Genomic DNA, 57,671 nt, shown 5'->3' with positions numbered 1-57,671 from the left:
CTGTATGCCACACCCCATTAGACGGTCTGACACCACCTGGTTTTGACTCAGAGATGAAATTCGCAGTGGTGTTGGGAGGAGATGGCACTGTTTTAGCAGCATCTCGTCAAGTAGCCCCCTATAGTATTCCACTGCTAACAGTGAATACCGGGCATATGGGATTTTTAACAGAAACTTTCCTCAATCAATTACCCCAAGCACTAGAGCAGGTGATGGCAGGTGAGTATGAAATTGAAGAACGAGCCATGCTCACGGTGAAAGTATTTCGAGGAGATTCAGTACAGTGGGAAGCTCTCTGCTTGAACGAAATGGTACTGCATCGCGAACCTTTGACCTCTATGTGCCATTTTGAAATTGCCATCGGGCGTCACGCGCCAGTAGATATTGCAGCTGATGGTGTGATTGTTTCTACGCCGACTGGTTCCACAGCTTATTCATTAAGTGCTGGTGGCCCAGTAGTCACTCCTGGCGTACCTGCTTTACAACTAGTGCCTATTTGCCCACATTCCTTGGCTTCTAGAGCATTGGTATTTCCAGACACAGAGTCAGTCAATATCTACCCAGTCAATATTCCTCGGTTGGTGATGGTAGTAGATGGTAATGGGGGGTGCTATGTACTACCAGAGGATCGAGTACATATAGAGCGATCGCAATATATTGTCCGATTTATTCGCCTGCAACCACCAGAGTTTTTCCGCATTTTACGAGAAAAATTAGGTTGGGGTTTGCCACATATCGCCAAACCAACTTCTGTAGAATTGCCATAGTTATTGGATACTGGGCATTGCTAAATAAGAAGTGTTGACTGGTGACTGATGAGCGTTGAGCCTCGCCACAGACGTTTGCCCTCTTCTGTAGTTAGGATCCTTTTCGACTTTTCCTTTTGTCTCCCCTACCCCCTGCTCCCCATGTTTCATAGGCTATAGCCAATTTGGTGATTTTTTTCCAGAATTACTGGTGTAAGAATGGTATTTGGAGTTAGTTATTAAGATTGCATTTGAGAATTCGGTGGCTGATACCTGAACTGTGCTAAAACATCCTAAATAATGTGTCAAATCAGGATTGTTCCATCTTGACAAACTCGTAATTGCACTTCTAACTGATGTAAAAACGTTTTCGAGAAAGTTTTTACAATCCAAATCCAATATCCTCAATTTTTATGACACTTGCTCAAAGTCCTTGTGTTTTGGTGGTTGAAACCGATGAGAACCTAGCCTCTCAGCTTGCTTGCGATTTACAAGAAGCCGGGTATGAATCAATTTTGGCTCATGACGCCACTAGTGGGTTGCAACACTGTCGCGATCGCCAGCCTGCTTTAATTGTTTTAGACCGGATGTTAGCAGGAGAATCAGGACTCTCATTGTGCAAAAATCTCAGAAGCACTGGTATGCGATCGCCTGTGTTAATTTTAATGGCAAGGGATACAGTCGATGATCGTGTAGCTTGCCTAGAAGCTGGGGCTGATGATTATATCCTCAAACCTTACCGCTCAGAAGACTTTTTGAAGTTAATTCGCCTCTACTTAAAACCCGATGTGGATACCACAGAGCAATTGCGCTTTGGGGATCTAATTTTAGATATCGCAACTCGCCGCGCCATATACAACGGACGGGCAATTGACTTAACAATGAAGGAATTTGAATTATTAAAATTCTTAATGGAACATCCCCGTGAAGTCTTAACCCGCGAACAAATTCTGGAAAATGTTTGGGGTTACGACTTTCTTGGTGAATCGAATGTTATAGAAGTATACATCCGGTACTTGCGTCTAAAAATTGAAGATGAAGGACAAAAGCGCCTCATCCAAACGGTGCGAGGTGTCGGCTACGTTTTAAGAGAATCGTAGTACTTACTTTTATTAGTACTGACTTATTTGTCTGGAGAGCGGTTTGATTAAAAGTCTCTAAAATATGGTCAATTAAAATCCAAATTGCTCTAAATTCTGTAAAATTGAAATCTAAATTACAGAATCCAAAAATTATATGACTCGTTGCCTAAGCTTGGTCTCGATGTTGCTGGGTATTTTGCTGATGGGTTGTTCTATGCCAACTACAGCTATACCTCCCGCCCCCACATCCGGTTCTCAAACTCCAGCACCAGAGAGTTTAGGTCAAACACTACCAATTTCTGGTAAAGCCATTGTCCCCAATGGCACAACTATTCAGCTAGAAGTGGCAAAGACCCCGCAACAGCAAGCGATGGGGTTGATGTATCGCCCAGCTTTGCCAGACGACCAGGGAATGCTGTTTGTCTTCCCTTCAGCACGACCAGTCAGCTTTTGGATGAAGAATGTACCTGTGGCCTTAGATATGGTATTTCTACAGAATGGTGTAGTTAAATATATTCAAGCAGCTGCACCTTCATGTGCTAAAGAGCCTTGTCCCACCTATGGTCCGAATACACTAATCGACAAGGTAATTGAACTTCGGTCTGGACGATCTGCCGAATTAAATTTAAAAGTCGGCGATATTGTCAAAGTACAGTTTTGAGATTATGGTGCTTTGTTCAAAGTTTAGGGCATCAAAATCTATGTTTTTTTTGTAAAAAATGTCACTTAATGTTGTAAAACAGTCACTTGTAGGGCTACTATTTAAAAACCGTGGTAATAATGTAAAATCCTACCGCCTTCAAGCTGAAATTGCAGTTTTAAGGTTTGGTCGCAAAAATATTCCCTTAGGCGTAAGTGTAAATAGTGGCCAATAAGGGAGTATAGGCTATGGAATCTTTGTTACTAAATGTGTCATTAACTCAAGCACAGAAGTAAACAAGATCAGTCAATTTAAGTAGGTATAAATGCTGCTTAAATTTTAAGCAGATGATTTGTACAAAATTTTCTTTATTAGACCTTTTATGAGAAGCCTCTTTATCAGGCAAATCGCGAAAACTGGGTCTAAGTGTATGGCTGATAAAGGCACAATGACAGATCGAATATTGGCTAGTAGCTACTAAGTAATAATTAACTGAATATATGACAATACACTCTATACAAGGAGGTGAGATACAAATGTCACCATCAAAATATTCTCGACTGATTCATTTTTTGCAAGAAGATTTAGCAATTTCCACGGCTTCGTTAGCGGTGGCGCTTCGTCGTCGGGAGCAAGATCCAGGCCCTTTGCCAATGATTCTTTGGCAATACGGATTGATTACTCTAGAGCAGTTAGAGCAAATTTATGATTGGCTAGAGACGGCATAATTAGTGAATTTTTAATTCCGAAGGAGGAAAGGCAATCGTGCTAGTTTATTGGCTATTAACTGAATGTAAATTAAAGTCAGGGTAGTTTATGAGTAACTCATTCAAAAGAATTGAGGCATGTCATATCCACTCTAATTTACACAAAGGTTGATATATGGGGAAATTGTCTCTAGCGGTTTTTACTCATTTACATACAAATCAAAAGAGCGAGTTGAATCATCAACTCGCTCTTTTGATTTGTCATTAGTCATCAAATGACAACTGACAAACAACAAAGCGCAAAGTCTGAGCCAGGGCTTCCTTGGATCAGACGGCAGTTCCTTTAAGCGGCGGAACCCCGCCAACGGACTGCCTCAACTTTGTAAGAGAGGACAAATGCCCAATGATTATTCTGTAAAGACTTTAGCTGCTGCTGCTACACCAGAACCAGGGGTGAAGTCTTCATAGCCAAGTTCTCTTAAGCTAACTTCTAAGGATGCTATGCAGCTAAGGATATCGCGATCGCTCACAAAACCCAAGTGACCAATGCGGAAAATTTTATTGCTTAGATGGTCTTGTCCGCCTGCTAAAGCAATATCAAAGCGTTTTTTCATCAACGACCGAATCTTATCCGATTCAATTCCCTGTGGCGCTACAGCTGTAATCGCCGGACTAGCGTTACTATCTGCTGCAAGCAGGGGTAAGTTCAATCCTTTAATGGCGGCACGGGTAGCATTTTTCAGCCGTTCGTGTCGAGTAAATATTGATTGTAAGCCTTCTTCTTTCATGATTTTTAGCGTAGTATGCAGCGCTACAATCATGTTTACAGGTGGAGTAAATGGAGTCGTATTTTTGGCTGCGGCTTTGCGATATTTGCTTAAATCCAAATAATATTTCGGTAATTTTGCAGTTTTGTAAGCTTCCCAAGCTTTAGGGCTAACAGAGACAAAACCCAATCCCGGTGGAATCATATAACCTTTTTGAGAACCAGAGGCGACTACATCCAAGCCCCAAGCATCTACAGGTAGATTGAACGCACCCAAGCTAGTCACAGCATCAACGATAATTAAGGCTTCACCGTGTTCTTTGACGTAGCGGTTGATGGTTTCTAGGTCATTCAATACACCTGTTGAAGTTTCGCTGTGGGTAATAATTACCGCTTTGATTTCCTTTTGGGTGTCTGCTTGGAGTTTTTGAGCAAATACTTCTGGATCTAAAGGTTTTCCCCAGTCAACTTTAACTTCTTCTACATTCAAACCGTAGGCTTGACCGATTTCTACCCAACGTTCGCCAAACTTACCGTTAGAACCAACCAAAATGCGATCGCCTGGAGACAGAAAATTAATTATCCCTGCTTCTACTGCACCCGTACCGCTGACATTTAGCATCAGCACATCACTTTGAGTTTGGTGCAGCCACTTGAGGTTTTCTGTCACCTCTGCCAAGATATTGCTAAATTCACTAGTACGGTGTCCAATCGGATGCTTGGCTAATGCCAGTAAGGCAGCTTCTGGTACTGGGGTGGGACCAGGAATCATCAGCATCAGCTTATCGTTCATGTGTCTATCCTAAAGTAAAATAAAAGTCGCAATTGTCAGAAGTTGTTTCAGTCTGGTAGCAAATTCTAGATATTTCTTTACAAATTACACTCACTTGGTCACCAGTCTTATTGTGTATTTTCTAAATCATAGCCAGAGTATTGTGGGAGGTAATGAAAGTCAGTTTGACCTTTCCAATTTATATGAGACTCCAACTCGGATAATAGCTCTGTTTGAGGAAATTAATCTTACCACATAGAAGTTGAGGTATTTTATTTGGGCTTGGCGTGAGGCGATCGCCAACAAATTATAACTTTTTATACTACACCTCTAAATCTGCTACTCAATTAGTTAGTATTTTTAGTTACCATTCACTGAGAGTCGTTTTTAACTAGTGTCAGTTGATAAACTGTCACTCACTAAAACCTTGGTTCGATTCCAAAAGAGATATTCTTAATTAGTGCAAGGAGTGATACCATTTCACCACATGTTTGTCACAAGTTATCCCTGCAATCTTCCTTCCTAAGGGGTATTGCAGATTACAAATGTTGCATCAAACTAGTGAGTTGGTACAAAGTTATACGGGGAAGCGCTTGGGTGAGCAAAACTCTCAAGCGCTTTTTCGTATAGAAATCAAATAGTAGAATTACCTGTACGGGAATAGAAAAATTTGTAATTATATACAAATTGTCCAGAAAAACTACTGTTACTCAACTACTTCCGGCTCCGGTTCTTTGCTCACTGACTTAGACATTAAATTTGGCATAAACAATTGTTGCTCATCCTTCGGTGTCTGAATTTTATCTTCATCAGCACCAGGTAACCAGTTGACAAATGGTAAAGGTAACAGCGTACTCAGGTTAGTAATCAGCACTAACAGCCAAAGCAAATCAAAGTTTGTTGCTGTGATTCCCAGCCAATAAGTGATTAAGGCTCCAAATGCATGGGAAACGCTTCCTCCTAAATTGAACACTGACATTAACAAGGCAAACAATGTTGCTTCCACTCCAGAAGGACAAAGCCTTGCTGCTAGCACCATCACTTGCATAAAAGCAATTTTCCCCATTACAGAGAGAATAAGACTATCACCCAAACTAAACCAGTGGTCATCTATACCCAATAGTCGATTAGTATGAGTCACTAATAACAGCATCGTCATTCCCAAAATTGAGGAAAGGACGGCACTCCAGGCAAAAATCACACGAAAAGGAATGTTTTTGAGGAAACGTTGAAAAATCCAAACACCTGCTAAAGAAGCGAAACTTGTCACTAAATGGACTCGTCCTAAGAATTCTGGTTCAAAGTGTAGTTCGTTGGTGGTGAAGTAGAAAAAGGCGGAGTCAGCACTTGGAGTAGCTTGCCAGATGAAGATAAATACTGTTGGTAGCCAAATTGTTTTTTGGCTTAGGGCTTGCCGTAGTTGACTCAGTTGATGTTTGATTGTTAGGGAGTTAGTATGATTAGTGTCTTTAGCATCTTTGCTAACAGGGGATTCAGCAATCAACCAAGCTGCCCCTGAGACAATCAGAGGAAATAAGGCGGTAATCCAAAAGACAGTACGTGTAGTAAAGTATTGCAGGAGCAGACCGCTAAAGTATGCTGTTATCAAACCTCCGATCGCAGAAATACCCCAACACAAAGATTGTAGTGAACCTGCTTTCGCTTGCGATTCGCCTCTAGCTCGTTCCACAACCAATGAGTCAACTATGACATCACTTATAGCAACCGAGAGAGAACTAAGGGCAATGGCTACCCCTGCTGCCCAGCTAGTATGAACTATTGTTGCCAAACTCACCCAGGAAACAGTTCCAAGTATCCCCGATAAAATCAAATAAGGACGCCTGCGATAGCCAAATATTGGCAAGCCATCAGAGATAAAACCAAACATTGGCTTAATCATCCAAGGTAGGAAGGCAGCTCCCAATAAGGCCGACACTTGGACTGGACTTAATAGCAGTTCATCCTTGAGGAAAAAGCTGATAGCTAAACGCGACAGTCCTAAAATTCCTTGGACAAAGTAAACTGCGAGAATTGCCATTAACTCAGCATTTGGTTGATTGCCCAAAAAGATTTTTTCTGTAACTGAATCTTTTACCTTGGACAAACCAGATGATTGAATCAGCATTTGATGAATATTTTTTAAGTTTTATCTACTTTTCTATCATATCGACTTCTTCCGATGAAACTAACGGCTTTTATATCAATATTAACCAGCAGTTAAACTGCAAATAAAATGTTGATTACAGCACAAAGGACAGGTAATATTTCAATATGATGAACATTTTTAGCTTTCTACTTGCTCCCAGAGATAGTATCACTGGTACAAACACTGGTAACTGTTAAACTACCGTTAATAAATCGAAGAATAAATATTTGTCAATGCATGAGAATAAAAAAGCTGCTATCCCTACTCGTGTTATTGGTTTAATTAGTGGCACATCTGTAGATGGCATAGACGCTGCCTTGGTAGAGATTTATGGTCAAGAATTGGATCTAAAAATTGAGTTGGTAGCTGGGGAAACATACCCTTATCCAGCCGAACTCAGAGAAAAAATATTAGCACTTTGTGCAGGCGCTAGCGTATCAATGGCAGAATTGGCTCTAATAGATGATGCGATCGCCTTTACCTTTGCCCAAGCTGCCCAAAATATTCAACAAAGTCACCAGCCTGCTCATTTAATTGGCTCCCACGGTCAGACAGTATATCATCGACCAGTTGGAGAAGGCATAATATACAAGAAAAATACTTCCCACTCCCCACTTTGTACAGACAAGGATTATCGCGTCTCTACCCACTCTCCTCTGGGCTACAGTCTCCAGCTAGGGCGCGGTGCATTAATTGCCCATCTGACAGGTACTACAACTGTAAGTAATTTCCGTGCTGCTGATATTGCTATTGGTGGGCATGGTGCGCCTCTGGTTCCGAGAGTGGATGCCTATTTACTCAGCCATCCCCACCAAGGGCGTTGTATTCAAAACATTGGAGGTATTGGTAATGTTGCTTATATTCCACCTCGCCAGGGCGACTGGCTATCAAAAATTCGCGCTTGGGATACTGGCCCGGGAAATAGTCTATTGGATCTGGCAGTACAGCATTTGAGCGATGGTGCTAAAACTTACGATGAAGACGGAAATTGGGCAGCAAGTGGTACTCCTTGCTATCCATTAGTAGACCAATGGCTCAGCCAAGACTACTTTCATTTGCCGCCCCCCAAATCCACTGGTCGAGAGTTATTCGGTGTGACATACTTAGAGCAGTGCCTAAAAGATACCCAAGCATACCAGCTCAATCCTGCTGACATATTGGCAACTCTGACAGAACTGACAGCTGCTTCAATTGCTCATAGTTACCACACTTTTTTGTCAGAAATGCCTCAGAAGGTACTGTTATGTGGGGGCGGTAGCCACAATCTCTATTTGAAACAAAGATTACAGTTATTATTAGCATCAATACCAGTCCTGACTACAGATAAAGTCGGCTTGAATGCAGATTTTAAAGAAGCGATCGCCTTCGCAGTTTTAGCCTACTGGCGATATTTAGGTATTCCCGGTAACCTACCAACTGCCACTGGGGCACCCACTGAAGTTCTTTTAGGAGAAATTCACCAGTGCTAAGTGCTAAGGGACTTCCAGAAAATAAATTATCCAATTTCATGCCCATCAAAACGACTTTCTCTCCCCCTGCTCCCTGCTCCCCTGTCCTCAAGGCGTTCGCGTAGCGTCCCGCAGGGATGGAATATTTTTTTAATTGGAAGTCCCTAAGTAGGGGAAATGGAGAGAAAGGAAGATGAGGAGATGAGGATAAAATTTCATCCCACCACCCCACCACCCCATCCAATGCCCAATGCCCCACTCAAGACTGCTATAACTGTAATCTTGGTAGCATTCAAGCGAGACAGGAAATATAGAAGGTGGCTCATACTTTTTTATTGGAATCAGGACGCTGGACAATACAAGGAAATTGGCTAGAACGTAATGGTATGCCAATCAGTGTCAAGGGTATGACCTTGGTAGCTTGGAATCGAGATAACTGGTTTACTATGGCCACAAAGCTGATATTCCCAGGTAGCGATCGCACAGAAATCTCTCTGCAATACAAAGGACGCTTGCATGATGGAGAGCGTCAGTATACTTTTTTACTACAACATAATATTTTAGGGCAAGTTGAAGGTGACGGTTGGATTGGTTTAGATACGATTGTGCAGCATTACTCGGTACTGGGCGATCCTCAGCGCCGTAGTGGCTTTGAAACCCTACACCGGATTTCAGAAAATACATACTACCTCAGTAGTGGCATCTTGGCTGGTCATTTTTTAACTAATACAATGGAAGCTAGCCTTAAACGTCAGTTAATCTAAAATATGAATTGACTAATTGTAATCAAAACAAATTATATTAAATAATGTAAAGTGCTTATTTTCTACATTGATTACTATAAATCCCCTAACCCAACACTAGCTGTTATAAAACAAGGAACCTACCTCTTGTGTCAGCTGTTGCAACATACAGAAACAAGTGGGTATAGACAACATATAAAACGGATTGCCTCATTAGTGTTCAGTTTGTAAAACTCGCTTGCAGCGATGGACTCACTGGTAGGAGTGTAGTGATTACAAATTTTCTAAATTCCAGGCTTCACCTTAACAAGTGACGTTTATTTTTGATTAAACTACTTAGATATAAAGTAAACAAGAGTAATTTAGTTGTTGTTATAGCTTTAGTATTTTTACGTAACTTTGTCGTTAGGAGATCAATATTCGTGAATCCCAAAGTATCTATCATTATTCCTGCTTACAATACTGAAACTTATATTGAAAAAGCAATAAAGTCCGCTTTAGACCAAACGCTCAATAATATTGAAGCGATCGTAGTTGATGATTGTTCAAGCGATCGAACTGTAGAAGTTGCTAAAAGTTTTACTGATCAACGTCTCAAAGTGATAGTTAATCAACAAAACCTTGGGGCTGCTGGTGCGCGTAATCGCGCCCTCAGAGCAGCCCAAGGTGAATGGATTGCTGTGCTTGATTCAGATGATTGGTACGCTCCTGAAAGATTAGAAAAGCTTGTATCGCTGGCGAATGAAAAAAACGCAGACATGATTGCTGACGATCTTTATTTAATCAACGATGGTGAAGCGTCTCCTTGGAGTACATTGATTGAAGAAAGTGGAGAAAATATAGATAAAATTACCCAAATTGATATCGTTTATTTTGTGGAAACTGATGTTTATCGGCAACAAGGCTTGCATCTTGGTTTAACTAAGCCTCTATTCAGACGAGAATTTCTAGTTCAGCACGGTATTGAATATGATGAAGCCATCAGGATGGGTCAAGATTTTTGGTTGGATATGAAATGCTTAATTAAAGGAGCTCGCTTTTTCCTTGAGCCAAGACCCTATTATTTTTATCGTTCACGCCCTGGCTCACTCGTACGTCAAAGCCGATTGCCGCGTCTAAATCAAAGCTGCAAAGCTACTAATTCTTTCATGCAACAAGAAGTTGTGAAAAAAAATCCAGCTTTAATGCGTGCTTTATCTCATAATCTTGCAGTCTATAAAAAAAATTTAGCTTACTTTGAAGTTGTAGAGCCTTTAAAAGAAGGAAAGTGGTCAACAGCATTGACACAAATGGGGAAAAACCCCCAATTTTTTTATTATTTTATCTTGCAAGCAAGTAATATAATTCAGCGTCGAATTCAATATTATATAATGGGTAATAAATCGGCTTTTCACATGTCTTATAACTTAGAGAAAAAACGAAAAACTACTAATTAGTATTAGAAAAATACTTTATTATTGGCCATTAATTGAGATTCCTGGCTTTGAAAATCTATAATTTTAAATTTTGAGAATTTATACCATTTTTCACTTAAGATTTTAGATTTTCTGGAAAGTTATGAGCTAAAGTTTTGTTAACTCATAACTTTTGAATATCAATTAAGTAGGTCAACGTTGAATAACATAAGATAAAATCTTTAGGATTATAAAGAATAGAGTGTGGGATGTGGGGTGTAGAGTGTTGGGGTTTCAATAAAAACTAAAGTAGCAGGGTAATAGTTACATTTAAAAAAGATATTTTAAGGGAACACAAAGTTGGAGAAAAACAGTGTCTTGTTTTTGGTAGCTTCGAGAGTTATTTATTCAGTTTAAATTGGGCAAACTAAAACTACATTATAATTAAAATCCAAAATAGTACAAAACGTTAGTATACATTTGCCTAGATACAGCAGTTTGCTACTGGGTGAGGTAAAAAATCTAGGTTTGCTAGCCAAATCTGGAGGCTATCTTACTCTTTGAAGTTTCGATAGGCACAAGTCGGCGCTCAAACTTATGTGTTGAATTCTGTATTCTGAATTTACTATTTTTAGTGTATACTTTTTAACAAGTTTTTCATTATAAACACTTATAACCTGCTTGTAAAGTCTTTTCTATGTCAGACCCAAACATTGGTCGCTTACTCAGCAAACGCTACCAACTCCAGGAGTTAATCGGTACTGGAGCAATGGGTCGAGTTTATCGTGCTAAGGATATTTTGTTGGGTGGTGTACCTGTTGCTGTAAAATTTCTCGCTTTATCAATCCAAAATGAAAAGATGCGACTGCAAGACCGCTTTGAGCGAGAAGCGAAAACTTGTGCTTTACTAGGGCAAAAAAGTATCCATATAGTCCGAGTAATGGATTATGGCGTAGATGACAAAAATACCCCATTCTACGTCATGGAATACCTGCAAGGACAAAGCCTGAACAATATTATTCGCAAGCAACGATTGCCTTTACCAAGATTTCTTAGTATGGCACGTCAAGTGAATCTGGGTTTGCAGTGCGCTCATGATGGCATCCCAGTTGAGGGTACGATTTGCCCAATTATCCATCGTGATGTCAAGCCAAGCAATATGCTGGTAATTCAAGATCCTAGTTTTGGAGAATTGGTCAAGGTTCTCGATTTCGGGATTGCTAAGTTACTACAGTCAGATAGTGATCATACAAAATTTTATTTGGGAACACTGGCTTATTCTTCTCCCGAACAAATGGAGGGTAAGGAATTAGATAACCGTTCTGATATTTATAGTTTGGGTGTAATGATGTTTGAGATGCTGACAGGCAAAATGCCACTGGTAGCACCGACTCATTCTTTTGGAGCATGGTATAAAACACATCACTATCAAAAACCACGTTCTTTAACTGAGGCTTCGCCGGGATTAGAGCTACCAAAAGAAATAGAAGATTTGGTCATGAGTTGTCTAGCTAAATTACCAGGCGATCGCCCCCAAAGCATCAGTGAAATTCTGAAAATTTTAGTGTCTCTAGAGCAATTTGACCATACACGTAAAATTAAACAAAATAGCTATGCATTAGTTCCTGCTACGACAGTTAGCGCTGAAGTAGAGCAAAAGACAAAAGCTGATTTGCGGATATCCTCCTCAAACGATGAAATTGCTAGTACCATTTCCTGGCCTCAAAATAAACCAATTGCCGATATCGTGTTTCACCAACCCATACATGTAAATGGTGAGGCTTTATCAGCTTTGTGGGTAATGTTACCCCAACACGAAATTCAAAAGCGCTTAGTTTGTACCCGCTATAATCAATTTCTTTTCATCTCCGTTCCCTATCCTATGCTGTTGTGGATTACTGTCATTTACAACCGCAAACACGGCGCTAAATGGTTACATTACTACCTAGATCTCAAAACTAATCTTGGTCAAGAAATTTGCCGCTTGCTACACCAAACAGGTTACTACCGTCTGCTGTTTTTTGCACGAGAAACACCAACTTGCTGCACTCACATCCTGCTTTCCAGTATCGCTTCTGCCCAACGTCAACGACTCCAAGAATGGGTCAAAATCAGCAATAGCTTGGTAGCCTCTGCCGATCCCCAGATTAGTAAAAACTTACTCAAAAATGAATACGAAAAGATTAAGCCTCGAATTATAGCAAAACTCGAAAGTCTTGACACTGATTCTGCATATGATCTTTCGAGCTAAAAATAAGTTCTTAATATTTCTTCTGTAACAAAACAGCATTAACTCCAAAGTTGTAAATTTTTATAAACAAAGTATATATAAGGTTCTAAGTTCTAGTTATATGTATTAGAGAGTGAAAATACTAATTGCCAAAGTTAGGCTATCAAAATACTCTGTAAATACTCTTGTATACAAATTCCGGAGTATTATAAATTTACGCAGTATAAAGTCTCACACTCAACAAAGCAAGATTAAGTTTCACTAAAGTACACAGAGTATTTGAGCTTAAATCTCAAACTGGCTTTGGAGTCCACCAATTTCCTATCGATGACTTTATTCCTTGCTGATTAATTTCTGAAATCAAACTTTTACCACAAGATTCAGGAATAGTTTATCGGAGTTGACGCCCCGGCATCCCCAGCTGTTTTCCTCCATTGGAACCAAGCAAGAGAAGGAGGTCGCCCACTGCGACATCAGAACGACTCTATGCCATAGTGGAACCTGAATCTAAGCCCCACTGGTGCTTAAGAAGCTCTTGATATGTTGCTTCGCGTACTACCATTTGCTCATACAGCTTTACCAAGAAGTCTTTAGCTTGTTCGTGGCTCATGTGCTGCACCTGAGTGGCAAATGAGCAGATACTGAATTGCTGTTCTAAGGATAATTTTGACGGTTGGTTCATAAGTTACTCCGAAAAAACAAAGCGTAAAGGTGATATCATCCACAGAAGTCCAAATGGGATAGTAGTTGGACTTGTATCTGTCCTGCATTTGTTCCTCCGTATTAAGAAAGATAACAATTGTTTGACAGATTGCCCACATCCTAAGTGTGGATTTTCTTTTAAATCATATGTTGCACCTAGTCCCACTGATATACCACCCAAGTCGGCAAAGTCATATTCCAGAAAATAGACTCTATTTTGTCTTAGATTAGGTAATCTACCTTTTTACTCCTTACGGCTTAGAGAAAGTGTAAATGTTATGCCTAATTATTCACAGTTTCCCTAGTTAAGAAAAACTGAGATGCTTCCTTGCTGAGTATGGAGAAAACTCCCAAGACGGGGAGTTGAAGGAGGTATGGGAATAAATGGTGATAAGCGTGAATTATAGTCGTCCTACCTCATTAGGTGCAAGATGTCAATTTACTGAATTTATGCAAATTTAGCCTCCTCAGGTCACTTTGGAGGCTAAAAATATTAGTATCAAATTGTTAAAAGGAAAAATGCTCAGACTGAACAAATTGATGGGTATATTTACCGGATTTGTCCTCGATCCTGTCTTAGAAATTTGAGGCAGTCTGTTGGCTGTTTTCCTCCGCTTAAAGGAACTGCCGTTGAGCCACTGCTCGAATATGGTCTCTCAGCAGCCAAGCAAGTAGCGTTTGATCAAAGGTTTCCTTCGCTGGGACTATGCTTTCTCGTTTGCAAATGATTAATGACTAATGACTATTTTCTGCCAGAGAGAGGATCACAACAGTAATGTTATCGTGCCCTCCTTGCTCTTTAGCAGCCTCGACCAGAGAAATGGCGGCTTTATCTACCCAAGGAGCGTTTTGGAGACAGCTAGCAATCTTTTGCTCCACAAGTTCTTCTGTAAGACCATCACTACATAGCAGCAAGCGATCGCCAATTTTGACATCCAGTGGTTGCACATCAATCTGATGTAGGTCTTCTCGTCCCAAACAGCGGGATAATACATGACGAAAAGGATGTAATCGTGCTTCGTCTGGGGTGATATCACCGATTTTAATTGCCCGTGCTACCCAAGTGTGGTCTTCCGTTACTTGTTCTAATTGTGATTCGCGGAAGCGATAGAGCCGGGAATCACCAACATGAGCGCACCAAGGCGGCTCAGGGGAGCGAAAAATTACCGCTACAACTGTTGTACCCATGTCAGCGCGTTCTGGATGATTTTGCTGATCTTGCAAAATCGCTTCGTTAGCATCCCACAGAGCTTGCTCTAGCAATTCTTGAGAAGACTTTGGAGATTCCCAATTTGCTACTAAATAGGCCTGAATTTCTCTAGTGGCAATGCGACTTGCTTCTTCTCCTCCTGCATGACCACCCATACCATCAGCAACAACGAAAAATCGTCCTTCTTGGTCGGTATAGTAAGCATCTTGATTATTAGAACGAATAAGTCCCGGATCGCTAAGACCGGTGAAATTAATTTTCATAAATTTTTTCAACAATCAATACATACGGTCATAACGGTCGAGGCGTAGAAGCAGTCGGATCAGAATCACTGAAATTCCTGCTGCAATTAAAGCAGGCAGCAGTGCCAACCATAAATAATGGTTGACTACTAAAATAGTAGCTGAAAGAGTGAAACCACTAATTAACAGAGCATAGCTGATTGAAAGCTGAATACTACTTTGGCGCCGCAGTAAACGTTCAGTTTCTATAGACCGAACGCGCAGACGCATATCTCCCCGTTCTAACTTTTCTAGGGTGTCCTCTAACCTACGTGGTAGACCCAACGCAGTACTACTGACTTGAGCTGCTTGACGACTCAATTCGTTAAGAAAACTATTCCCCTCAGAACCATTCATATCACTCATAAGCTGCATTGCATATGGTTTGGCAACTTCCATAAAGTTAAACTCTGGATCTAAGCCTTTGCCTACCCCCTCAAGAGTAGAAAAAGCTCGCATCACAAAAGTGAAGGTTGCTGGAAATCTAAATGGCTGATTATAAGCTATTTCATAAAGGTCGTCACTGATTGCCGCAACGGATTGGTTTTCAAAGGGCTTATCCATGAAATGATCCAGCATGTACTGGACGGAACGCCGCACTGGCCCCATGTCATCCGTAGGGGCGATCGCACCTAAATCGATCAGAGATTGGACAACGCGATTACCGTCTTTTTGGGCAATGCCAAACAGCGTTTCCATCAGTCCTTCACGAATGTTGGACTTAATTTGCCCCATCATTCCAAAATCATAGAATATCAAAGCACCATCCGGACTGATGGCAATATTACCTGGGTGGGGGTCGGCGTGGAAAAACCCACTATTGAGTAACTGTAATAAATAAGCTTGAGCGCCTTGACGAGCGATGGTTTTTCGATCTAAACCTGCTGCTTCCAAAGCTTCATATTGACTAATTTTAATTCCAGGGACATACTCTAAAGTCAGCACACGAGAAGTAGCATATCGCCAATAAATTTTTGGGACTTTTACCCAGTCGTAGCCGCGAAAGTTACGGCGAAAAGTATCAGCGTTTCTACCTTCATTCAGATAATCAATTTCTTCCCAAAGAATGCGACAACATTCTTCATAAATACCCAGCCAATCTCGCCCTTTCCCCCATTTGGGATGGTTTTGAAAGTAGCGGGTGATTCCTTTAAGAATTTGTAAATCTATTTCAAATAACTTCTTTAATCCCGGACGTTGCACTTTTACAACAACTGCTTCTCCACTATGCAACACAGCTTTGTGTACTTGACCCAAGCTAGCAGCAGCTAAAGGAATAGGTTCAAAATTGTAGAATAGTTCCGGAATTTCCTTGCCTAGTTCTTGCTCAATAATTGCTTCTACTTGTTCGTAGCTAAATGCCGGTACTTTATCTTGTAACTTTGCTAGTTCTTCTACATATTCAACAGGGAATATATCAGCACGGGTAGAGAACAATTGCCCAACTTTAATAAACGTTGGGCCTAAATCCAGCAGGGTATTACGAATCCAAAGCGCTTGGGTTTTCCGTCTTGTAGTTTGCTTGGCTTCAGTCACACCACCTGGATAACTCCAAGATTTGTTATATAGCCAAAGTCGGAATAACAAGGTCAAAACAAAAGACCAAATGTCCACAAAACGTCGTCTGCTAGAGTATTTTTCCCGATTCCAACGGTATGCCTTATTTGAATAACCTTGTTCCATATGCTCCATGTACCGTTGGTTTGTAACCGAATTCTCTCCAAGAAAAAACACTCAAACTGTCATTTGCACTTTAGTATAAAACTAATGACTAATGACTAATACCCAATACCCAAGATTATGCAGAAGTTCTGCGATAATGCTGCAATTCTGTTCGCAATAGGGCAATTTCTGCTCGCAATTCATCAATTTCTGCTTGCAAATCTATTGGCTGTGAACCTGGTTGTCTAGTACTTGTGCTAGCTTCACTAGCATTAGTAGCTTCTGCGGCTCGATTTGCCCGCTCTAGGACTTCTTCTGTAAACTGGCGTAACTGGTCTCTAGCTTCAGCATCAAATTTGCCCAGCTCACTCAAAGCATCGGTCAAAACGACCTCTAAACGCTCGTTAACTACTTCAGCTACAGCTCTGCCTACAAAAAAGGCTTGCACAAGGGGGTTACTCATAAATTTTTGTTACGTTCATCCGCAAAAGAATTATAACTTGCCTGTATGCTTTACGGCTTCTGTTGTGGAGCTTGATATTTATGTTGCAGATGATTGGCACCGTAGAGGACAACTCATCTTATAAGTTATACTTAATACTAAGTATATAAAATTTACTTAAGCTTAAACGCGAGTGCAGGTACTACCTATGACTTACTGAATATCATACATAAGTAGGTCAATATTGAAAAACCTCAGATACAATCTTTGCAATTACTTATCTACGAGATGCTTTATGTAGCTTGCTTCCACATTCGCGTAGCGTCCCGCAGGGAAGTGGTACGCTTGACTTTGTTGAGATTGTAATCACATGTGATGTTTAATTAAGTTAAGCTACCTATCACTCATGATTAGATATTATTAATTCTTCATAATACTGTTCTGGTGTATTAGGTAAATAAGTTGTCATTTGCATGGCTTGGTCTTTGAATTTGAGACTTTGAGTAATATTAATGCGGCTGAGAAAATCTAGATCGTGGGAGATGACCAAAATAGCTCCTTGATAGTCATTGATACCTAATACCATTTGTTCCACGGTTTGAATATCTAAGTTATTAGTTGGTTCATCAAGGATTAGCAGGTCAATTTCAGAGATACTAATCATCGCGATCGCCAATCTTGCTAACTCACCACCACTCAGTACAGATGCGCTTTTGTTAACCTCATCGTATTTAAACAGAAAATGTCCTAGTTGTTGGCGCAAAAGCTGATAGCTGAGATTTGGATTGGCTGCTTGCATATTTTCCAGAATTGTGGATTGAGGATTTACCAATTGATATGTTTGATCGAGATATATAGCTTTCATCGCTGGTGCAAGCAAAACTTCACCTGATAGGAAAACTGCTGTTTGGTTTTCCCTTGCCAATATTGCCTTTACCAAACTCGATTTGCCGGAACCATTAGCGCCGACAACAGCAATGCGATCGCCAGAGGAAACATGCAACTGAATATTGTGTAAAAGTACCCGTTCTGATATCGTAAGATTTGCACCTTGAATATCAATTAAATTTTTGCTTTTTTGACTTTTTTCTTCTAGTTCGATACTGGATACTTTCGTTGTTTTCACCTTTGTATCTGCAACTTTTTGATTAGCTTGAGCTACTGCTGCTTGATGTTTTTTTTTCGCATTTCCAGCTGATGTTTCGGCTTTAGTTTTAATCAGTCCCGCTGCCATTCTGTCGATGCTACCATTGATAAACTTAGCACGACCATTGCGCTGAGCTTGGGCTGTACGCTGTTGTTCTTGCATAGCCGCAGCTTGAGTGCGTTTGAGTTCCTTTCTCGCAACTTCGTGCGCTCGTAATGCTGCTTCTAACTCGATTTCTTTCTGTTCTCGATAATCAGAAAAATTGCCTCCATATACTTTCAAGCCAACAGGTGTAAGTTCCCAAGTAATATCTGTTACCTGGTCTAAGAAAAAAGGTTTATGTGAGACAATTATATACGCACCAGTAAAATTACCAAGAAACTCTCTTAAGCTTTCTAATGCTTGTAAATCCATGTGATTAGTTGGTTCATCCAACAACAACAAGTTTGGTTCTTGAGCCAAACCAATTGCTAGAAATAGTTTTGTCAGTTCTCCACCACTTAAATTTACAACTGGTAGGTAAAGGTCAAGATTTGTATTGAATTGTGTTTGCAAAATTTCCTCAATCTGCCACCATTCATCAGAGATAGAAATCAAAAAATTCAATACTGTATCTGATCCGATTTCTTGCTTAATAGTGCTGATTTGGGGCAAATAATAAACAACACCATTACGCAAAACTGAACCCGCACTGGGTATGATTTGACCTGCAAGTATTTTTAGTAAAGTTGATTTTCCTACACCGTTGTTACCGACTAAAGCGATAGAATCACCCGCTTCAATACTTACCTGAACTTTTTGAAACAAAGTTCTTTCTAAGCTGAGTTCATAAGTTAAATTCTCAGCTAATAATATTGATTTTTTCTGCATTCTTTTCAAACCTCAATTCGCAAACTTACACTCGCGTGTACTCTGTCAAACTAATTGCGTTTATTCTTCGTTGACATTCGTTGCTTTGGCGCAACAGGTGTTTGCTACTACTTCATTTGTGCTATCTCGTTGGAGTTGTAATGAGGTTTGATATTAGCTACAGTGTAGCACAAAGGAATTTCAGAAAGTAGAAGGCGATCGCTTTTCGCGTTTCTCGGATTTGTTTCTCTATTGCTAATCGTTCCTCTGTTAATTTTTATTTACCAAAAGTAATAAAAGAGGATTACACCTAAATTTGCCAAAAAAACCCTCAATTGACATTTACCCAAAAGATTTGCCTAGATTACCTCCTGCCGTTTTTTAGTTCCGTCAAACTCCTGTTAATCATAAACAATCTCCCTTAGTCGCCCTCCGCTTTTAAAAAATAAAAAAGGCGGGCTTTGCTGCCCACCCTACAAAATTTTGAGAATATTCTGTTGCTATTAACCCAACAATTGTTTAGCCTTGGCTAAAACATTATCAACGCTAAAACCAAACTTCTCTAAACAAACACCACCAGGAGCTGAAGCACCGAAGCGGTCGATGGTAACAGTATCGCCTTCCATACCTATATACTTGTGCCAACCGAAACTAGCAGCAGCTTCTACAGCCAAGCGCTTGGTAACAGCTTTCGGCAAAACAGACTCTTTATAAGCTGCATCCTGTGCTTCAAACAAATCCCACGCAAGTAGCGAAACAACACGGACTTTCTTGCCTTCAGCTTTAAGTTTCTCAGCTGCGGTAACGGCTAGGCTCAATTCTGAACCAGTACCAATTATAATTAGTTCTGGTGTACCATCAGAATCTACCACTGTGTAGCCACCCTTTGCCACATTTTCCAACGACGTACCTGCCAAGTTGGGGACATTTTGACGAGTGAATGCTAACAGAGTAGGAGCGTTTCGCTTTGCCCTCTCAACTGCTACTTTGTAAGCGCCAGAAGTTTCGTTACCGTCAGCGGGGCGAATCACTGTGAGGTTAGGAATAGCGCGCAGGGAAGCCAGAGTTTCGATTGGTTGGTGCGTCGGTCCATCTTCACCCTGTCCAATGGAGTCGTGGGTCATCACCCAAATCACGCCAGCTTGGGAAAGGGCTGATAAGCGGATTGAAGCCCGCATGTAATCTGTGAAGATTAAAAAGGTGGCACCATAAGGAATTAATCCGGAATCATGCAGTGCTATACCATTACAGATTGCGCCCATACCATGTTCCCGCACGCCAAAGTGGATATTGGGGTTTTGGTATTGTCCTTTTTGAAAGTCGCCCTGACCCTTGATTTCAGTAAGGTTAGAGTGGGTTAAGTCAGCCGAACCACCGATTAACTCAGGTAAAACTGCTGCTAGTTTGTTAAGGCAGGTTTCTGAGTGCTTACGGGTGGGCAGTGCTTTATCTTCAGCGGTGTAAGTGGGCAGGACTTTATCCCAACCATCGGGCAGTTTACCATTCAGGTAACGTTCAAACTCAGCTCCTTCTTGAGGATACTTAGATTTGTAGTCGCTGTATGTCTTGTTCCAGTCTTCTTCGTAGCCTGCGCCGCGTTCTACTGCTTTGCCCGTGTGGTTGAGAATATCTTGGGGAACTGCGAAAGGCTCGTGTTCCCAACCCAAATTTTTACGAGTCAATGCCACTTCGTCTCCACCCAAGGCTGCACCGTGAACGCCAGCGGTGTTTGCTTTGTTGGGTGAACCAAAACCGATGGTGGTTGTCACCTTAATAAAAGAAGGCTTATCAGTGACTGCTTTAGCGGCTTCAATTGCATTAGCGATCGCTTCTAAGTCAGTGTTGCCCTCCTTGACGTGTTGGACATGCCAACCGTATGCTTCAAAGCGCTTGGAAACATCTTCGGTAAATGCCACATCTGTGGAACCGTCGATGGAAATATGATTATCGTCGTACAGGGCGATGAGTTTGCCTAATCCCAAGTGACCCGCGAAAGAACAAGCTTCACCGGAAACTCCTTCCATGTTGCAACCATCACCTAAAATTACGTAGGTGTAATGGTCAACAATCTTCGCATCTGGTTTATTGTATTTGGCGGCAAGGTGTGCTTCTGCTATTGCCAAACCAACTCCATTGGCAATTCCTTGACCTAATGGCCCAGTGGTGACTTCTACACCAGCAGTCATAAAGTTTTCGGGGTGTCCGGGTGTTTTAGATTCCCACTGACGGAACTGCTTAATATCCTCAATGGATACGCTGTCGTAGCCATATAGGTAGAGCAAGGCATACTGCAACATCGAGCCATGGCCGGCAGACAGGACAAAGCGATCACGGTTAAACCATTTCGGATTTTTGGGGTTAAACCGCAAAAAGCGATCCCATAGTACAAAAGCCATCGGAGCCGCGCCCATCGGCAGCCCTGGGTGTCCCGATTTTGCCTTTTCTACGGCATCAACAGCCAAGAAGCGGATCGAGTTAATACAAAGTTCTTCGAGGGATTGGGTTGCAACAGCCATAATATGATTGTTTTTAACGACGGGTTAGCACTCTTTGAGCTTCTCACTCTTGTCGGGGTTATTTTCACAGTTAACAGTTAACACTGAGCCAGCGCGGTCTTGAGGTCTCCCCAAGTGAAGCATCTGGCGTGGTCTCCCCCATGAGCGACTGGCGTTAGCGACGCAGTAGCGTCACCCCAAAGGGGTTAACAGTTTTATTTTGATTGGGTTTAGATTTCCCATATCAGCGTGGTAACTGTTTATTGATAACTGAACACTGATTAAAATTTCCCACGGTATCCTCATCATCCCATTCCCGATTGTCGATGGACAAGCGGGATCTCCGGAGTTTCTGGTGATAAATCAAGCTAATAATTGGGTCATGTTGAACGCTTAGCTGATATCGGAATGATATCTATGGTACTTTTAGCACAGTCATTTCAGGAGGTAGAGGGGACAAAAAGATGACGGAGATGCGGTTCGACTTCGCGGTAGTTAAGCGTAGCCGAAACTCACCAACCGGGAGATGAGGAAGATAAATAACTCCTGACTCCGGAATTGTGACTTTTTTTAGAGGTATTTTTTAAAGACTAGTGTGACATTATGACCGCCAAACCCGAAAGAATTGGATAGCGCCACTTCAACTTTTTGAGCGCGACTCGAGTTAGGCACATAATCTAAGTCACACTCTGGATCGGGATTTTCAAGGTTAATTGTTGGTGGAATTTGGTCATTAGCGATCGCCAGTACTGTTGCTACTGCTTCAATACCTCCAGAACCGCCCAATAGATGACCTGTCATCGATTTAGTAGAGCTGATTGCTACCTTATAGGCATGTTCTCCCAAAGCTTTTTTGATGGCTGAGGTTTCGGTTGAATCATTAGCTGGGGTGCTGGTACCGTGAGCATTGATGTAGCTAATTTGTTCGGCAGTAAGTCCGGCATCTTTGAGAGCTAGTTCTATGGCTCTAGCTGCACCTAGTCCACCAGGTACGGGGGAAGTAATGTGGTAAGCATCACAGGTCATACCATAGCCGATCATTTCAGCATAAATGTGAGCGCCGCGACTGATGGCGTGTTGCAGTTCTTCTAAAATTAAAATTCCTGAGCCTTCACCCAAAACAAATCCGTCCCGAGTGCGGTCAAAGGGACGGCAAGCATGAGCTGGGTCGTCATTGCGAAAAGAAAGCGCCTTGCAAGCGGCAAACCCAGCCATTGACAATGGTGTAACAGCCGCCTCTGCACCACCGCAAATCATTGCTTGGGCATATCCAGTTTGAATTAAGCGAAAAGCATCGCCAATGGCGTTGGAGCCAGCGGCGCAGGCTGTGACAGCACAGGAATTTGGCCCTTTAGCACCAGTGTGAATTGCTGTTAATCCTGCTGCCATATTGGCAATCATCATCGGTATCATGAATGGACTACAGCGATCGGGCCCGCGGTCGAGGTAGACAGTCTGCTGGTCTTCTAATACTTTGATGCCACCAACGCCCGAACCGATCATGACACCCACCTGTTCCGCGTTTAAGTCATTGATAACTAACTGCGCGTCAGATATAGCTTGTTTTGCTCCTGCAACCCCAAATTGGGCAAATCGATCCATACGCTTGGCCTCTTTGCGCTCCAAGTAATCATGCGGATCGAAGTTTTTTACTTCACCAGCGATACGGCAATCATGGCGAGACGCATCAAAAAATGTGATGTAGTCAATGCCATTGCGTCCACTCAATAATCCTTCCCAATATTCTGTTGCTGTGTTACCAATAGGTGTAATCGCGCCAACACCAGTTACAACAACGCGTTTACGTGTAATATCTGTCATGATTCAGTTAAAGGTGGCGAAAAAGCGAAAAGTCAAAGCATTGGCTGGACGGTACAGACGCCTACCAGAAGGCTTGTCATTGGCGTACCTATACGGGGAAGTAAGCTACGCCTAGCGTCTCGCAGAGAAGACATCTAAACTTTTCAACACAAGGCAGGCAAAAAATTCCATAATAGCGACTAGGTACTGGTGACTAGGTGTACAAGAAAAATCTTCTCAATCCCCATTGCCCCTTATCCCCTTCAGGTGTTACCAAGTTCCCAATCCCCCAACTTCTAATTAAGCTGATGCGGTAACTTTGTTGCTGATGTAATTTACTGCGTCTTGAACCGTTAAAATTCCTTCGGCAGCTTCGTCGGGAATTTCGATATCAAATTCTTCTTCCAAAGCCATTACCAATTCAACGGTATCTAAGGAATCAGCACCTAAATCTTCCATAAATGTTGATTCTGGTTTGATTGTGGCAGGGTCGTCAACGCTGAGTTGTTCGGCAACAATTTTTTTAACTTTGTCAAAAAGTTCAGTTTGGCTCATAGATATCAAGTCCTTAACTAATTGCTAGGATCTGCTCATTATAGGAGACATTTTTTTGAGCATATACATCTTATCGTCAAGCGCGATCGCCCGTACACTGCTAAGAGTTTTTCTCTAGGAAAACTCCTGCCCTTTTTCAAAAGAATCGCTAAGTTTTCTTTAGACAGTCAAACAGTAGGGTATGGTACGCCTTAGCCGACACTATGTAAATGCCTTTGTATTCCAATTATTGTTTAGAGCGATCGCTCTAACTCAAACTATAGTTATATGCTATCTCAGACACTAAAATACGCTTACTTTCCTGGCTGCGTTGCCCAAGGAGCATGTCGGGAACTTTACCAGTCAACTCAAGCCCTCACTCAAGCACTGGGCATTCAACTGGTTGAACTTAAAAAAGCTGCTTGTTGTGGTTCTGGCACGTTTAAAGAAGACTCCCAACTACTGGAAGATACGGTTAACGCCAGAAATATTGCTCTAGCAGAAGAGTTAAATCTGCCGTTACTTACCCATTGCAGCACTTGCCAAGGTGTTATTGGTCACGTCAACGAACACCTGAAGGAATGCCAAACTACTAACCCTGCCTATATTCAACAAGTCAATGGCTTACTACACAAAGAAGGCTGTTCACCTTATCGCGGCAGTACTGAGGTTAAACATCTCCTCTACGCCTTGGTAACAGATTACGGTTTAGAGGAAATTACTAAACGTGTCACCCGAAAGTTAACTGGATTAAAATGCGCGGCTTTTTATGGCTGTTATCTCCTCCGCGCTCAAAAGTCTATGCCCTATGACGACCCTTTCCAACCACAAGCAATGGAAAATATGTTTCGGGCAGTAGATGCAACACCAATTTATTACCGTGGTCGGACGCAATGTTGTGGTTGGCCGCTTGCTAGTTATGCCACTACCCAATCTTTTAAGATGGCGGGGATGCATATTCAGGATGCTTTGGCTTCTGGTGCGGACTGTATGGTTACACCTTGTCCTCTGTGCCACTTAAATTTAGATTCCCGCCAACCAGAGGTAGAAAAAGTGATTCAACAAAAACTAGGTTTACCAGTGTTGCATTTACCCCAGTTGATTGCTTTGGCACTTGGAGTTAGTCCAAAAGAACTAGGTTTAGAACGCCATGTTGTTTCTACAAAGCCAGTATTGGAAAAATTAGGATTTTAATTTCTCAACTGGACATTTCGAGTTCAAAGGTGCAACTTCCGAGTTCTAAGGCTCAACTTCCGAGTTCAAAAGTGCAACTTCCGAGTTCAAAGGTGCAACTTCCGAGTTCAAAGGCTCAACTTCCGAGTTCAAAGGTGCAACTTCCGAGTTCAAAGGTGCAACTTCCGAGTTCAAAGGTGCAACTTCCGAGTTCAAAGGCTCAACTTCCGAGTTCACAGGTGCAACTTCCGAGTTCACAGGTGCAACTTCCGAGTTCACAGGTGCAACTTCCGAGTTCACAGGTGCAACTTCCGAGTTCAAAGGCTCAACTTCCGAGTTCAAAGGTGCAACTTCCGAGTTCTAAGCTTGAATGCTGCTGTTTTTGTTTGAATATGACACCGTCCAAGAGTGCCAGGACAAACGCATCTTGTTTAGTAATAAAAACTAATAAGCACTGGGCTGGCTGGTTGACCTCCCAATCCTTCTGCGGCGCYAGACGAAKCCGCGCCCCATTKGCCCCACCGCGCTTGTCAGAGCCACGGAAGATGAATAGGGTGTGGTGACCTCTTCTTTAGAGAAGAGGTTTCAAGCAATGACACTGTATTTCGAGACGCTAAGCGCGAGAAAAACATTTTCTTCTTTTTTCCTCTTTAAACAGGAGGCTTGCATCCAGTGTTGGGGCTGTCTTTGACCCCACACCCTAAACCTGCAACCCTGCACCCGCCCCAACGGGGCTTGGTCAGGCCAACTGTTGAGGGGCTCAAACCACGAAAACATAAATTAAAAAGACAAAACAGAACTTATTAAGTCTTTGTTCTGTTTTTACTTTTAGCTTTTAATTTACTAGTTCCTATTAATCATTGCTATACTTTGAACTTACGTTGCAATTGTTTTAACGATTGATAGATATCTGGCAAGCGATTATGAATGGCAGATACCTTGAGGTATAGTTTGTGAGGAACCGCGGGAGTTCCAGAGACAATTTCTCTTGGTGGAACATCGTTGTGAATTCCAGCTTGAGCAGATGCGATCGCCCCATCTCCCATCTTCACTTGATTCACGATTCCCACTTGTCCAGCTAAAATAACGCGATTCCCCAGTTTTACGCCCCCTGCCATCCCGACTTGACCTGCGATCGCACAGCCAGTACCTATCTGGCAACCGTGACCGATTTGCACTAAGTTGTCAATTACTGTATTTTGACCTACCCGTGTTTCTCCCACGGCTGGGCGGTCAACGCCACTGTTGCAGCCAACTACCACGCCATCTTCTAAGACTGTATAGCCGGATTGTTCCATTTTTAACCAACCAGTACGGGTAGGAACAAAACCAAACCCTTCTGCACCGATGACAGCACCACTGTGAATTACGCAATCTGCACCAATCTGGCTACGTTCGTGGATGGTGCAATTGGCGTGCAAGATTGTGCGATCGCCGATTTTGACATCTGGATAGACCACCACATTTGGATAGATAATTGCACCATTACCAACTTCCACCCGTCGCTCGATCGCAACGTGAGGGCCAATATAAACATCACTACCAATTTTAGCCGTAGGATGAATCACAGCAGTGGGATGAATTTCTGGAGTGGGGCGATATGGTTGGTAAAAAAGTGCGATCGCTTTAGCAAACAACAATCGTGGTTCAGGAGTGCTGAGCCAGGCAATACCACGTTCTTGTGCAAGCGCCTGTAAATTTTTGTCTTGGGGCAAAATTAAAACACTAGCATTGGTTTTACCAACAAAAGATCCAAATTTTGCTCCTTCCACGTAGCTGAGATTGCCATTAGTAGCTTCATCAATTGCTGCTACTCCTGTAATTTCTGGGTCATAGTTTGGATTGTCACTCAGGCTATGAACCGTAGCTGCATCGCCGAATTGGTTTAGGATTTCGCTGAATTTCATTAGGAAAAAACGCAAAGAAAGTTCTAGGGTTATTACATCAGTAACACGCTAAGATACCATTGCGTTTGTCAATCAGCAATTACACTGGAAAAATCTCTAAAAACTACATACCATAACGAGGATTAGGGATAGAGATGAGGAGATGCGGAACTCGGGGCCCCCACGTTAGCAAAGCGGGGCAAAGCCCAGTGGGGATTAGGGGCAATGGGGAGATAGGGAGAGAACTTCACCTCACCACCCCATCTCCTCACCACCTCACTACCACTCCACACTTTCAATGCTCAGTCCCCACTCCCCATGTCCAATCCCTTTTTAGTTTCGTAAAGCTAACGCTTCTTTTTCGAGGTTTTCATCCATCCAAGAAAACATATCAGCAATTGATTTGACCATATCTTGAACTCCATCACGGAAGAGTTCAATATCTTTGTCTGACTTGGCGTATAGTTGGGTTACTTGAATCAACTCGTCTGTATGTTCTGGATCTAAGTGGCAATGAAGATGAAAATATTCAATTGTATGGTCATCAATCCCATTAAATATTTTGCGAAGCCCTTCAATATATTTGCTAAAGATTGCAGGTAGAACTTGCTCAATTGCAGCAAATCTCCCTAAGGAACGTACTATAGGTTCATCATCGCAAAACTCAAATTTCTTAAACCGTAATGCTGGAATCAGAAATGCTCCATCATCTGCATTCACATCAATTGTAGGACAATCAATACCTTCCATAAAGCGCATAAAAAGTGCCACATGAGCAAGGTCTGGCTTCAGTTGTCCATGCTCTGTAAATGCATTTTCTAGCATAATAGTTCTAGCATAGTAACTATCCATTTTTGATGCAACTTTCAGAAAAGCCATATTGAATCTATTTGAGCCAGGCAGCATTTTCATGGCAAACTTGCGGATAGCATCTTGTGAAAATTCTCCCTTGGCAAAGCGTTGAACAAATGGATGCAGAGATAAATCCTGTGCAGTTGTTATCTCTAATAAAACTTGGTGTAGTTGCTTAGATACTTGAGTATCTAAAGAGAGAGTTGTAGCCATTAATTTTGCCGATAAGTGGGTTGTTGTTGATACTGGATTGTCTAATTTGGTGTAAATCAGGAATAATTATTCGCACAGTTTGCATAGCAAAAAATACATATTTTTTCTTACTATGCTCTTGGATATATTTACTTATGATGACCAATAATTAGACATAGTAGACTTTTGGTAAGTATTAAGATTGACATTACTTAGCCGTGATTGGGCGTAAATATCAAACTTTATATTTCCTAAAAATCTACATTTTTGGTTAATTAAACCGTATTGTTAATGTTACTGACTAATTTGCTACCTTTTTAAGTAACATAATTTCAGTACAAGCTCGGTTTACATCCTAAATAAAATATTAGTCTTTAATATTTTTATACACCAAAATAAAAATAACCATTGACGAAGTCTTTATTTAGCTAATCTATTTATTAATTTTGTATAAATTTATAGAATGATTTATATGTTACCAGAGTTTACTCAGTCTCAAAATACTCTGAAATTTGCCAGAAAATCCAGCATATTGAAAAAGGCTAGCTGCCGCGAAAAGTCTATCACGAAAGGATATAGAGTGTAGAATATAAGATTTATTCTTACTCAAATATACTTGGGTTTCTGCTTTTTTGTGGACTTGGTTTAACTGGTCTGAAGAATTCATATTGATCAGTAAGTTGTAAGTGCAATCTCAGAGAGACAGTAACCTTTTTCACCTTAATATGAATAATTTTAATTTTTACAAACAAAAGACACTAAAAAAGTTTATTTAAGTAATATTTACAGCTTTTTACTAACGCTAACTTGAGATAATTGCAGTTTTCTTAACTTGTAACCAATCATGGTTTATGCTGCAATGAGTGAAACAGATCTTCAATAGACATACCTCTCAAGATTTTGGTATTTCCAGAATCGAGCTAAAACAACGTTTTCAGGCATTAAAATCGAAACAGTGAGGATTGATTAAGCCAGGGAGGAAAAGGAACCGTTCTTAATCTTGACTAAGATAACTTTTCTACTCCTGTCTAATCATTTACAATTGTCTGGTGTGATTACAGCAATCGGTAGAAAAGTAGACCACCCGTATTAAGTAAAACCAACAATTATAAAATGATGTTATGCAACATCGACAGATAGATAAGTTGCTACGTCAAGCTCAAGAAGATTTAGAAATACGAGTTGAAGAACGCACCGCTGAGCTTTCCCGTGCGAATGCACTTTTGCAAGAGGAAATTCGTGAGCGGCAAGCTGCGCTACGTGAACGCCAACGTATTGAAGAAGCATTACAGCAAAGTGAGAAGCTCTATCGCCAGCTGGTTGAGAGTCAAACTGACGTGATTGTTCGGACTGATTTGCAAGGAAGACTGACTTTTGCTAACGCAGTTGCGTGCCAAACATTCGGCTCGGAGTTGGATGAATTGCTCGGGCAGTCGATATTTAATTTTTTTCATCCAGATGATTTACATCAATCGCTGGAAAACATGGCAAGTTTAGCATTTCCACCGTATTCCTTGAAGGTTTATGAGCAACGCACGTTGACCATTAAAGGTATTCGCTGGTTTCAATGGAATGCTACCGCAATTACAGATGACTGCGGGCAGGTAATTGAGACTCAAGGGGTAGCAAGAGATGTCACAGAGCGCAAGCAGGCGGAACAAAAAATCTCTGAACAAGCAGCTTTACTTGATATTGCTACCGACGCGATATTAGTTCAAGATTTCCAATTCCAAATCTTATTCTGGAATAAAGGTGCAGAGCGTCTGTACGGTTGGCAAGCTCACGAAGTTATGGGTGAAAATCTCGAGAAGCTTTTATATAAAGAAACTTCACCACAACTCAAAGTAGCTCTCCAAAATGTGATTGAGTCTGGCTCATGGCACGGAGAGTTACGTAAAGTTACAAAATCTGGTAAAGAAATTATTACAGAAAGCCGATGGACGCTTATGCGCGACCAAGCGCAAGATCCAAAATCTATCCTTACTGTTGACACCGATATTACTGAGAAAAAACAACTCCAAGCTCAATTTCTCCGTGCCCAGCGCTTGGAGAGCCTCGGCACCCTGGCTAGTGGTATTGCCCACGACCTCAACAATATCTTGACGCCGATAATGTGTTCATCTCAAATGTTGGCGCTCAAACTTCCTAATCTTGATGCACGTAATCAGCAACTACTGAAGCTTCTGGAAGATAACTCTAAACGTGCAGCCGATTTGGTCAAGCAAATTCTGACGTTTGCACGCGGAGGATTTGAAGGCAGGAGCGTTTGTTTACAAATTGAATATCTGCTGTCAGAAATTGAACAAATAATTAATAGTACCTTTCCTAAATCGATCAAAGTTAGCAAAAATTTACCCAAAGAAAACCTTTGGACAATCTTGGCAGATCATACTCAAATACATCAGGTATTAATGAACCTGTGCGTTAATGCTCGTGATGCAATGCCCAAGGGCGGCACACTCTTTATTTGTGCAGAAAATCTCTTCGTTGATGAAAACTTTGCCAAAATGAATTTGGATGCTCACGTAGGCTCATACGTAGTTATAACTATAAAAGATACAGGATTTGGGATTCCACCGCTGATTTTAGATCGAATCTTTGAACCTTTTTTTACAACTAAGGAATTAGGCAAAGGTACAGGACTAGGTTTACCTACTGTGATTGGCATTGTAGAAAGACATGGTGGTTTTGTAAATGTCCAGAGCGAGGTAGGCAAGGGTACTCAATTTCAGATTTATTTACCAGCTATCAAAGAAAGAACAACGCAGCAAGCACAGAGATTGGAATTGCTCAATGGTAAAGAAGAGTTAATTCTGATCGTAGATGATGAAACTGCAATCTTGGAAATTACTAAAACTTCGCTAGAAGACCATAACTACAAAACTTTGACAGCTAGTAATGGTATTGAGGCAATCTCATTGTACGCAGAACACAAAAATACAATTAGCCTAGTGTTGATGGATATGATGATGCCATCAATGGATGGGTTAACTACTATCCGCATCCTGAAACAAATGGATACAGAAGTTAAGGTCATTGGCATCAGTGGCATGACATCAAACAGCGAGTTTGCAGAAGTTACTGAGATTGGCATCAATGTATTCTTGCGTAAACCCTACACTTTCCATGAACTATTACACGCTATTAGTAATGTCTTGAGCTAGCGATAGCTTTAAATGTTCTTAAGAAACACAAAAAGTGAGGAGTGGGGAAAGAATGTGTTTCGTTCGTAGCGGGTGGGGCGTTTTCAACAAAGACTTTTGCACAACTTGTTGCATTGTATAGCAAAGTGCTGTTAACAGTAGCAGGGCGTTTAGCCCGTGGTGAGTATAAACCCAGTTGTTTGAGACCTTTGAGTAGCCAAGATTGTCAGAACCTATACGAGTACAGCTATAAATTTATCTTCTTATATACCTATAAAGTATTGTATATGCGATCGCGGTAATTCCTAATTATTCGGCTATAGGTAAAACTGGAGGCTTAAAATCAAAAATAGAAATTGTTTTTTCGCTCAATGGATTGTGAACTATAGAACCTAAATGTATCTAAATTAATTACGAATTATTTCATTGGTCTGCAATCCTTAGCTTGAGATTTTCACAAAAATGCTAAGACTTTATCATTTACTATTCGGTTCTGTTTTACTGGTGTTAATTCCGGTAGGAGCAAAATTTCTTTTGCCGCAATTTTCTGCAACTAAAGTGCCAAATCCTCCCACCGTGGCAAAACATCTCAACCCTGCCGAGGGAAATATTTGGGAAAAAATTCTCGGAAATACACCTGCTCCAACTAACTGGCAAGTTGCTGCTTGTAATGGCAATGCATCCTTGTTGTGTGTCTCGTCCAAAGGAAAAGTTTTGGGTACAGTTGAAATTAACGTTTACCCACTAGAAAAGATTCCAGATTTTCAAAATAAACTTATAGCTGCGGGTATTCCAACTAATTCTCAAGTTGATTACCGAAATTCTAAATATCAAACTCAAGTTTTGACAGCACTCAAGGCTTGGGTTACAGACAACTATGCTACTTTTGCCAAAGACCGTCAGGGTAAATATACAAAAGAAATTACTTTTTCACCCTACCCAGCGCAACCAGTAGCAATTGGTAAGCTTCAAGGAATCCGCTATGGGTTCGCCGGACTTAAGCAGCAAGGTGAAGTCCAAGAGCAACATATCGGTCATGTTGTCTTTGACGGTACTAAACTTTATGTAATTACGACTGCCTTCGATCCAGCTACGCAAACAGGTAAGTTTGAGAAGCTGGAAAATTTGGCTATTTTTCAACCTTATTTAGATGCGATCGCCGCAGATTTACGTTTACGGCAATAGAAATTGGGGACTGTGGATTAGAGAAGAGTTTTCTCTCTACCCAGTCCCCCACCAACTTAAATCTCAGCCACCGCCCGTTCAATTAAGCGACGTGCCAAAGTTTGCGTACCTGTGTGTTCATAATAATTGGTTGATACATCCAAGAACGCGGCCAGGTAGTCTAACTTGTCATCAGCAATTTCCACAAAATTTTGCAAGTTGTGGACAACTTTTTGTGGCGTTAAATTATTGGCGTTGACTAGCCCACTCATCCAACCTTTAACTGAGTCAAAGCTTTCGCCAATAAAGTTAAGTTTACTGCCAGCATTATTACCCGGAATCACATCTTTGATGTTTTTAAAAGTTGAGTTTTGTTCTAATTCTTGCGGATTTGTCTGATTTAGCCCGGATATCGCTTTGCTGATGAAGTCTGGGCCTAGAGGTATCAAACCATCAACACAAACTAACGCCACCATGCGGATGAGTGACTCACCGCTATATTCTCCCAAAGCACCAACAAAATCTCCAATACTGTCTCCGGGAATACCGTTGATTTGGCAGAAAGCTACCAATTCAGCGACTAATTTCAATGTCAAATCGATGGTTTGGGCTTTGTCAGGTTTGGGAGTAACAGAGTTTAAAAAACCCAATAAAGGAATTTTTTCACCGACTTTATTAGCTAAAGCAGCTGCACCAAGGGCTTTATCTGTATTATCAACGGTTTGATATAGCCACAAAGCTGTTTGATATCCTTGGGATTTGTCGTTGAATAAATAAATGGCTCGTTCGCCAATTTGCTGAATTAAATCTTCGTCGGTTTCGAGAGTGACTGTCTTAATAGTGTTGACAAAGCCGACGGTATTTTGCCACTGGCCAGGAGCAACAAAATCGAGGGAGTTTAACAGAGAAATAGTTAACCCTCTAGTTGGCAATTGATCGACCAACTCAAAAATTGATTTACTCACAAAAATCTCCTGATTCTAAGGTTTGTTATACTGATGTCACCAATCTGGCTCATTTGAGTTTAGCTAAACCATTGAGATTAAATTTTTGTAGCCAAGCTGCGCGATCGCTAGCTGTAAATGACGGATCGCGGGAAAGTACTTTTACTTGGTACTTACCTACTAAAATTGCAGTTTGCGTGTTACCTATTTCTACTGCGGGATAACCGCCAATTTTTTTAGTGCTTTTCGAGAACTTTGCTGCTGTAGCTGGTGTACTGCTGGTATCGGAAATAGATAACATAGCTATATCTTTACCGCCTTTCTTCAACTTGGCTTCAGCAAAACCTTTTTTTTCTTGGGTATAGACGCGTTGGTAGCCATTACTAGCCTCTGGGAAAAATTTGTTAAATTCGCTACCTTGAGTTGCAGTCTTAACCACAGCCTGACCGCTTTTTTGCCGACTGCTATCTTGTTGCGCCTGGTCGAAACGTCCTGGGGTTTTTGCACTACAAGATGTTGCTAGTAATAATACTGAGAGCAATAACGCTGCTAAAACTTTACGCCCACCATGTAAAATCATTCTTGGCATCTCCTGATACTTGAGCTTTCACGCAATTATCTGCGCTGCTAGTAATTTTGACCCAGAAAATTTACTTTTTGATAATTATTGCGTAGGTTGTATACAGGACTTAGCCAAGTGTAAAATTTTTGCACTCTAAATACTGTTGTCACGATAAGCGATAACAGCATAAAACGGATCTCCTCCAGGTGCGCCTAACCACTGGAAAATATTCCCTAATGTTGATTTATGAACGATAACTTCTGGAGTGGTAAATCCGGGGACTGAGGCAAAGTAGCCCTTGACTAATTCGACTCGCTCTGCCTCTGAAGCTTCTCGCCAAGCTTGAATTGCTTTTTGAAAGAACATCCGGTTAGAAAAACTGACGATTGCAACACCACCAGGTTTGAGGATGCGGTGAATTTCGGAAAATGCTGCTTCTGGATATTGCAGATATTGCACAGATACGCAGTTGAGAACGGCATCAAAATCTTCATTTTGCAAGGGTAACTGCGGATTTTCGTTGATATTTTGGACGAAGTAATGATTTAATCGGGGATTACGTGCTAGTTCTTCGGCGTTGAGTCCGTGTCCCTCGACATGAGAAAATTGTATCTCTTCTGGGAGATGAGACACCCAGCTGCTCATCATATCAAAGATGCGGGTGTTGGGTTTGAGGCGATCGCGATATAAATCCGTTAGCTGTTGAATAAATCCTTCATCAACATGAGTGACGAAGCGAGGATCGGCGTAGAATAGTTTATCGTCTGTGTCATCTAACTTTAGACGTTGATTCGGTCTTAGCTGCATAAATCCTCGTATCGATAACTTTTTTGCAAAATTGCGGCAGTTTCAGGTATTTTTAAACAAGCCTATGTAACATATTTTAATAAAAAGTAAGACATATACGACTTATGTTTGATTTTTAAAATCGTAGGCCCGTTACTGCTGAGGGTATGGCACCAACTAAATGTTTTGGTACATTAGGCTATGCCATAACACACCTTACATATATTTAGATTTTTTAGAAATCAAACCAGACTACTATATAGGGCAGAATTGGCGAATTCAAAAATAAAACAAGTTTATACCAATTTGAAAAAAGAATGCGACAGATACATATCTCTAAAACCTTGTCCTGCCTGGATTCTTAATTTTGAATTTTGAATTGGTATTACTTTGTGTACTTTACCAACTCAGAAAACTACCATCAACGAGTCCACATTGCAGCATTCATTGCTTATAAATATTGATGTTTTATAAATTACATGTTTTACAGTATATTTGGCGAAAAATCCGGTTGTTAGGATCATTACCCTATTTAAGTTTGTTAGTTTGGATACTACCTTTATTAATATTTACTTCTGGCGACAATAGCCTAATGGCACATGATGAAGCACTTTATGCTTCACGGGCGCGTCTGATGTTTGATTCTGGTAATTGGATAGCACCTTGGCCAAAGGCACATCACAAGACTCCTGGCCCTTATTGGTTAATTGCTAGTTTCTACAAGTTGTTTGGTGTCAATGATATTACTGCGCGTCTTCCTAGCACAATCGCAGGGATTTTCTCCATTTGGCTTGTATATGAAATTGGGAAAATTATCTTAGGTAAAAAATTAGCTTGGTTAGCTGCTGCAATTTTAAGTGTAGAATTCCTCTGGCTACAATATTGTCGTTTAAGTACACCTGATGTRCCTTTAGTTTTATTGGTACTTTTAGCTATTTTAGCTTTTCTCAAAGCAGAATTAAATCCTATACATCGYTACTTTTGGAGTTTTATTGCTGGTTTAAGTTTAGGTTTAGGCTTCTTAGTCAGAAGCTTTATGATTTTTATCCCAATCATAGCTTTATTGCCTTATTTAATTTGGGATTATCGCCGTCATCGTTATCTGACTAACCCAGTCTTATATTTAGGGTTTTTCGTCGGCTTAATTCCTAGTTTACTTTGGCTATGGCTGAGTTGGTTACATTATGGCAATCAAAGCTTTGAAGAGTTGTACAAGTTTGTTGTACATCAAAGTACTGATGACCATTATCATACTAATTTGCTATTCTATGTATGGAATATTTCCTTAAAATCATTTCCTTGGGGTTTTTTCGGAATTCTCGGACTGTTTTTGGCTATCCGTCGTCCCTTTCGCTATCGTTTGTTATTAGTTGGGTTTCCACTAGTTTTATTTATTGAAATTAGTATTTTTACAACTCGTTTTTCTCACTATAGTCTTTGCCTTTATCCTTTTGTTGCTTTGTTTGCATCTGTGGGATTAAACTGGCTAGGCAAAATTTACAAGTCAGAAATTACCTTAAAACTTACTCTGCAAAAAGGTAAAAAAAATCGATTAAAATTTTTTAGCAAGCAGAATATTGTGCGAAATCTCAGTTATGGCTTTGGCGGATTTGGTATTATACTTATCATCGCCAGTATTGTGATTCTTGGCTGGGGTGGTTCCGATATTCGTAAGTATGCAACTGTTGGTTTAGCTATGGGATTGGGTTGGTTAATTTTACCTATAGTGTGGATTGGTCGTTATCATTTTGGTAAAAATCTTAGAACTCGTTACTGGATTGCAGGGTGGTTAATTCCCTGTTGGCTAGCTTTAGCGGCGATGGGTAGCACAGGTTTGTTAAGTGACTATAATCCTGGTTTAAGAGTTTTTCTCCAAGAAAGTGCGATCGCTTCTATTTTGAGAACTAATCCGATATACTTTGTGCAAATAGATGATAAAGTCCAAGTATTGCTCGATTTCTATATTGCTACTGACGATAAACCAGTAGACTCTATTTCCCAAGTACCAGCTTTTAGCTATGCTTGGATTTATAAAGAGCAATCGCCTAAATTATCTAGACCTCACCGTATTCTTGGTACTGTCAAAGAGTACCAGTTTATTCAGGTACTTCCTTAAGTTTTGTCATTAGTCCTTAGTTAAAAACTAATTACCAATACTCCATCCTCTATGTTCCATACGCTATTCTCTATAACCAGGATTAAAAGCAGCTATTGTCAAAATACCAGAATTTAGATAGCATATAAATATTACGTATACGAACTATTCTGCCAAATGGTTTACACATCTAATCAATCCCCACCTTTAGAATCGTGGCAGCAAAATCTGGCACCATACAATATGGGCTACAGAATCAAATTACTCTCGCAACTAGTTGCACGCAGGTTTACTGACAGACTAGAACCGTTTGGATTGACGCCATTTCACTGGTTGGTATTGTGCTGTCTGTGGCAAGAAGATGGTTTACCTACCTCTAGTATTGGGGACAAACTCAAACAAGTGGGCGGTACTTTAACTGGGGTATTAGACCGGATGGAAGAACGCGGCTTGGTGCGTCGAGAACGGGATACTCACGACCGCCGCATCTGGCGAATCTGGCTAACCGATGCAGGTAAGGAATTAGAGACTGTTTTACCGCCAATCGCCGCAGCAGTGCGTGATGAAGCGATGGACGGTATTTCTTTTGCTGACCGGGAACTGTTTTCCCAAATCTTGAATAGGGCGATCGCTAATCTCTCTTAAGATTGTCCGACAATCACCCAATCGGGTGAAGCAACGTTAAGATTTCTTGTGAGATTATAGTACGCATACTAAATAAAAGACGAAATAAATCTAGTAGATAAATAATACGTATTCTAAATAAACGAGATTTAATCAAATCATTCTGCAAGGAAGTTGAAAAGATGGGCGCTACAACATTAAACGGACGTAAGGAAAACAAAACTCCAGTTCTAGACAAAGAACTGATTACCGATTTAAAAACTTTAGAAGCTGTAGAGACACCAGAAGCTGTAGAAACACCAGAAGTTCCTGTTGTAACTCCTGAAACAGAGAAACAAGTTTCACCGAAGCGTAAAAAACCGATTGGTTTGATTTTGGCAGGGTTAGGGGTAGGTGCGATCGCCGCAGGTAGTTTTGGTTATCACTACTGGCAATATTCCTCTACCCACCAACAAACAGATAACGCCACTGTTGAGGGAAACATTCACCAAATTAGTAGCCGTATTCCTGGAACTGTGACTGAAGTGCTTGTGAATGATAATCAACTGGTGCAACCAGGACAGTTGTTAGTGAAGTTAGATCCACGCGATTATCAAAGTAAAGTACAACAAGCACAAGCAGCATTAGAAAATGCGCGTGGTCAGGCGCAAGCCGCCCAAGCGAATATTGCTTTAGCTTCACAAACCACTACTGGTAAGACAACTCAGGCGCAGGGGGATGTTAGCAATGCTGTAGCATCAATTTCCACGGCTCAAGCAGCAGTCCAAGAAGCGCAAGCCGGAATACCAGCAGCACAAGCGGAAGTTAAATTAGCCCAAGCAGGAATTCCCGCCGCCCAAGCTCAAGTAGCCCAAGCAAATGCCAACTTGGAAAAAGCCCAAGCAGATTACAATCGTTACAACGAATTGTATAAATCGGGTGCGATCGCTCGTCAGCAGTTAGACACAGCCAAAGCTGCCTATGATGTAGCTGTAGCACAGAAAAATGCTGCTGTTCAGGGAGTAGAACAAGCCCAAGCCAGATTAGCATCTGCCAAAGTTGGTGTCGCCAAAGCCCAGTCTCAACTAGCACAAGCTCAACAAAATGTAGTCAGCGCCCAAGCGAAGTTGGCTGCATCTAAAGGAGGATTGCAACAAGCAACAGCTGGTGGTCAAGACACAACAGCAAAACGCAGTCAATACGAAGCAGCAAAAGCAGCGATCACTCAATCAGAAGCATCTCTCAAAGACGCTCAGTTGCAACTATCTTATGTTAATGTTACCGCTCCTAGTGCTGGACGAATAGGCAGGAAAAACGTGGAAGTTGGTAACCGAGTTGCAGTAGGAACACCGTTAATGGCGGTAGTGGATAACGAGTATTGGGTAATTGCGAACTTCAAAGAAACCCAATTAGAAAAGATGCGCTCAGGAGAACCAGTAGAAATTAAACTCGATAGTTTCCCTCATCACAGCTTTACTGGTCATGTTGATAGTATTTCGCCAGCTTCCGGCGCTCAATTTGCCTTATTGCCACCAGATAACGCTACAGGTAACTTTACCAAAATTGTACAGCGCATCCCAGTCAAAATAGTTTTTGACCAAAAGAGTATTCAAGGATATGAATCGCGGATTACACCGGGGATGTCTGCCGAAATTGCAGTGGAAGTTAAGTAGGTTATTAGTTATTGGTCATTGGTCATTAGTCATTAGTTGAAGAAAAAATGACTAATGACGAAAAAATTCCAGATGAGTATAAGATTTAATCATCAAATTATTTACTACTTCATCTGAGAAGTGAAACAAGACTATGGCTAATACAGGTGTAATGCGTCAGCAGGGGCACAACCCTGCTGTACCACCAGATCGTGTACCGCTAAGAACCTGGATTGGTGTATTAGCGAGTATGCTTGGTGCGTTTATGGCGGTATTAGATATTCAAATAACTAATGCTTCCCTGCAAGATATTCAAGCAAGTTTAGGCGCAACTCTAGAAGAAGGTTCTTGGATTTCTACCGCCTATTTGGTTGCCGAAATTGTAGTCATTCCTTTAACAGGATGGTTATCCAGAGTCTTTTCTCTGCAACGTTATCTATTAGTAAATACTCTATTATTTATTTTATTTTCTATATGTTGTGCTTGGGCTTGGGATTTAAATTCCATGATTTTATTCCGCGCTTTACAAGGTTTTAGCGGTGGAGTATTAATTCCTAGCGCGATGACAATTGTCTTAACGACTTTACCGCAGTCCAAACAATCAATAGGGCTGGCAGCATTTGGTTTTAGTGCAGTTTTTGCCCCATCAATTGGCCCAACAATAGGAGGTTGGTTAACTGAAAATTTTGGTTGGGAATACAACTTTTATATTAATTTAATTCCAGGTGCATTAATGCTAGCTGGGGTTTGGTATGGAATTAAACAAGAACCAACACAAATTAGTTTATTAAAACAAGGTGATTGGTGGGGAATTATTGCAATGGCAATTGGATTAGGTTCCCTACAAGTTGTTTTAGAAGAAGGTAGCCGCAAAGATTGGTTTGGTTCAGCGTTAATTGTGCGCTTGACTGTAATTGCCGTAATTTTTTTGGCAGTATTTTTCTTTATAGAATTAACTCGTAAACAACCATTTATTAATCTCCGACTCTTGTTGAGGCGTAACTTTGGTTTAGCCAGTATTGTGAACGTGTCTTTAGGAGTAGGATTATATGGTTCAATTTATATTTTACCGCTCTATCTGGCCCAAATTCAAAAATACAATGCGCTGCAAATTGGTGAAGTATTGATGTGGGCTGGGATTCCTCAACTATTTATTATTCCTTTAATACCAAGATTGATGCAACGTATTGATGTGCGCTTAATGGTGGCTGTTGGTGTAACATTGTTTGCTGTAAGTGCATTTATGAATTCCGGAATGACTAATGAAACAGGATTAGAGCAGTTACGCTGGTCACAATTTGTGCGTGCAATGGGACAACCGCTAATTATGGTACCACTTAGTTCGATTGCCACTGCGGGATTGAATCCGAAAGAAGCAGGTTCAGCGAGCGGTTTATTTAATATGATGCGGAATCTAGGCGGTTCTATTGGAATTGCTTCTTTAGCAACTTTATTAACGAATAGAGAACAATTACACTCGAATAGATTAGGTGATGCAATATCTTTATATGAACCAACAACTCAACAGCGAATGGAGCAGATGACACAGTATTTTGTCAGCCAAGGAGCAGATTTGAGTACGGCACAAAATCAGGCGATCGCATCTATATCAAATATTGTCCGTCGGGAAGCATTTGTGATGGCTTTTAACGATTGTTTCTACTTTATTGGGATTGCATTGTTACTGAGTGGAATTGCAATTATATTCTTTAAAAAAGTGAAAGCAAGTGGTGGTGCTGTGGCTCATTAATTTTGTTAGATTAATTATAGAGAGTCATTCATCTAAAAATCAGATTATGCGACAATCGCCGCATAATCATCTTCAGCGATCGCATTTTTAGCAAAGCACTATTAGAGCTAATTTTTCCAAAATGTTATTAACTTTTATTCCCTAAATCATCTAATTTTCAGGAAACACTAGGATCGTCTGATTTTTTGATTTCTTGCAAGATTCGTTGAACTTGATTAACTTTTTCATTTCTATTCTGTTCTTGGAAAATTTTTAAAGCTTTTTCTAAAGAAGATAACGCTTCGTCTTTTTTATTTGTTTGCCACATTGCCAAGGCAAAATTCGTCAGCGCTTCGGCATAATTAGGATTAATTGCTAAAGCTTTTTTATATTCAGTAATAGCTTCTTCCCAGCGATTTTCACTAGCATAAACCATACCAATCCCATTGTAAGCTAGAGCATATTTTGACTGGAGGTGAATGGCTTCTCGATAGGCGCTAATTGCTTGTTCGGATTTCTTTTGCTGAAAAAGTACATTTCCTAGTTGAAAGTGTGCAAAGGCATCTTGTGGAGATTGTTTAATTAGTTTGCGTAAATTTTCCTCTGCACCTTTGAAGTCTCCTTGATTATACAACGCATTGGCTTGTTGGAGAATCTGCGCTCGGTCTGATGACCCTGTGTTTGGAAATTGTGCTATTTTTGACTGTTGTTTGTGTGCAGCCTGTTCAGGGGAATGCAGAGAAATTCCCGTCACTGCTAATACTGATGGTGATATGCCAATTGTAGTTATGATACTCAGCGTTATACAGCTAAGAGGTTGAACAAATATTGATTTGTGTTGCTTTTTCAATTTCATTGTCCTCAATGCCTTAATAATGTCCTGATTATCATGATAAATTGAGGTGCGTTATTAAATGCCTAACCTACCAACAGGCAAGTCAGAGTTGGGTGGTGATTGCTTAAGGTCAATTTATTAGTAGGCTATTCGGCGTCACTTTGCTTATGATTTAGATATTGCCATCGCTTAGCAATATCTTATATCTGTATGAAGTAGGCTATCGGTTTCCAAAATGATTTGGATTGATAAATTGAATTTAATGTACTTAGAATACCACCTCGCAACCCATACTTAAAATAATGGCAGAGCGTTAATCACGATTAAACAACCACAAAATTGTTTTCAGTTAATAACAATCCATTTGATAGTTGTGCAAGTTTTACCTGAGTAAATGCATCTGCACTGCCATCAGGGTCAAAGAACAGTTCGCCTGTAGCGCTATTATAAATAAATCGCTGAACACTAGTGCTTGCAGATGTTCCGATACTAAACTGACTTGCTTTGAGTGAACCTATTGATAAACCGCCACTAAAACGAGCAGCTGAGACTTGAATCAGTTCATTAGTGGCGTTGAAGTCATAGATATTATCTACACCTTGATTGTAACTATTAAAAGTAAAGATATCAGCACCATCCCCTCCATAGAGGGTGTCATTACCGAAACCACCTGTGAGGTAGTCATTGCCAAAACCACCATAAAAAGTGTTATTGCCTACTGCACTAGATGCCGAGAGAGTATCATTACCATCGCCCCCAGAAAGTAGGTTCTTGCCTGATGAATAGTCAATATTCAAAGCATCGTCACCAGCGCCACCGTTGAGGGTGTTATTGCCAGACGCCCTACGATAAACTTGGTATACTCCGTCGAAATTGTAGCCACAGGCAAACAGAGTATCATTGCCATCACCCCCAGAGAGTAGATTATTGCCTATTGAATAGTCAACATTCAAAGAATCGTTACCAGCGCCACCGTCAAGGGTGTTATTGCCTGAGGTTTCATAATAGTATGGTGAGCCTGGACCGAGTTCGTCGCCGCCGAAGTACCCAGAGTCGTAGCCAGCCGCACTAAGAGAATCATTACCCTCATCCCCAGAGAGTAGGTTATCACCTGATGAATACTGAGCATCTAAAATATCATCACCAGCGTTACCATTGAAGATGTTGTCAGTGCTTGAATTTATAGCATTTAAATAATCATTACCTTCACCGCCAATAACCGTATCATTGTCACCAAACGCGTGGAGTGTATCATTGCCATTGTTCCCCACAATGTAGTCATCATAGGCTGTACCTGTGATACTCAATCGTTCGATATTTTTGTAGCTAACTAATCTCGTCCCTGCGGTAATCAATCCAACATTGGTAGTAGCGTCAAATGTCGAGGTGATTCCCTCGGTAGCATTGCTAAAAGAGAAATCGACAGATAGCAAATCATCACCTGTGCCTCCATCTATGGTATCGTTACCACCACTGCCCGCGTCGAGTGTATCATTACCATTGCTTCCCACAATGTAGTCATCGTAGGCTGTACCTGTGATACTTAATCGTTCAATATTTTTGTAGCTAACTAATCTCGTCCCTGCGGTAATCGATCCAACGTTAGTAGTAGTATTAAAAATTGAAGTGATTCCCTCAGTAGGATTGAGAGAATCGATGGACAACAAATCGTCACCTATCCCACCATCTATGGTATCGTTACCACCAACAAGTGCGTAGAGTGTATCATTGCCATTGCTTCCCACAATGTAGTCATCATAGGCTGTATCTGTGATACTTAATTCTTCAATATTTTTGTAGCTAACTAATCTCCTCCCTGCGGTAATCGATCCAACGTTAGTAGTAGGATTGAATGTCGTTGTGATTCCCTCGATCGCATTGACGTAGATACCTAGCGAATCATCGCCTGTTCCTCCATCTACTGTTTGAGTCATTAATAAAGAGGAGGCTAAGATTGTGAAAGAATCATTGCCATTCCCTCCACTGAGGGTGTTACTACCAGTACCACTGAAGAGAGTATCATTGCCATCTCCACCATCAAGCAGATTATTGCCTGCTGAATCGCGGGCACTCAAGAAATCATTACCATCTCCCCCATCAAGCAGGTTATTACCTGTTGAAGAGCTAACATCTAAGAAATCATCATCAGCACCGCCGTTGAGGGTATTACTACCAGAGGTGTCAAAATAGGTACTGAAGTAGTAGTATCTAGACGCAGAGAGAGTATCATTGCCATTGCCCCCAGAGAGCAGATTATTGCCTGTTGAAATCTTAGCGGAGAGATAATCATTACCATCACCGCCAGAGAGTAAGTTATCGCCTATTGAAATTTCAGCAAATAAGTCATCATCACCAGCGCCTCCATTAAGGGTATTATTGTCAAAGATATAATCAGAGATTGTTATAAAGTAACGGTCGTAGTCGGCAGTGCCAGAGGCGAAGAGAGAATCATTGCCATCACCTCCAAAGAGCAGGTCATCGCCTTCTGAGTCTTTTGAATAGTTATTATTTAAGTAATCATCACCAGTACCACCATTGAGGGTGTCATTGCCCGCACCACCATTGAGGGTGTCATTACCTGCACCACCATTGAGGATGTCATTACCTGCACCACCTCTCAAAAGGTCGTTGCCAGTTTTGCCGTCAATAATGTCATCACCCCCCTGACCATTGATTACATCATTTGAGTTGTCAAAGCCATTAACATTGTTGTTCAAGTCGTTAAGGAAGGTGACTGTATTCTTGTTGAAGATAGTGCTTTGGGTGGAGTTGGCATTGAAGATATCAAAGTTGTCCGTGATGCTGGTTTGTCCATCAAACAAAATATTGCCCGAGTTTACAGTGGCTCCTGTAGATAAACTTAGGTTATCTAGGTTTTCCAGGGCAAAGTTTTGCAGTATGACTTCGTCATCTACGCCTTCAAAAAGGATTTTCAGATTGTTGCCATCCTGGGTCAGCAGCAGGTTTTTGGCAATTAATCCATCGCCTTGAAACTTTATAGTATCCACTTGGGCAATGACTGCTGATGTTGGGTTTATTCCTTTACCAATGCCACCAAAATCGGTGATGGTATCAATGCCGCTGCCCAAGTTGTAAACAAATTTATCATTGCCGCCTCCACCTGTGATGGTGTCGTTGCCTGAGAGACCATTAATCGTGTCGCCACTGTTACTACCCAGTAGGGTATCATCACCGCTGTAAGTTCCAATGATATTTGCCATAACTTTACTACCTACCTAAATCGATTTTTTCAGTTACTTCAGTTCTCAACCTTGAGTTTAGTGCTGTTTTATGGCAAAAATAACTCATATCAAGTTCGGCTAATTACTTACAATATGGTTGGTCTTTTTGGTAATTGGTAATGGGTAATAGGTAATTGGGAAAAAGGTAAATGGGAATTGGTAATAGCTAATAAGGAATTGGGAAAAAGCGAATTGGGAATTGAAAATTTACCCATTACCCATTACCCATTACCCATACGCAGGGCGTCTCTCCTTAGGGAAGACCGTGCTGCTTCACCAAAATTTAAAATTCCTACGTGCCTTGCCGCAATTTATCCAACACACTTCTATCTTCTAAAGTAGAAGTATCACCAGATACTTCTTGTCCCGCAGCTAGATTCCGCAATAAGCGCCGCATAATCTTACCCGATCGCGTTTTCGGCAAAGCGTCGGTAAAGCGAATTTCTCCAGGACGGGCGATCGCACCGATTTCTTTGACAACGTGTTGCTTAAGTTCTTTACTCAATTGTTCACTTTCTTGGTAAGTGCCTTCTAAAGTCACAAAAGCAACTACTTCTTCACCTTTGAGTTCATCCGGCTTACCCACTACTGCTGCTTCTGCCACTGCTGGATGAGAGACTAAGGCTGATTCTACTTCCATTGTACCAAGTCGATGACCAGATACATTGAGTACGTCATCGACGCGACCCATTACCCAAAAGTAACCATCTGCATCGCGTCTGGCACCATCACCGGCAAAGTAAGTATAGTTACCATCTTTGGGGGGGATATGTTCCCAATAGGTGCGGCGAAAGCGTTCTGGATCGCCGTAGACTGTCCGCATCATTCCCGGCCAAGGATGGCGGACTGCTAGATAACCGCCTTCTTTGTTGGGTAGGGAATTTCCTTCTAAATCCACGATGTCTGCAAGAATTCCAGGGAAGGGAAGCGTTGCAGAACCGGGTTTTGTGGGAATTGCTCCTGGTAGTGGTGTAATCATGATACCGCCAGTTTCCGTTTGCCACCAAGTATCAACGATTGGACAGCGGCCTCCACCAATTACTTTGTGATACCACATCCAAGCTTCTGGGTTAATCGGTTCGCCGACGGTTCCCAACAATCGCAACGAAGATAAGTTTCGCGCCTTGGGATGTTGTTCGCCCATTTTAATAAATGCTCGGATTGCCGTAGGTGCAGTATAAAAAATATTGACGCCATATTTTTCAATCACATCCCAGAAACAGCCAGGATTAGAAGCACGCGGCGCACCTTCATACATAATCGTTGTTGCACCGTTGGAAAGGGGACCGTAAACAATGTAGCTGTGTCCCGTAATCCAGCCTACATCTGCGGTACACCAATATACATCTGTGTCTTGCAGGTCGAAGATCCACTTGGTGGTTATGTGGGTATACAAATTATAACCAGCAGTTGTATGCACTACACCCTTCGGTTTGCCCGTACTGCCAGAAGTGTAGAGGACAAACAGCATATCTTCGCTGTCCATTGGTTCGGCAGGACAATCAGCAGATGCATCTTTTTGTAACTCATGCCACCAATGGTCGCGTCCCCCCAATTGCATATAAGTTTCTTGTCCGGTGCGCTTGACAACCAAGACATTTTCTACACTAGGAACAGCACCATCAGCTAAGGCTTTATCTACCTGTTCTTTGAGGGGAACGATCGCATCTTTGCGCCAGCCACCATCAGCCGTGATTACTAACTTAGCTTTAGCATCAATCAAGCGATCGCGCAAAGCTTCGGCACTAAAACCACCAAATACCACGCTATGCGGTGCGCCAATTCTCGCACAGGCTAACATAGCGATGGCAGCTTCCGGAATCATTGGCATATAAATACCAACGCGATCGCCTTTTTGTACGCCTAATTTCTTCAATACATTGGCAAACTGGCAAACTTCCCGGTGCAGTTGGGCATAGGTAAGGGTACGCGAGTCTCCTGGTTCACCTTCCCAAATCAGTGCTGCTTTATTTTTGCGCCAAGTCGTCAGGTGTCTGTCAAGACAGTTGTAAGAAATATTAATCTTACCGCCAACGAACCACTTGGCAAAAGGCGGTTGCCAATCTAAGACTGTATCCCATTTTTGGAACCATGATAATTCTTTTGTCGCCAAATCTGCCCAAAATTGCTGCGGATCGGCTTTAGCTTGCTCGTAAAGCTGCTGATAGTCTTCCAGACTCTTGATATGGGCGTTTTGTGAGAATTCCGAACTAGGATGGAAAAGGCGATTCTCTTGTAAGATTGATTCTATGGTTGGTTGAGACATAGTTTATCAGGGCGATCGCTATTGTTACTAAAAACTATTCTTAGCCCAGTTATGCTGTACTGTATTTAGATTTTCATTAAGCTGGATGGAAATTGCCGAGTTATTACTCATTCTTTGCGTCTGTGCGTCTCCCTCATTTCCACGACTCCCCACCCCCGATTGCTAAAACTAACCTCAGTTGGGATTAATTTACCGATGCTATCGTCCCTATTTAGATGCTTATGCTTTACGAGCTACAACGTAGTAAATTAACTCTTCATGCCATACACCCTGCTCAGTTTCTAGTGCAGCAATCTCATCATCATAACTAGCTTTAATCTGGCGAATTTTTTCCGGTTTTAATTGCCGTAAGGGATTATCGATATGCAGCCAAAATTGCCCATTCCATCTGCTTTGTGCTTTTTCTAAGCTTAGATAAGTCCCCATCTGTCGAGGATAAATTTCAATTTGCTTAAATTTGGCTTGAGTTAATAMGTGTTGAATTCGCTCTGTTGTTCCCAATGGTTCGTGCAGATTTGGAAGTGTGATTCCATGTTTTGCACAGGCTTCTACGATCAACAATGCTGAATATGAATCTTCAGACGAGCAGGTAAATGCGATGAATCCACCGAACTTGAGAAAACTATACCAATTTTCGATAATCTTAGGAATATTGGGAAAAAGCACGATCGCGTAAGAACAATAGATAGCGTCAAACTTATCTAGTTCAGGCTGATATGCTTGTACATCGACTTCAATTAGCTCAACATTGGATAAGTTTTTGGCTTGAATTTTCTGTTGAGCAATCTTAAGTAGTTCTGTTGCGATATCAATTCCAATCACAGAACCACTTGTGCCAACTTTCTGAGCGGCTTCGAGCGCAATATTTCCCGTTCCCGTTGCAACATCTAAAACGGATTGCCCAGGACATGGAGTTGCATAGTCAAAAAGTGCAATTGCACGATTGAGAGTAGCATCATTGTCATAATTCGTCCTTGCATTATAAAAATTGATGATTTCTTGTTTATATGTCATAAATAACAACAGTTTAGGATAACAATTGCGCCATCAATATGGTTAGCTGGGTTTTATAATCTGCTGATTCGGTTAACAAAGGAAGATAGCGTTGCGATCACACTCGAAGATGAAGACAAAAAAATTACTGGACGGACGGGTATTTTAGTAATCAACAATCCTCAAACTAATGCTACATCAACTTTTTTGATTTTAGTAATCGAAGCAAAAAATAGTGCGCTCAAAGTGAGTAAGGCTTTACCTCAATTACTCACTTATATTTTTATAAGTTGAAACTAACAACCATATGTTTGGGGTTTAGTAACTAACGGACTAGGTTATCAATTTGTATATTGGAGACGTGAAGAATAGCCCATTTATCAATTAATGCCATTATTAAATCTCAATGAATCTCCCGATATAATTGAGTTATTACAAGTTCTTATAAGTGTCTGCGATTTAGTAAATTTTTAGTAATAATTGAAGAATAATTCAGAATTAATTAGTTTGAATTAGTAACCACTCTCTCTTACAAAGTGGCTGTTGACCTAGAATTGCGGGGCGATCGCTTATGTCTGAACCTGCTACCTTAGAATTCATCCGTGATGATACTTCAGTAGATGAAGTTATATTTCCTCCTGGCGATATACCGAGTGACGAACCACCCTTGGAAAGTGACCTACACCGAGACCAAATAGATTTGCTGATTCGCCTGCTGAAATCGTGGTGGCGAGAAAGGCAAGATTTTTATGCTTCTGGGAATTTGACAATTTACTACAGTCCTAACCAGAAAAAATCAGAATACTTCCGTGGTCCAGACTTTTTTGTAGTTTTAGGAACCGAGAAAAAAGACCGTAAAAGTTGGGTAGTTTGGCAAGAAGACGGCAAATATCCAAATGTAATTGTAGAGATTTTGTCAAATTCAACAGCAGCAGTTGATAAAGGCTTCAAAAAACAAGTTTACCAAGATACTTTCCGCACACCGGATTATTTCTGGTTTAATCCGGTAACAATGGAATTTCAGGGATTCCATCTAGTAGATGGAAAGTATCAAGAAATTCAACTCACCACTGATGGCCGTTTATGGAGTCAGCAGTTAGAACTTTATTTGGGAGTTTATGAAGGTAAATTAAGATTATTTACTACTGAAAATCAATTGATACTATCATCTGAAGAACTAGCCCAACAAGAAAGTTTACGTGCCGAACAAGCAGAAGAACGCGCTCAACAAGCACAACAAGAAATTGCTAGACTCCGTGAATTTTTGCGTTCACAAGGCATTAACCCTGAGAATATTTAATTAAATGGGTAAATTCACATAGACACTTTACGTTAAAATTAAATATAAATTTGTTGAAACAGTCAAAGGTGAAGCAGTGCGGGAGGGAAATCCTTTTACAGGTGACTGACGAACCCGAAGGGTCTTGGGGTCTGAGTCCAGTTCTTACAACTCTTGGAAACCCTGCGGAGTATCTCTCTGAGTAAAGCTAACCGCCGTGCGGGGCTTGGAAATTTTAAATTTGCGATCACACTCCAAGAGCATCTTTGAAATTTATTCTGTCTAAAATATACAGAACATATGACTTCTTTATAGGAGTAACAAAAAACCCGAATCCAAAATCCCAAATTTGAAATCTAAAATTTATCGTAAATAGTCAGCTAAGGCGTATGATGGAGATTTAGAGCTAAACACAAAGCTGACAATCGCTAGTGAGTAATTGTTAAAAAAGTATTAATTTTTGAAAGTAGGGCATCGTTTGCAAGCAAAAGAGATTAAGGATAAACTCAAGTCCCTCATCGAGCAAGCTGACTCGATAGATCCTAATTTAGCGAGAAGATTAGATGAAATCAATCGTTGGGTCAAGAATATCAAACCGGGTTCTTTGACGGCTAAACCTTTTGTCCTTGCTTTTCTCTTAGAAGTAATTACGGATTCTACAATTTGGCTGATCATAAAATCCTCACCTTCATCAGAAGAACAAAAAGCAAAATTTGAGCAAATGACGCCCATTGAAAGATACTGGTATGGTTACCTTTTTCCAAAATGGATTAATGCAAATGATTCCAAATTTTATATTTGGAAACAAAAATTAATGGCAGGTGAATTTAATCAAGGTGATGATGATATTATTAGAAATATAGCTCAAGATATTGTTCAGCGAGAAGGTAGTTTTTGGCAGCGTTATATTGCCGACCTCTCTATGGCGACAGATCTAATTGTTAGTAATCGTAACAATCAACCACTTTGCATTCAAGTTACCAGTGTCAGTGAAGAACTTAATCAACAAAAGTACCAAGCTTGGCAAAATACACTGCGATCATGGGAAATAGAAAGAGGATTGTTCTTAAGTTACAATCCCAAGGATAGTAATTTTGTTAACCAATTAGTCAATGTAGCTTTGTATAACAGTGATTATCTTTCTGGTGGCAAATATTTAAAGTTTTTCTAATCCCCTCCGGATTTTGATTTACAAGATTTGTATTCTAGCCTACATAACTTACCTGCTCATTACAGCTTTTATGGCTAATAAAAGAGAAACTCATACTTACAACGATGTAAATAATTTTGTCCAAGCTTTAGCAACAGCTAGACAAATGCAGCAGAACTGGTTAACTTACGGCGTTGATTTTGTCAACTTTTATGTTGAAGATGTAAATGGAGACTGGTTAGAAACCTGGGGAAATGATGAAATCTTAGGTAATTCTCGATTAGATGCTATTAAAGAATTTTTGGTAAGTGATGATAATGTAGCTGTAAGAGTCAGGCAATATTTGGAAGAGCGATCGCTATTTGATTTTGCAGTAAACTTAGAAGAATATTGGAGCAATTTTGAAGTAAATGACAGGTTGTCTGCTGTGACAAATCTATTAAATAGTGATAGAAATATTGAGCCCACGGATGACATCAGGTTAGTGGATTTAGCAAATAGTCTGTTGGTAAAGTTGGCAGATATTTTGTGAGATTTAGAGTCACAGCAGGTTTCATCTGAATTAAATACAAAGTTAGTTGAGTAGCTATTTTATTAGCAACACTCAACTAACTTAGTAAAAAATTAGCTCCTTCACTTCTTTGATAAGTCGGAGATTTAGACATTTTGACAAATTAAATCACATTGATGTATTAACTGACAAATGAACCAAATTACCTCAGTAAATAGTCAATCTATATTTACCGTGTTCCTGTGGATTCTTGGAAGTAACAACTACATAGTAAGTATCATCCTCAGGTAACCTAGCTCGGTCAATTAAAGCAGTATACACGCCACCTTTGTCTTTGTCTTTATCTACAGCGATGGTCTGTCCTTTAGAATTGAGCAAGGTTACGTAAGGAGAAAACTCTTCATCAACACTATCTACACGAATACTTACAAGCTGATTTTTTCTCCCTTGAAAATTAGAAACATTGTAAGCTCCTCCATTTTGTTTCAAGGTTGAACTTTTGGCAGTTAGTTGACCTGATTCATCTAAAGTATAGCTAGCTCTATCATTCCTTAGAGCCAAACTATAGCGACCTATTTCTCCAGTATCTTGACTAGTAACTGCAATTTTGTAAGTACCATTCACAGGTAATCGTGCAAAAATGAATGCATCATCACCATCACTATTTTTGTCCGAACTACCTTTTTTAACAATGATATTATTATCAGGATCGTGCAGAAATAATAAGGGTTTTAAACTTAAGTTATTTGTTCTGCGCGTATCATTACTACCAACAAGTCTAATTTGGACTAATTGATTTTCTCTACCCTCAAACTCGTAGAAATTAAAATATCTACCTTGAGAGCGAAAGTCATTTTTATCTAGAATACCCAATGCGACATCTACAAAGTTAATCTCTTTGTAAGTAGGTGTCGGTGAATCCTCAATACTTCGGGTGTTAACTGTAGTTACGTTTTGAGTTGGCTTGCGAACTGTCCTTGAGCCAGCGTTAGAACGATTAGCATTTGAGTAAGAAGCCCTACGTCCAGACGAGCTAGAGCCAGAGTTACTACTGGCACGATTGCTATTTGAGTAAGAAGCTCTACGTCCAGACGAGCTAGAGCCAGAGCTATTATTTGAAGCACTAGAGGAGCGCTGAGAATTTTCTGTGTTAGACGATATACCGCGATTCTGTATTGGTGACTCAATAGATTGCTTTCGTCTCGGAGATATTGAGGCTTGAGAAGCAGGAATTTGCTCAATTCCTTTTTCTACTGCTTCTGGCTGTCTCTCATCTGGTGATTTAGCGATTAAAAAGTCTTGAGAATTCTGAGATTTTACTAAAGCACTGATAGGCAGCACATTATTGGTGATTAACAAACTACTACTCAAGCAACAAATTAAAATGTAAGTTAATTTGCGACAATAGTTGTTTTCTACTAACATAATTACGCTCCTAATTTGGAAAAAATTTCTGGATTTAAGGGTTTAATTTCATGTTTTTTGTTTTTTATCAGTAAATCAATTTGATATTGTGATACTAAATTTAAATTTAGCTTCTTAATTCTTTAACTATTTTAAGTTCTAAATTCTTATCTCAGTTTAGACTCCTAGAGTAAATCATAAATTAGTAAGTATATACTGAGCTACAAACTGAAATTACTGGTTTTCGGATTTTTGCTGAGATATTTTTGCCAAACTCAGGCAAATGCTGCTGGACTAGTAAATCGAGAATGTACACATAAATATTTCCGATTGACACCAAATTAATTCATCAAAATGCATCATTAAAACAAAACTTTTTTAAGTTATTTAAATTGTTAAATACCTGATAATGTGAGAAAATTGGCGATTTGGATGCTATCTCGGTGAAATTGACTAACAAGAGAGATTATACTGCATGACTTAAGATGAATATATACCCCAATATGGAAATGGATTCCCAGTATGGTTTGTTGTGTGAATCCCGATTGCCAAAAACCCCTGAATCCTGATAAAAACAACTATTGTCACAGTTGTCAAGCCGAATTGCTACCCCTACTGGGAGGTCGCTATCGTCCCACTCAGGTGTTGTCAGATGAGGGCGGATTTGGCAGAACCTATCTGGCAGAAGATGTACATAAACTAAATGAATGCTGTGTTGTCAAGCAATTTGCACCAAAACTTCACGGAACTGGGCCACTAACAAAGGCCGTTGAACTATTTAAACAAGAAGCCAGCCGACTTCAACAGCTGGCAGAACATCCGCAAATTCCAACTTTATTGGCTTATTTTGAGCAAAATGGCTATTTATTTTTAGTACAACAGTTTATTGACGGACAAAACTTACTCAAGGAATGGGGGACGCGGGGAAACTATAACGAAATACAAATTCGAGAACTTTTGTTAGATTTACTGCCCTTGCTGACGTTTATTCATGTACGGGGAGTAATCCACCGGGATATCAAGCCACAAAATATTATTCGCCGTCAAAGTGACGGGCGATTAGTGTTAATTGATTTTGGAGCCTCTAAGCAGCTAACAGCAACTGTGCACACTAAAATTGGCACTGTCATTGGCTCACACGGTTACACAGCACTGGAACAAATGCAAGAAGGCAAAGCTTACCCAGCCAGTGATTTATTCAGCTTGGGGGCAACTTGTTTTCATCTACTGACAGGGGTTCGCCCATCTCAATTGTGGATACACCAAGGTTACGGTTGGGTTAGATGTTGGCAGCAATATTTAAATAGTCCTGGTAGAGACAGGATTTCTGTGTCTGTAGAGTTGGCTGAAATTTTGGATAAGCTGTTGCAAGCAGATATCGAAAAGCGTTATCAATCGGCCGAAGAAGTCATCGCTGATTTAACACCTAGCCTATCACCACCATTGCCATTAGTCCCCCCAACTATACTTACACCAACATTCACGACTTCTTCGGCAGAAACGACGTTAGTTTCACCAAAATTAAATAACAAGCTCAAAAGTAAACTACTGTTGGGTACTAGCATTTTGGTATTGGGATTGGGAGGAGTTTGGTATTTCCAAACTCGTTCGCCTGAAATTAGCGAGTTTTCTCAACCGATTTCTCAGCCTGTCACTTCTCAAAAAAACGTCTTAGAAAATTCTTATCTTGCCAAATCTCTCAAAGGGCATTCTAGTGACGTGAATTCTGTAGCCTTCAGTCCTGATGGTAAAACTCTTGGTAGTGCTAGTGATGATAAGACAATAAAACTATGGAATTTGGCAACTAAACAAGAAATCCGCACCCTCGAAGGACATTCCAATTGGATTTGGACTATAGCTTTCAGTCCTAATAGCAAAACCCTCGCCAGTGGGAGTGCAGACAAAACAATCAAATTATGGAATTTAGCAACCGGAAAGTTAATTCGCACTCTCCAAGGACATACTGATGGAGTAACCTCGGTGAGTTTTTGTCCTGATGGCGAAACTCTCSCTAGTGGTAGTGCTAGTAAGGACAAGACAATAAAACTATGGAATCTCAAGACAGGAAAGTTAATCCGCACTCTCCAAGGACATACCAATGGCGTTCAATCTGTAGTCTTCAGTCCTGATGGCAAAACCCTTGCCAGTGGTAGTTGGGACAAGACAATAAAATTGTGGAATCTGGAGACAGGAAAGTTAATCCGCACATTAAAGGGAAATGGCGGGGCGATTCTTTCAGTTGCTTTTGCTCCCGATGGCAAAACCCTTGCCAGTGGCAGCAATGACAAAACAATTAAATTGTGGAATCTGGAGACGGGAAAGCTAATGCACACCTTAAAGGGACATAATGATAAGATTAATTCCGTCGCCTTTTTGCCAAGCACACCTTCAAATAACATCACCCTTGTTAGTGGTAGCAGTGATAAAACCATCAAATTATGGAATCCAGTCACAGGGGAAAAAATCCGCACTTTAGAAACTGGTTCTGGATATATTTATGCAGTAGCTATCAGCCCAGATGGACAGACTATTGCTGGCGGTGGAAGTGGTGAAAATATTTTAAAAATTTGGCAGACAATTCACTAAAAATTGCTGAGAGTTAATTCATTGTCAAGTTGATATCGGTGGCAAAGAGTTTTGTGATAATATCCTCGACAGAATTAAAAATTTGCTAGCAGGCAATAAGAAGTAATAAATTTAAAAGTTATTTGGTGTCAGGATTTAATCCTCAGTTTATGTCCTAATCTACCCGACCACTATTAAAAGTTTAAAAAATAGCAATTATTTCAATTGTGATGTTTTTAGCATCTCAAATTCTAGATTTTTTTGCTGAAGATTATACTTTTACAACGATTGAGTTTTATTTTCTGACAGCAGCTATTAATTCTCGAAAATATTTTTTCGTGCAATCAAACAAGTCAAGTTAGTTACAATGCTAAAAAGAAATACCAGAAATCAGTGCCATTTCAACTTGATATTTCCCAATATGTTTGGTTTTAAGGGAGGTATTCAAGTTTACTCAATGTTTTTGCTCAAAGCATTGCAAGATTTATATCCAGAAGCTAATTATGATGTGTTTCTCAAATATGACAAGCAAAATTTAAAAAAGCGCTCAAATTTGCAGTTTTTAAGTTCAACAAAATTTCATTATTTTGGAGATTTACCAAACCTTTTACAAAATATTATATTTGCTAGTAAAATAATTATGTTGGCTATTTTACATCGTCCCAATATAGTTATATCAACTCATGTTAACTATGCCACTGCTTGTTATATTCTCAAACTAATTGCTGGAATTCCTTACTGGGTTGTTGCTCATGGTTTAGAAGTTTGGGATATTGAGAACAAGATGACAAAATTAGCATTACAAAAAGCAGATAAAGTGATTAGTGTTAGTAATTATACTCGCCAGCGCTTGCTTCAAGAAATTCAGATTGATGGTGACAAAATAGTGCTTTTACCTAATACATTTGACGCCAATCAATTTGAAATAAAACCTAAACCTACCCACTTACTCAAACGATATAACTTAAAAGATGAACAGCCTGTAATTCTCACAGTAACGCGGCTGGGACGCATGGCAAAATATAAGGGTTATGACCAAATTATTCATGCTTTAATTAAAGTGCGATCGCAAATTCCAAATGTTCATTTTCTTTTAGTAGGTAAGGGAGATGATTTACCTCGAATTCAAACTTTAGTTAATAGCTTAAACCTCCAAGATAGTATTACTATTGCTGGATTTGTACCAGATGAAGAATTGTGCGCTCATTACAATCTCTGTGATGTTTTTGCTATGCCTAGCAAAGGAGAAGGATTTGGTATTGTTTATTTAGAAGCTTTAGCTTGTGGTAAACCTGTATTGGCAGGTAATCAAGATGGTTCTATAGATCCATTAGCTGAGGGCAAATTGGGATGTTTAGTTGACCCTGATAACGTCGAAGAAATTGCCGATAATCTTATTCAAATTCTCCAAGGTGATTGCTCTAACCCGGTGATTTATCAACCAGAATACTTACAACAAAAAACCATTGAAGCTTATGAATTTAGCCAATTTCGCGCCAATTTAGCTAAATTATTTAGTAGCTATTAGTCTTGACTTGTTAAAGTATAGTGCAAGGCAGGAGTAAAACTAAAACCCCCATTACCTCGTGAGTATTGGGGAGTAAGGGGCTAAGTTCTGAGGGTTTTGGTGTTTCAGGCAATACTTTTCAAACATCCTTGAAGCCAAGTTTCTATACCAGCTTAGACTTTATTATTAATCGCACTTCTGACCAGAATTACTGTACTTTCCACACCAGAGGCGATCGCTTCTGGAATATTACCTTGAATCGCGTGCTGCAACAATCCCTCACGCGAAGCTCCCAAAACTACAACATCGTAACCTTCGGTTTTAACTAATTTAATCACACCTTGGGCAACTGAATCAGCTTGTATTGGGACAGCAAGAATAGTCTTAGATAATTTATAGCGACGCATTAATTGACGCATACTATTTTCTAAAACTGTCATGTTTGGCTGCGACTCAGATGGCTTAAACACCTGTGTCAGGCGAATTTGTGGTTGATTCCCCAAGGTGAGTAAAGCCGGAAGCAATTTAATCGCTACTTGTGAATTGGGGCCGCCAGCCATCGGGACTAGCCAGCTGTTGAAGTGGGCTGTAGGTAATGGAGAGTTGGTAGTTTTGCCTAATTTGACTAAAACTACTTCGCAAGTGGCCTGGCGAATTACGGTATCTACAGCAGTGCCAAAAATCCGACCTGGGGTAGATGTGTTACCTTTCCATCCCATTAAAATGAGGTCAATGTGTTGTTCGTTGATTGTCTCCAAAATTGCTTGGGCGACATCATGGGTAACTCGGATTTGTGTATGTAGGGGAATTTGCCATTTTTTTGCTAAGACTTCTGCCTGTCTGAGCAGGCGGCGACTTTTTGCTGTCTTGACTTGTGTTTCAGATGGGGAACTGTGGCGTGGCACTAGTATTACTTGGATGCACTCTATTTCATAATGGCGATCGCGGGCGATAGCTGCTGCCATTTGTAATAAAATCGCTGCTGTTTCTGGGTTAGCCACTGGGACTAATAATCTACCTCTACCAATGCTGGGCGATCGCGTTTGATAAACTACATACGAAGGTTCTGGTCGCAGTTTTAAGGTTCTGTCATCAGCATTAAGATGGTCTGCTTCCGCCCGAATAATATCTGCACGCGTAATAATCCCAATCAGTTTTCGTCCATTCACCACTGGCAAGCGACTGATTTGATAGCGGTCGAGTAAATACAGTACATTGCTTAGGGTGTGGATTGGTGTGACTGTTACCGGAGCCGCAGTCATAATTTCCCCTAAGGCAGTATCGTTTGGCAAGTTGCGCTCGCGGATATTTAGTAAATCTGATTGCGTCACAATCCCTACAA

At 40.6% G+C, this 57,671-nt stretch carries 42 protein-coding genes (2 of these 42 running past the window's edge); 20 read left to right on the top strand and 22 right to left on the bottom strand.

Translation table 11 applies throughout. The features are described 5' to 3' along the window. The 4 genes from FCR06_RS13310 to FCR06_RS13295 all read left to right on the top strand — a co-directional run. On the top strand, window positions 1-767 hold the 3' portion of the coding sequence (locus FCR06_RS13310; protein ID WP_138500346.1) for an NAD(+) kinase. Its footprint begins 151 nt before the window's first position; 767 of the gene's 918 nt are visible here — the last part of the coding sequence; its start codon lies beyond the left edge, outside the window; the stop codon is at window positions 765-767. A gap of 392 nt (window positions 768-1,159) precedes the next feature. Further along, window positions 1,160-1,846, top strand: coding sequence for a response regulator transcription factor NblR (nblR, locus tag FCR06_RS13305; RefSeq protein WP_138500344.1), 687 nt, complete (start codon window positions 1,160-1,162; stop codon window positions 1,844-1,846). A gap of 136 nt (window positions 1,847-1,982) precedes the next feature. Further along, complete coding sequence (locus FCR06_RS13300; RefSeq protein ID WP_138500342.1) at window positions 1,983-2,489, top strand: DUF192 domain-containing protein; 507 nt, start codon at window positions 1,983-1,985, stop codon at window positions 2,487-2,489. Between the two features lie 479 nt (window positions 2,490-2,968). Next, entirely contained in the window at window positions 2,969-3,196 is a 228-nt protein-coding gene (locus FCR06_RS13295; RefSeq protein ID WP_138500340.1) for a DUF2949 domain-containing protein, read from the top strand. Window positions 3,197-3,582: 386 nt separating this feature from the next. On the opposite strand, the gene FCR06_RS13290 is transcribed toward FCR06_RS13295, so the two are convergent. Both FCR06_RS13290 and FCR06_RS13285 read right to left on the bottom strand, forming a co-directional pair. Continuing rightward, window positions 3,583-4,734 (bottom strand): pyridoxal-phosphate-dependent aminotransferase family protein, encoded by a 1,152-nt coding sequence (locus FCR06_RS13290; RefSeq protein WP_138500338.1) that lies wholly within the window; start codon window positions 4,732-4,734, stop codon window positions 3,583-3,585. Between the two features lie 685 nt (window positions 4,735-5,419). After that, window positions 5,420-6,838: a folate/biopterin family MFS transporter gene (locus FCR06_RS13285; protein WP_138500336.1), complete on the bottom strand. Its 1,419-nt coding sequence runs from the start codon at window positions 6,836-6,838 to the stop codon at window positions 5,420-5,422. Between the two features lie 254 nt (window positions 6,839-7,092). Between FCR06_RS13285 and FCR06_RS13280 the strand changes: the two genes are divergently transcribed. The 4 genes from FCR06_RS13280 (at window position 7,093) to FCR06_RS13265 (ending at window position 12,695) form a co-directional block, all read left to right on the top strand. Next, entirely contained in the window at window positions 7,093-8,328 is a 1,236-nt protein-coding gene (locus FCR06_RS13280; protein WP_138500334.1) for an anhydro-N-acetylmuramic acid kinase, read from the top strand. 296 nt (window positions 8,329-8,624) lie between these two features. After that, window positions 8,625-9,071 (top strand): hypothetical protein, encoded by a 447-nt coding sequence (locus FCR06_RS13275; RefSeq protein ID WP_138500332.1) that lies wholly within the window; start codon window positions 8,625-8,627, stop codon window positions 9,069-9,071. 401 nt (window positions 9,072-9,472) lie between these two features. Then, window positions 9,473-10,486: a glycosyltransferase family 2 protein gene (locus FCR06_RS13270; protein WP_138500330.1), complete on the top strand. Its 1,014-nt coding sequence runs from the start codon at window positions 9,473-9,475 to the stop codon at window positions 10,484-10,486. A 655-nt stretch (window positions 10,487-11,141) separates the two neighbouring features. After that, window positions 11,142-12,695 carry a serine/threonine protein kinase gene (locus tag FCR06_RS13265; protein WP_138500328.1) on the top strand — a complete coding sequence of 518 codons (1,554 nt, stop codon included), beginning with the start codon at window positions 11,142-11,144 and terminating at the stop codon, window positions 12,693-12,695. A 463-nt stretch (window positions 12,696-13,158) separates the two neighbouring features. Here the strand turns inward: FCR06_RS13265 and FCR06_RS13260 are convergent, their stop codons facing one another. The 8 genes from FCR06_RS13260 to acpP form a co-directional block, all read right to left on the bottom strand. Continuing rightward, the gene (locus tag FCR06_RS13260; RefSeq protein WP_138500326.1) at window positions 13,159-13,356 is read right to left on the bottom strand and encodes an NblA/ycf18 family protein; all 198 of its coding nucleotides are present in this window, start codon (window positions 13,354-13,356) and stop codon (window positions 13,159-13,161) included. 755 nt (window positions 13,357-14,111) lie between these two features. Further along, window positions 14,112-14,849, bottom strand: coding sequence for a Stp1/IreP family PP2C-type Ser/Thr phosphatase (locus FCR06_RS13255; RefSeq protein WP_138500324.1), 738 nt, complete (start codon window positions 14,847-14,849; stop codon window positions 14,112-14,114). Between the two features lie 15 nt (window positions 14,850-14,864). Then, a complete protein-coding gene (locus FCR06_RS13250) occupies window positions 14,865-16,550 on the bottom strand; it encodes an ABC1 kinase family protein (RefSeq protein WP_138500390.1) in 1,686 nt (561 codons plus the stop codon). Between the two features lie 115 nt (window positions 16,551-16,665). Next, complete coding sequence (locus FCR06_RS13245; protein WP_138500322.1) at window positions 16,666-16,992, bottom strand: DUF6825 family protein; 327 nt, start codon at window positions 16,990-16,992, stop codon at window positions 16,666-16,668. 379 nt (window positions 16,993-17,371) lie between these two features. Next, entirely contained in the window at window positions 17,372-18,988 is a 1,617-nt protein-coding gene (abc-f, locus tag FCR06_RS13240) for a ribosomal protection-like ABC-F family protein (protein WP_138500320.1), read from the bottom strand. Window positions 18,989-19,470: 482 nt separating this feature from the next. Further along, window positions 19,471-21,483 (bottom strand): transketolase, encoded by a 2,013-nt coding sequence (gene tkt, locus FCR06_RS13235; protein WP_138500318.1) that lies wholly within the window; start codon window positions 21,481-21,483, stop codon window positions 19,471-19,473. A 549-nt stretch (window positions 21,484-22,032) separates the two neighbouring features. Continuing rightward, window positions 22,033-23,283 (bottom strand): beta-ketoacyl-ACP synthase II, encoded by a 1,251-nt coding sequence (fabF, locus tag FCR06_RS13230; RefSeq protein ID WP_138500316.1) that lies wholly within the window; start codon window positions 23,281-23,283, stop codon window positions 22,033-22,035. 279 nt (window positions 23,284-23,562) lie between these two features. After that, entirely contained in the window at window positions 23,563-23,817 is a 255-nt protein-coding gene (acpP, locus tag FCR06_RS13225) for an acyl carrier protein (protein WP_138500314.1), read from the bottom strand. Between the two features lie 267 nt (window positions 23,818-24,084). On the opposite strand from acpP, the gene FCR06_RS13220 reads away from it, so the two are divergent. After that, window positions 24,085-24,990: a CoB--CoM heterodisulfide reductase iron-sulfur subunit B family protein gene (locus FCR06_RS13220; protein WP_138500311.1), complete on the top strand. Its 906-nt coding sequence runs from the start codon at window positions 24,085-24,087 to the stop codon at window positions 24,988-24,990. Between the two features lie 45 nt (window positions 24,991-25,035). Here the strand turns inward: FCR06_RS13220 and FCR06_RS13215 are convergent, their stop codons facing one another. From FCR06_RS13215 to FCR06_RS13205, 3 genes are all read right to left on the bottom strand, one after another. Continuing rightward, window positions 25,036-25,311: a hypothetical protein gene (locus FCR06_RS13215; RefSeq protein WP_138500309.1), complete on the bottom strand. Its 276-nt coding sequence runs from the start codon at window positions 25,309-25,311 to the stop codon at window positions 25,036-25,038. 521 nt (window positions 25,312-25,832) lie between these two features. Further along, window positions 25,833-26,876, bottom strand: coding sequence for a UDP-3-O-(3-hydroxymyristoyl)glucosamine N-acyltransferase (gene lpxD, locus FCR06_RS13210; protein WP_138500307.1), 1,044 nt, complete (start codon window positions 26,874-26,876; stop codon window positions 25,833-25,835). Between the two features lie 312 nt (window positions 26,877-27,188). Next, window positions 27,189-27,920, bottom strand: a complete 732-nt coding sequence (locus FCR06_RS13205; RefSeq protein WP_138500305.1) for an iron-containing redox enzyme family protein — start codon at window positions 27,918-27,920, stop codon at window positions 27,189-27,191. Between the two features lie 1,100 nt (window positions 27,921-29,020). On the opposite strand from FCR06_RS13205, the gene FCR06_RS13200 reads away from it, so the two are divergent. Together FCR06_RS13200 and FCR06_RS13195 are read left to right on the top strand one after the other, a co-directional pair. Next, the gene (locus tag FCR06_RS13200; RefSeq protein WP_138500303.1) at window positions 29,021-31,063 is read left to right on the top strand and encodes a PAS domain-containing sensor histidine kinase; all 2,043 of its coding nucleotides are present in this window, start codon (window positions 29,021-29,023) and stop codon (window positions 31,061-31,063) included. 441 nt (window positions 31,064-31,504) lie between these two features. Beyond that, window positions 31,505-32,227 (top strand): hypothetical protein, encoded by a 723-nt coding sequence (locus tag FCR06_RS13195; protein ID WP_138500301.1) that lies wholly within the window; start codon window positions 31,505-31,507, stop codon window positions 32,225-32,227. 56 nt (window positions 32,228-32,283) lie between these two features. Here the strand turns inward: FCR06_RS13195 and FCR06_RS13190 are convergent, their stop codons facing one another. The 3 genes from FCR06_RS13190 to FCR06_RS13180 all read right to left on the bottom strand — a co-directional run bounded on the left by FCR06_RS13190 (window position 32,284) and on the right by FCR06_RS13180 (window position 34,519). Continuing rightward, complete coding sequence (locus tag FCR06_RS13190; protein WP_138500299.1) at window positions 32,284-33,171, bottom strand: hypothetical protein; 888 nt, start codon at window positions 33,169-33,171, stop codon at window positions 32,284-32,286. Between the two features lie 49 nt (window positions 33,172-33,220). Then, complete coding sequence (locus tag FCR06_RS13185) at window positions 33,221-33,730, bottom strand: hypothetical protein (RefSeq protein WP_138500297.1); 510 nt, start codon at window positions 33,728-33,730, stop codon at window positions 33,221-33,223. 135 nt (window positions 33,731-33,865) lie between these two features. Beyond that, window positions 33,866-34,519, bottom strand: a complete 654-nt coding sequence (locus tag FCR06_RS13180) for a class I SAM-dependent methyltransferase (protein WP_138500294.1) — start codon at window positions 34,517-34,519, stop codon at window positions 33,866-33,868. A 442-nt stretch (window positions 34,520-34,961) separates the two neighbouring features. Between FCR06_RS13180 and FCR06_RS13175 the strand changes: the two genes are divergently transcribed. The 4 genes from FCR06_RS13175 (at window position 34,962) to FCR06_RS13160 (ending at window position 40,598) form a co-directional block, all read left to right on the top strand. Continuing rightward, window positions 34,962-36,614 carry an ArnT family glycosyltransferase gene (locus FCR06_RS13175; protein WP_138500293.1) on the top strand — a complete coding sequence of 551 codons (1,653 nt, stop codon included), beginning with the start codon at window positions 34,962-34,964 and terminating at the stop codon, window positions 36,612-36,614. A 156-nt stretch (window positions 36,615-36,770) separates the two neighbouring features. Beyond that, on the top strand, window positions 36,771-37,238 hold the full coding sequence (locus tag FCR06_RS13170) for a MarR family winged helix-turn-helix transcriptional regulator (RefSeq protein ID WP_138500291.1): 468 nt from the start codon (window positions 36,771-36,773) through the stop codon (window positions 37,236-37,238). Between the two features lie 161 nt (window positions 37,239-37,399). Then, the gene (locus FCR06_RS13165; protein WP_138500289.1) at window positions 37,400-38,869 is read left to right on the top strand and encodes an HlyD family secretion protein; all 1,470 of its coding nucleotides are present in this window, start codon (window positions 37,400-37,402) and stop codon (window positions 38,867-38,869) included. Window positions 38,870-39,002: 133 nt separating this feature from the next. Continuing rightward, entirely contained in the window at window positions 39,003-40,598 is a 1,596-nt protein-coding gene (locus tag FCR06_RS13160) for a DHA2 family efflux MFS transporter permease subunit (protein ID WP_138500287.1), read from the top strand. A gap of 157 nt (window positions 40,599-40,755) precedes the next feature. Here the strand turns inward: FCR06_RS13160 and FCR06_RS13155 are convergent, their stop codons facing one another. The 4 genes from FCR06_RS13155 to FCR06_RS13140 form a co-directional block, all read right to left on the bottom strand. Then, window positions 40,756-41,433, bottom strand: coding sequence for a tetratricopeptide repeat protein (locus FCR06_RS13155; protein WP_138500285.1), 678 nt, complete (start codon window positions 41,431-41,433; stop codon window positions 40,756-40,758). Window positions 41,434-41,735: 302 nt separating this feature from the next. Then, window positions 41,736-44,633, bottom strand: a complete 2,898-nt coding sequence (locus FCR06_RS13150) for a beta strand repeat-containing protein (RefSeq protein ID WP_138500283.1) — start codon at window positions 44,631-44,633, stop codon at window positions 41,736-41,738. Between the two features lie 313 nt (window positions 44,634-44,946). Beyond that, complete coding sequence (gene acs / locus FCR06_RS13145) at window positions 44,947-46,920, bottom strand: acetate--CoA ligase (RefSeq protein WP_138500281.1); 1,974 nt, start codon at window positions 46,918-46,920, stop codon at window positions 44,947-44,949. Between the two features lie 219 nt (window positions 46,921-47,139). Beyond that, a complete protein-coding gene (locus FCR06_RS13140) occupies window positions 47,140-47,934 on the bottom strand; it encodes a class I SAM-dependent methyltransferase (protein WP_138500279.1) in 795 nt (264 codons plus the stop codon). 550 nt (window positions 47,935-48,484) lie between these two features. Here FCR06_RS13140 and FCR06_RS13135 point away from each other — a divergent pair. The 3 genes from FCR06_RS13135 (at window position 48,485) to FCR06_RS13125 (ending at window position 50,874) form a co-directional block, all read left to right on the top strand. Then, window positions 48,485-49,213: a Uma2 family endonuclease gene (locus tag FCR06_RS13135; RefSeq protein WP_138500277.1), complete on the top strand. Its 729-nt coding sequence runs from the start codon at window positions 48,485-48,487 to the stop codon at window positions 49,211-49,213. Between the two features lie 457 nt (window positions 49,214-49,670). Then, entirely contained in the window at window positions 49,671-50,363 is a 693-nt protein-coding gene (locus FCR06_RS13130) for a hypothetical protein (RefSeq protein WP_189523408.1), read from the top strand. A gap of 70 nt (window positions 50,364-50,433) precedes the next feature. Then, a complete protein-coding gene (locus FCR06_RS13125) occupies window positions 50,434-50,874 on the top strand; it encodes a hypothetical protein (protein ID WP_138500272.1) in 441 nt (146 codons plus the stop codon). A gap of 186 nt (window positions 50,875-51,060) precedes the next feature. Here FCR06_RS13125 and FCR06_RS13120 read toward each other — a convergent pair whose 3' ends face one another. Continuing rightward, complete coding sequence (locus FCR06_RS13120; protein ID WP_138500270.1) at window positions 51,061-52,278, bottom strand: pre-peptidase C-terminal domain-containing protein; 1,218 nt, start codon at window positions 52,276-52,278, stop codon at window positions 51,061-51,063. Between the two features lie 501 nt (window positions 52,279-52,779). On the opposite strand from FCR06_RS13120, the gene FCR06_RS13115 reads away from it, so the two are divergent. Continuing rightward, window positions 52,780-54,843, top strand: a complete 2,064-nt coding sequence (locus FCR06_RS13115; protein WP_138500268.1) for a serine/threonine-protein kinase — start codon at window positions 52,780-52,782, stop codon at window positions 54,841-54,843. A gap of 400 nt (window positions 54,844-55,243) precedes the next feature. Then, window positions 55,244-56,350 (top strand): glycosyltransferase family 4 protein, encoded by a 1,107-nt coding sequence (locus FCR06_RS13110; protein WP_223280124.1) that lies wholly within the window; start codon window positions 55,244-55,246, stop codon window positions 56,348-56,350. Between the two features lie 152 nt (window positions 56,351-56,502). Here FCR06_RS13110 and FCR06_RS13105 read toward each other — a convergent pair whose 3' ends face one another. Continuing rightward, window positions 56,503-57,671, bottom strand: the final stretch of a protein-coding gene (locus FCR06_RS13105; RefSeq protein ID WP_138500264.1) for a chloride channel protein. The gene runs 1,501 nt beyond the window's last position; only the last 1,169 of its 2,670 coding nucleotides appear in the window; its start codon lies beyond the right edge, outside the window; it ends in the stop codon at window positions 56,503-56,505.

The sequence above is a fragment of the Nostoc sp. PA-18-2419 genome, from assembly GCF_005869855.1.
GTDB lineage: Bacteria > Cyanobacteriota > Cyanobacteriia > Cyanobacteriales > Nostocaceae > Nostoc.
Note: the sequence above shows the minus strand (reverse complement) of the source record. Positions and strands in the feature narration are given on the sequence as shown.

Bases quoted from the DNA above. Each gene is read 5' to 3' on its own strand.
- nblR (WP_138500344.1), top strand. From the start codon at position 1,160: ATGACACTTGCTCAAAGTCCTTGTGTTTTGGTGGTTGAAACCGATGAG.
- FCR06_RS13300 (WP_138500342.1), top strand. From the start codon at position 1,983: ATGACTCGTTGCCTAAGCTTGGTCTCGATGTTGCTGGGTATTTTGCTG.
- FCR06_RS13295 (WP_138500340.1), top strand. From the start codon at position 2,969: ATGACAATACACTCTATACAAGGAGGTGAGATACAAATGTCACCATCA.
- FCR06_RS13290 (WP_138500338.1), bottom strand. From the start codon at position 4,734: ATGAACGATAAGCTGATGCTGATGATTCCTGGTCCCACCCCAGTACCA.
- FCR06_RS13285 (WP_138500336.1), bottom strand. From the start codon at position 6,838: ATGCTGATTCAATCATCTGGTTTGTCCAAGGTAAAAGATTCAGTTACA.
- FCR06_RS13280 (WP_138500334.1), top strand. From the start codon at position 7,093: ATGCATGAGAATAAAAAAGCTGCTATCCCTACTCGTGTTATTGGTTTA.
- FCR06_RS13265 (WP_138500328.1), top strand. From the start codon at position 11,142: ATGTCAGACCCAAACATTGGTCGCTTACTCAGCAAACGCTACCAACTC.
- FCR06_RS13260 (WP_138500326.1), bottom strand. From the start codon at position 13,356: ATGAACCAACCGTCAAAATTATCCTTAGAACAGCAATTCAGTATCTGC.
- FCR06_RS13255 (WP_138500324.1), bottom strand. From the start codon at position 14,849: ATGAAAATTAATTTCACCGGTCTTAGCGATCCGGGACTTATTCGTTCT.
- FCR06_RS13250 (WP_138500390.1), bottom strand. From the start codon at position 16,550: ATGGAACAAGGTTATTCAAATAAGGCATACCGTTGGAATCGGGAAAAA.
- FCR06_RS13245 (WP_138500322.1), bottom strand. From the start codon at position 16,992: ATGAGTAACCCCCTTGTGCAAGCCTTTTTTGTAGGCAGAGCTGTAGCT.
- abc-f (WP_138500320.1), bottom strand. From the start codon at position 18,988: ATGCAGAAAAAATCAATATTATTAGCTGAGAATTTAACTTATGAACTC.
- tkt (WP_138500318.1), bottom strand. From the start codon at position 21,483: ATGGCTGTTGCAACCCAATCCCTCGAAGAACTTTGTATTAACTCGATC.
- fabF (WP_138500316.1), bottom strand. From the start codon at position 23,283: ATGACAGATATTACACGTAAACGCGTTGTTGTAACTGGTGTTGGCGCG.
- acpP (WP_138500314.1), bottom strand. From the start codon at position 23,817: ATGAGCCAAACTGAACTTTTTGACAAAGTTAAAAAAATTGTTGCCGAA.
- FCR06_RS13220 (WP_138500311.1), top strand. From the start codon at position 24,085: ATGCTATCTCAGACACTAAAATACGCTTACTTTCCTGGCTGCGTTGCC.
- lpxD (WP_138500307.1), bottom strand. From the start codon at position 26,876: ATGAAATTCAGCGAAATCCTAAACCAATTCGGCGATGCAGCTACGGTT.
- FCR06_RS13205 (WP_138500305.1), bottom strand. From the start codon at position 27,920: ATGGCTACAACTCTCTCTTTAGATACTCAAGTATCTAAGCAACTACAC.
- FCR06_RS13200 (WP_138500303.1), top strand. From the start codon at position 29,021: ATGCAACATCGACAGATAGATAAGTTGCTACGTCAAGCTCAAGAAGAT.
- FCR06_RS13195 (WP_138500301.1), top strand. From the start codon at position 31,505: ATGCTAAGACTTTATCATTTACTATTCGGTTCTGTTTTACTGGTGTTA.
- FCR06_RS13185 (WP_138500297.1), bottom strand. From the start codon at position 33,730: ATGATTTTACATGGTGGGCGTAAAGTTTTAGCAGCGTTATTGCTCTCA.
- FCR06_RS13180 (WP_138500294.1), bottom strand. From the start codon at position 34,519: ATGCAGCTAAGACCGAATCAACGTCTAAAGTTAGATGACACAGACGAT.
- FCR06_RS13170 (WP_138500291.1), top strand. From the start codon at position 36,771: ATGGTTTACACATCTAATCAATCCCCACCTTTAGAATCGTGGCAGCAA.
- FCR06_RS13165 (WP_138500289.1), top strand. From the start codon at position 37,400: ATGGGCGCTACAACATTAAACGGACGTAAGGAAAACAAAACTCCAGTT.
- FCR06_RS13160 (WP_138500287.1), top strand. From the start codon at position 39,003: ATGGCTAATACAGGTGTAATGCGTCAGCAGGGGCACAACCCTGCTGTA.
- FCR06_RS13155 (WP_138500285.1), bottom strand. From the start codon at position 41,433: ATGAAATTGAAAAAGCAACACAAATCAATATTTGTTCAACCTCTTAGC.
- FCR06_RS13150 (WP_138500283.1), bottom strand. From the start codon at position 44,633: ATGGCAAATATCATTGGAACTTACAGCGGTGATGATACCCTACTGGGT.
- acs (WP_138500281.1), bottom strand. From the start codon at position 46,920: ATGTCTCAACCAACCATAGAATCAATCTTACAAGAGAATCGCCTTTTC.
- FCR06_RS13135 (WP_138500277.1), top strand. From the start codon at position 48,485: ATGTCTGAACCTGCTACCTTAGAATTCATCCGTGATGATACTTCAGTA.
- FCR06_RS13125 (WP_138500272.1), top strand. From the start codon at position 50,434: ATGGCTAATAAAAGAGAAACTCATACTTACAACGATGTAAATAATTTT.
- FCR06_RS13120 (WP_138500270.1), bottom strand. From the start codon at position 52,278: ATGTTAGTAGAAAACAACTATTGTCGCAAATTAACTTACATTTTAATT.
- FCR06_RS13110 (WP_223280124.1), top strand. From the start codon at position 55,244: ATGTTTGGTTTTAAGGGAGGTATTCAAGTTTACTCAATGTTTTTGCTC.